The organism is Mesorhizobium sp. 1B3 (assembly GCF_050958605.1).
In the GTDB taxonomy this organism is placed as follows: Bacteria; Pseudomonadota; Alphaproteobacteria; order Rhizobiales; family Rhizobiaceae.
Genome location: NZ_JBJHDO010000001.1, coordinates 284132 through 341545, shown reverse-complemented (window position 1 = coordinate 341545; position 57414 = coordinate 284132). Strand labels below are relative to the sequence as shown.

Below are 57414 nucleotides of genomic sequence, written 5' to 3'. Positions count from 1 at the left end.
ACCTTGCGGCCGGACTGGCCATATTTGATGGCGTTCTCCAGGAGGTTCTCGAACACCTGGAAGATTTCGTCGCGATCGCCGGCGATCTCGACCGGTGCTTCCGGCAGATTTGTCTCGACATCGACGCCCGCCTCCGCGGCGCGGGGGCTGAGCGAATCGATCACGCTCTTGAGCGTCTCGCGCAGATCGACCCTCGTGCCAGGGCGAAAATAGGGCTTCATTTCCAGGCGCGACAGGGACAGGAGGTCGTCGATCAGACGCGCCATGCGCGCGGTCTGGTTCTGCATGATCTGCAGGAAATGATCGCGCGCGGCAGGGTCGTCCTTCGCCGGGCCGCGCAAGGTCTCCACGAAGCCGGCGATCGAGGCGAGCGGCGTTCTCAATTCATGGCTGGCATTGGCGATGAAGTCGGCGCGCATGCGGTCGATGCGGCGGGCCTCGGACTGGTCCTTGAAGACCAGGGCGAACAGGCCCTTTCCCTCGCCGATCGACGTCGCCGTGACGCGGAAAACGCGCTCTACCGGCACGCGCTCGGCGTAGTCGACGACGTTTGCCGGCCCCGGTCGGACCGAAAGAGTGCGTTCGATGAGTTGCTGCATTTCCGGCGCGCGGAACTTCAGTTGCATCGAAATGCCGGGAGCCAGCGGGCCAAACGCGGCCTCGGCGGCCGGATTGGCGTAAACCAGCCCACCCCGGGAATCGAATATGAGAAAAGGCGAAGGCACCGCCGCGGCGATGTCCCGAGGCGTCACTCCGTCGAGTTGTGTCTCGGGGACGGTGATCGACTTGCTCGCCCTGCGCTCCGAGGCCGGGCGTCGTGGCGCGAGCGCCGTCACCACGGCAAGGAAGCCCATGGCGAGGAAAACCGCCTGCCAGGAGGGAGCAATCGCCACGACCACAATCGCGATCGCCGAAACGGCCAGCAGCCAGCGGCCTTGATAGAGCCTGCGGGCTGCCCTTTGGGCGATAGTCTCTTCTTCCCTTCCCGTCATATCCGTCATATCGAGGCCTGAATGTTTCCGTGCGAACGCTCCCCTGGCGCCTCTAATTCTATCCAGAACCGGGGCGACACTGGACCGCGACGCGCCCTCCCAATAGCATGCCCTCCGGTGGGAAAAAGGATCGCGACGATGAAAAGCGAGAGTGCGGCAATCCTCTCCGGCGACATGGAGGCTATCAGGATCAAGGTAGACGGCGTCGAACGGCAGTTCGACATCGACGATCCGAAGCTGCCGGACTGGATCAAGAAGAAGGCGCTGAAATCGGACGGCTACCCGTATGACAAGAAGCTGGACTGGGACGAATACGAAGAGACGCTCGAGGAACTGCAGGTAGAGCTCGTCAAGCTGCAGGCCTGGATGCAGAAGACGGGCGGGAGAGCGTTGATGCTCTTCGAGGGATGTGACGCGGCCGGCAAGGGGGGCGTGATCAAGGCCATCCGCCAGAACATGAATCCCAGGGCTGCGCGCAACGTCGCTCTGCCGAAGCCGTCCAGCACCGAGCAAGGCCAATGGTACTACCAACGCTACGTCGCTCAGTTTCCCACTGCGGGCGAATTCGTCACTTTCGATCGCTCCTGGTACAACAGAGCAGGCGTCGAGCCGGTGATGGGCTTCTGTACTCCGGAGCAGCATGAGCATTTCCTCGAACAGACCCCGCATTTCGAGCGTCTCATCCGCGACGACGGCATCCATTTCTTCAAGTTCTGGCTCAGCATCGGTCAGGAAATGCAGCTCAAGCGCTTTCACGACCGTCGCCATAGCCTCCTGCGAAGCTGGAAGTTCTCGCCGATCGACGTCGAAGGCATGACGAAATGGGACGACTATATGCGGGCACGCGACATCATGCTGGAACGCACCCATTCGCCGCATGCGCCATGGATCGTCGTGCGTTCCAACGACAAGAGACGTGCCCGCCTCGAGGTCATCCGGCACATATTGCAGTCGCTGCCCTACGATGGCCGCGACGTGAAGATCATCGGCAAGGCGGATCCGAAGATCATCGGGGAAGGTCTGGCCTTCGCGAAAGGCAGGAAAGGCTGAGCGAGCTGAGCGGCATGAAGATCGTCCTGCTTTTGCTATCGCTGATCTGCGCTTCGCTGGCCGCTCCGGCGCGCGCCGAGGGGCCATCCATTCCGGTCTTCTGGGATGCCAGGGAAAGGCTACCGAAGCCTGACCTGGCGGCGCTGCCCCGCCTGCGTTTCCTGACGACTATCGACTTTCCGCCCTTCAACTTCCTCGACGGGAACGGAAGGCTGAGCGGCTTCCATGTCGATCTCGCCCGCGCGATCTGCGCCGAGCTTGAAATTCAGGCGAAGTGTCAGATCCAGGGCCTGCCATGGGCAGAGCTCGACAGCGCGCTGGCCTCGAAGCAGGGCGAGGCCATCATCGCCGGAACCGCCATCACGGCGCAGAGCCGCGCCCGTTACGCCTTCTCCCGCCCTTATCTCAGATTTCCCGCTCGCTTCGTCACATTGAGGGCCAAGCCGCTCGGCACGCCGCTGTTCGAGAAGATCGGCGGCGAGAGGATCGGCGTGATCGCGGGCTCGGCACATGAACGCATGCTGCGCGACCTGTTCCCCAACGCCAAGGTCGTCACTTACAGCAAGCAGGAATGGATGTATGAGGATCTCAGGGAGCGCAAGCTAGTCGGAATTTTCGGCGACGGCATGCGCCTGGGCTTCTGGCTCGCGGGGACCGACTCCGCCGGTTGTTGCATCTTCGCCGACGGCCCCTATCTCTCGGCGGAATATCTCGGCAACGGATTGGCCATTGCAGCGAGTTCGGAAAATCCCGAATTGGCCGACGCCTTCGACTACGCGCTGCAGCAGATCAGTACCAAGGGAGTCTTCGCTGAACTCTATCTCCGCTATTTTCCGGTTGGTTTCTTCTGACGGCCCAGGCAGGTTTCGGAAAACCGCCTAAGTAGATGGAGCGTGGACGAAGCCAAGCGAACCTGCTTAGTCCAACGGTCAATTGATGACTGTTGGGGCGCGCAACAGCAGAGCGCCGCGTGTCCGTTCGGACTCGCAAAGGACGCTCTGCCACTGTGGAGTTGCCGCATCGTGCTTTCCAACCTTCGGTTTCGGCCGATGCGGTGGCTTGAAGCCAAGCGGCCCGGATAGGCCGCGCCGGCGATTGAGGCGCCCTGAATGTGCAAACATCCAGGGCCAGTAGATATTAAGTGAGCATGCGGTGGCGCGCCTTGGCGGCGCGCTCGACAGCCGAGGTCGTCGCTGTGTCAAGGTCGAGATACTGGCGCAGCTTCTGTATCACGCGCAACTCTTCCATGCGCATCTCCAGATCCACCGCCGCAACTTCCACTGCGGCCGCATAGGCAGTGTCGCGCAGCCGGTCCGGGATCGCCTCGCGGGCCAACTCCAGAACTCCATCCAGCCCTTTCTCTTCATGCAGCAACTTCTGGCAGGCCTGGGCGACTGCGATCAGGTTCTCCTCGTCAAAATCGTGAAACACCGGCCACGTGCGAACGACTTCCCCAATCCGGGCGAGCTCATCGTCCGTCATGTCACGGTCGGAGGCCGAAGTGATCACCATCAGATAGATCATCGCTTCGTGGACAGTCGGTGCTGGCATCGTTTCTCTCTCGCCTGGTTTTGCGGCTGCGAAGGTAGGGAGCACCAGCGGCGGCCGCAAGGAAAAACGCCGGCGAACGTTGACGCTGTGGATCGCGGGGAATAGAGCAGGCAGGCGCGCGGCCTCAAGAGCGGAATGCCAGCGCAAGAAAACCCCGGGAACAGCGACATGACGCGATCAAACTCGATTGATCTCAACCCCGACATCCTTGCAGCCGCGGCCGACAGCAGGGCCTGGCCTTTCGAGGAGGCTCGTAAAATCATCGAGCGCTACCGGAAAACGGGTTTCCCAAAAACAGTCCTGTTCGAGACGGGCTATGGCCCCTCTGGCCTGCCGCATATCGGCACGTTCGGCGAAGTGGCCCGCACGACCATGGTGAGGCATGCGTTCCGCATCCTGACCGAGGACAAGATCGCCACCAATCTCCTCTGTTTCTCCGACGATGTCGACGGCATGCGCAAGGTGCCGGAGAACGTACCCAATCGCGAGATGCTGCTGGAGCATCTTGGCAAGCCGCTGACGCGCGTGCCCGATCCTTTCGGCGAGTATGAAAGCTTCGGCCACCACAACAATGCGATGCTGCGGCGTTTTCTCGACACGTTCGGCTTCGACTACGAGTTCGCCTCGGCGCTCGACTATTACACATCGGGCCGTTTCGACGACGGCCTCGTGAAGATGCTCGAGAACTACGACAAGGTCATGGCGGTGATGCTGCCGACCCTGCGGGAGGAGCGCCGCAAGACCTACGCCCCGATCCTGCCCATCCACCCCGAGACCGGCGTCGTCATGCAGGTGCCGATCGAGGAGGTGCATGCGGACCGTGCCACCGTGGTGTGGACCGATCCGGCGACAGGCAAGCGCTGGGAAACATCGGTCAAGGGAGGCGGCTGCAAGGCGCAGTGGAAGCCGGACTGGGCACTGCGCTGGGCCGTGCTCGGCGTCGACTACGAGATGTCCGGGAAAGACCACATCGACAACGTGAAGACCAGCGGCAAGATCTGCCGGATTCTTGGCGGCACGCCGCCGGAAGGCTTCAACTACGAGCTCTTTCTCGACGAGAATGGCGAGAAGATCTCGAAGTCGAAGGGCAACGGCATCACCATCGACGAATGGCTTGCCTATGCGCCGACCGAGAGCCTCGCCCTTTACATGTATCAGAAGCCGAAGGTGGCGAAGAAGCTCTATTTCGACGTCATTCCGCGGGCCGTCGACGAATACTACACCTTCCTCTCGGCCTATGCGCGGCAGGATTGGAAGGAGCGTCTGGGCAATCCGGTGTGGCACATCCACGACGGCGAGCCGCCGGCGATCGACCTGCCCGTGCCTTTCGCGCTGCTGCTCAATCTGGTGAGCGCCTCCAACGCCCAGAACAAGGGCGTGCTGTGGGGCTTCATCTCACGCTACGCGCCGGGGGTGACGCCGCAGTCTCATCCCGAACTCGACCGGCTCGCCGAATACGCCATCCGCTATTTCGACGATTTCGTGAAGCCGTCGAAGGTCTATCGCCATCCCGACGAGGTGGAACGCCAGGCATTGGAGAAGCTCGGCGAAGCGCTCGACATGTTGCCGGCGGGCGCCGATGGCGAGTCGATCCAGAACGCTGCCCTCAACGTGGCGCGCAAGATCGAGCGCTATCAGGATCATTCGAAGCAGAGCCCGGAAGGTGGGCCTGGCGTGTCGGTCGCCTTTTTCCAGATGATCTATCAGGTGCTGATAGGCCAGGAGCGCGGCCCGCGCTTCGGCTCCTTCGCCGCACTTTACGGCGTGGCCGAAACACGCGCGCTGATCGGAAAGGCGCTCGCGGGAGAACTGGCGGCTTAGAGCATTTCACAGCCGACCGGATTCGGTCGGCGTCGCGAGAATGCGGCAAAAACGAAGACCTAAAGCGTGTCACCCGAATCCGATTGCCAGCGACCGCTTTAGGCCCTATCTTGAGTCGCTGCTCGGCGTCGGCGGAGGTCCAAAGACGCCGAGCTTCGCTTCGCGCGCTTTTTTCTCCGCATCGGCATAACGCCCGTCCGGCGTCGCGCGTGCCCAACCATTCGCCACCAGCCAGCCTCCGACATCCTGCGCCCCAATGCGGCAGTCGGCCACGACCTCCTTAGGGGCGTCAGGCTCAAGGTCGCAAGTGATGGCGCGTCCTCGGATGAAGGCCCGGAAGGCCGTGCGCGCATGGATGCCGCAATCCCAATCCTCGCCCTCGTAGGAACAGCGTTCGTCGAGTTCGACATTCTCGACGCCGGCGACGGCGACAACGCGATCCATCGCCTCGAATCTGGCCGAGCTCGTGGCTATCGGGCGGAAGAGGATGACACCGCTTGGCCCCGACGGAGGCTTCGGCGGCAGCGCGAGGCTCAGTTCCGACAGCGGTTCGCGCGGCTCCACTCTTTCGAACGCCCCTTCCGACGAGCGATCCGCCTCGTTGGGCTGGGTTGTACCGGCACCGGCATCGCCCGTCGATGGCTCGGCTGCAGGCCTCCGTTCGACCGGCGCGGGCGCCGCAGCCTCCTTGGCGCCCGACGAGGCTGGTTCGGCTTTTCCGGACCGCTCGACCGGCGCAAGATTTCGACCGCCGACCTTCATCGCCATGGCGGCGGCACCAACCATGAACACGGCGAGGAGAGCGATTGCCGGCCGCATGCCGCCTATTGGCTCGCCCAGACGATGCGCGCCATCCATTCTATGGACTCGATCGCAATCTGGCGGTTGGGATGGGCGGGATTGACCGACACCAGAGTGACCGATTGAGCTGTCCGCCGTTCGAGAAGCTTGGCCATGACCTCGCCCTCCACCGTCTTGACCACCACCCGGTCTCCTCGGCGTATCGACGCACCGGGCTCGACGATCAGCAGATCGCCATCGCGATAAAGCGGCAGCATGGAATCGCCTTGGACCTGAAGAGCATAGGCACCTTCGGCCGCACCCGAAGGCAGCTCGACGAGATCCCATCCCTGCCCTGCCGGAAAGCCGGCATCGTCGAAAAAACCACCGGCCCCAGCCTGTGCGAAACCGATGAGCGGCACGGTACGACCATTTGTTGCCTTCCCCGACATGCCTTCGATCAGTGCCAGGAAGTCATCCAGGGACGAATTGGTAGCCTGGATGACCTTGGCAAGCGATTCCGTCGAAGGCCAGCGCGGACGCCCATCCGAGGAACGGCGCTTCGACTTGTTGAAGGCCGTCGAATCGAGGCCGGCGCGCTTGGCCAGGCCTGACGCGGAAAGCGAATGCCGCGCGGCCAGGGCATCGATGGCGGCCCAGACACGATCATGCGAAAGCATGGGCAGCTACCCACAACAGGAATAGACACCCGCCTCTCCTACCTCCCGGCACCGAGGATTGTCCAGACAGGAAGGGATCTCGCGACCGAAACTCACAATGGCTTGAATGGCGACCGGCCCGTAGACAAAGCCCGATCGAGAAGGTCGATACGATCTTGGCCCCAGAAAACCTCGCCGTTGAGCACATACGCAGGCACGCCGATCGCATCGGCAGTGATCGCAGCTTCGGTGTTCCGCTGACGCATGTCGAAGGCCGCCTCGCTGTCCGTTGCGTCCAAAATGGCGGCTTGGTCGAAACCTTCGGCGCCGAGCAATCGCGCGATCACAGTCCGATCGGAGATGTTCTGCTCCTCTGCCCAATAGGCTCTCATGACTCGTCGGAGGAAGCCGAACGGATCGCCGCGTTCGAGAAGAATGGCGATGGTTGCGAGGTCCGCAAGCGAAGCGTCGGCCGGCGCGTATTTGGGTTTCAAGTTCATCGGAATGCCGCGCAGCTCCGAATAGCGCTGCAATTCGATGAGCCGGTAGCGCTGACGCGTCGGGGAGCGTTTCGCAAGCGGCACGCCGCCGGACACCGCCCAGACGCCCGAGAGATCGACCGGCCTAATGTCGAGCCGCACGCCGTGCTTCCTCGCGACCTCGCCGACCGCTTCGTGACCGAGATAGGTCCATGGAGAGGTTGAGGTGAAGTAGTAGTCGATCGTCGCCGTCATGCGGCCTCCTGCCTTTGGTGGTAGGCAGGATAAGGCAATCATATCTCGGGCGGAAGCCGTCAGCCGCCGGCCTTGGCCAGCTTGCGCAAGCCCGAATGCGAGGCCATGAAGATGCGCTCGGCCTCTGTCGGCGGACGTGGCGTTGCGTCGACTCCAAGGGCGTCGACCACCTCGCGGATCGGCAGGAACGTACGGTTGTTCATGTCGTAGATGCCGGCCGTCGTCATGACCATGGCCGCCGTCTCGCCATTGTCGAGAATGAATTTGTGGCGCCCGATGACCTCTGTGCCGGCCCAGGTCTCGATCGAGGATACCACCTCGAAACGACGCCAAAGCTTGATCTCTCGCACGAAGACGCTCTGCACGCCGCCCATCATCGGCACCCAGCCATGCTCCCGATAGAGCCTCATGAGACCAGAGCGCGCGAAGATATCGATGCGACCGAGATCCGCCATCATGAGATAGCGGGCGTTGTTGAGGTGGAAGTTCAAATCGATATCGGTCGGCAAACAACGGAATGCCAAGCGGCTTTCGCCGCCCGGCAGGTAGGGACCACGGCGACGCGCAGTCGCCATGACCCTTGCCAAACGGGCCCAGACATACATGTCGTGACCTTGACCGATCAGGCGGCCTTCTTGGTGTCGGCCTTGGCGTATGGATCGAAGCGACCGTAAAAGCTTTCACCCTTTTCCGCCATGTCGAGGAGCAGCTTCGGGGCCTTGAACTGCGCGCCGTAGCGCTTCTGGAGCTCCTTGGCCCGCTTGACGAATTTCTTCGCGCCGATGCCGTCGACATAGGATAGGGCGCCGCCGGTATAAGGCGCGAAACCGAAGGCCAGGATCGAGCCTACATCGGCCTCGCGCGGGTCGGTGACGATGCCTTCCTCCATAACGCGCGATGCTTCAAGCGCGATCGTGTAGAGGAAACGCTGTTTCAGCTCCCCGACATCGACCTTGTCCGCATCCTGCTGCTCATAGAGATCTTTCAGCCCGGGCCACAGCTTCTTCTTGGCCGGCTTCGCCGGATAGTCGTAGAAGCCCTTGCCGTTCTTGCGGCCGAAGCGGCCATGCTTGTCGACCATGGTGTTGATCAGCGCCATCTGGTCGGCGTCCACGGCCTTTTCGCCAAGGTCGCGGATGGTCTGCTTCATGATCTTCTGGGCGAGGTCGATCGCCGTCTCGTCGGTCAGCGCCAGGGGACCGACCGGCATGCCGGCCATCTTGGCGGCATTCTCGATCATGGCGGCCGGCACGCCTTCGATCAGCATCTGGTAGGCTTCCGCCATGTAGCGCAGCACGCAGCGATTGACGTAGAAGCCACGCGTATCGTTGACCACTATCGGGGTCTTCTTGATCGCCCGCACATAGTCGATGGCCATGGCGAGCGCCTTGTCGCCGGTCTTCTTGCCGAGGATGACCTCGACCAGCATCATCCTGTCGACCGGCGAGAAGAAATGGATGCCGATGAAGTCCTTCGGCCGCACCGAATTTTTGGCGAGCGACGTGATCGGGATCGTCGAGGTGTTGGAGGCGAAGGTCGCCGCCGGCTTGAGCACGGCTTCGGCTTTTTCGGTAACACCCTTCTTGATCTCGGAGTCCTCGAAGACCGCCTCGATGACCATGTCGCAACCGTCGAGATCGGCGTAGTCGGCGGTCGGCGTGATCAGCGACAGGAGCTTTTCCTTCTCCTCGGGCTTGGCGCGGCCCTTCTTGACCTGGTCGGAGATCAGATTGTCGGAATGCGCCTTCCCCTTCTCGGCTGCTTCCATGTCACGGTCGAGCAGGACCACGGGGATACCGGCCTTCGCGGTGACATAGGCGATCCCCGCCCCCATGAAGCCGGCACCGAGCACGCCGATTTTCTTGAACTTGGTCTCCGGCACGCCTTCGGGACGACGGGCGCCCTTGTTGAGTTCCTGCAGCGAAATGAACAGCGAGCGGATCATCGCCGCCGCCTCGCGGCTCTGGAGTATCTCGGTGAAGTAACGCTGCTCGATGCGCAGCGCCGTGTCGAAGGGGACCAGCAGGCCTTCATAGACGCATTTCAGGATGGCGGACGCGGCCGGATAGTTGCCGTAGGTCTCGCGGCGCAGGATGGCGATCGCCGGCGGCCAGAGATTGGCGCCTGCCGCCGAATAGACCGGACCGTCGGGCAGCTTGAAGCCTTTCTCGTCCCATGGCGCGACCGGCTTCAGGCCGTTCCTGATCATCGCCTTGGCAGTCTCGACCAGCTTGGCAGGCTCCGCGATCTCGTGGATCAGGCCCATGGCCTTGGCCCTTTGCGGCGAAAGGTTCTGGCCGGAGGTGAGCATGGTCAGGGCGTCCTGACCTTTGGCCAGACGCGGGACGCGCTGAGTGCCGCCGGCGCCCGGGAAGATGCCGACCTTGACCTCGGGAAGCGCCATCTTGACCTTCTCGCTATCGGCGGCGACGCGGCCATGGCAGGCAAGCGACAGTTCGAAGGCCCCGCCCATGCAGGTGCCATTGATCGCCGACACCCACGGCTTGCCGCATGTCTCGATCTTGCGGAACAGCCACGTCATGCGGCCGGCATTGTCGAATAGCAGCTTGGTGGCCGCCAGCGGATCCCTGGCCTTCTCGTCGGAAAACAGCTTCAGCATCCGCTGCAGCATCGAGAGGTCGGCGCCGCCGGAATAGGTCTCCTTGCCGGAGGTAATCACCGCACCCTTGATCGCGCCGTCATCCGTGACCTTGGCGACGATCTGCTCCAGTTCCTCCATGACCGTCTCGTCGAAGACATTCATGGACTTGCCTGGCATGTCCCAGGTGATGAGCGCAATGCCGTCGGCGTCGACGTCGAAGGAGAAGTTCTTGTAGGTCATGATGCTATTCCTTCCGATCAGACGCGTTCGATGATCGTCGCGGTGCCCATGCCGGCGCCGATGCAGAGCGTCACGAGCGCGGTGTTGAGGTCGCGCCGTTCCAGTTCGTCGAGCACGGTGCCGAAGATCATCGCACCCGTTGCCCCGAGCGGATGGCCCATGGCGATCGCACCGCCATTGACGTTGATGCGGTCGTGCGGAATGTCGAAAGCCTGCATGTAGCGCAGAACGACCGCCGCAAAGGCCTCGTTGAGCTCGAACAGGTCTATATCCTCGAGCTTCATCTTGGCGCGCTTCAAGAGCTTCTCGGTGACATCGACCGGGCCGGTGAGCATGATCGCCGGTTCCGAACCGATGTTGGAGAAGGCGCGAATGCGGGCGCGCGGCTTCAGCCCCATCGACTTGCCGCCTTTCTTGGACCCGAGCAGGACCGCGGCCGCGCCATCGACGATGCCCGACGAGTTGCCGGCGTGATGGACGTAATTGATCTCCTCGACTTCGGGGTGCCGCTGGATGGCGACGGAGGAAAAACCGCCCATCTCGCCCGGCATGGTGAAGGACGGATTGAGCGAGGCGAGCGCCTGCATGTCGGTCGAAGGCCGCATGTGCTCGTCACGGTCGAGGATGGTAAGGCCGTTCTGGTCCTTGATCGGGACGACCGAGTTTTTGAACCAGCCTTTCTCCCACGCCTTGGCGGCGCGCTTCTGGCTCTCGACGGCATAGGCGTCGACATCGTCGCGGGAGAAGCCGTATTTGGTGGCGATCAGGTCGGCCGAGACGCCTTGGGGCACGAAATAGGCGGGCAGGCCGACCGAGGGGTCCATGAACCAGGAGCCGCCCGACATGCCCATGCCCACGCGCGACATCGATTCGACGCCGCCCGAGATCACGATGTCGTCGGCGCCCTGGGCGATCTTCGCCGCGCCGAGATTGATGGCGTCGAGGCCCGAAGCGCAGAAGCGCGAGATCTGCATGCCCGGCGCCTTGACGTCGTAGCCGGCCTCGAAGGCGGCGGAGCGCGGGATCACGGAGCCGGCCTCGCCCACGGGGTCGACGCAGCCGAAGATGATATCGTCGACCGTGCCGGTATCGAGCCCGTTGCGGTCGCGCACTGCTTCGAGGACTTTGGCGCCGAGGCGCACGGCCGGCACTTCATGAAGGGAGCCATCCTTCTTGCCGCGCCCCCGCGGGGTACGTACGGCGTCATAGACAAATACGTCTGCCATCTTGGTCTCCTTGGGTTTCCGGATCAGGCGTGGATTGGGCAGGCTCAAGCCTGCCTTACAGGCTGCGCGCGATCAGGAGTTTCATGATCTCGTTGGTCCCGCCGTAGATGCGCTGCACGCGCGCATCGCGGTACATGCGGGCAATCGGATACTCATTCATGTAGCCATAGCCCCCGAACAGCTGCAGACACTGGTCCACGACCTTGCCCTGCAGCTCCGACAGCCAGTACTTCGCCATCGAAGCCGTCACCGGGTCCAGCCCGCCATTGATGTGGCGCTCCACGCAGTTGTTGTAGAAGACGCGTCCCACCGTGGTCTCCGTCTTCAGTTCGGCGAGCTTGAACTGGCTGTTCTGGAAATCGATCACAGCCTTGCCGAAGGCTTTGCGTTCCTTAACGTAGTCGATGGTGAGCGCTAGGGCGCGCTCGGCCATGGCGATGGCGGTCGCGCCGATCTGCAGGCGCTCCTGCGGCAATTGCTGCATGAGCTGGATGAAGCCCTGTCCTTCCTCCTGGCCGAGCAGGTTCGACGTCGGCACGCGAACGTCGTTGAAGAACAGCTCGGAGGTGTCGTTCGACTTCAACCCGATCTTGTCGAGGTTGCGGCCGCGTTCGAAACCCTCGACCTCGTCGGTCTCCACCACGATGAGCGAGGTCCCTTTGGCGCCCATGGCCGGATCCGTCTTGGTCACCAGAACGATCAGGTTCGCGAGCTGGCCATTGGTGATGAAAGTCTTGGAACCGTTGATGCGGTAATGATTGCCGTCCTTCTCGGCGCGGGTCTTGACGCCTTGAAGGTCGGAACCGGCGCCAGGCTCCGTCATGGCGATCGCCCCGATCAGTTCGCCCGTCGCCATCCTGGGCAACCATTTCTTCTTCTGTTCCTCCGAGCCGTAGTGGAGGATGTAGGGTGCAACGATGGAATTGTGGAGCGCGATGCCGAAACCGTCGACACCGACATGGCTGACCGCCTCGATGATGGCGCTCTCATGAGCATAGCTGCCGCCGGAGCCGCCATATTCCTCGGGCATCGAGGCGCAGAGCAGGCCGTGCTCCCCCGCCTTCTTCCAGCTCTCCCGGTCGAAGATCTCCGCCTTCTCGAACTCGTCGTATTTCGGGGCGATCTCCTCGGAAAGGAAACGCGCCGCCATGTCGTAGAGCATGGCGACATCGTCGGTCATCCAGCGCGGCTTCGGCAGTTCGAGTACGGATGCGGGATCGGTAGACACCGGCTATTACCTCCCAGTTCAATCAGACAACCCCTCATCCGACCTCGCTTCGCGCGGCCACCTTCTCCCACAAGGGGAGAAGGGAAGGCCGGCTGCAACGCCGGCGCCAAGCGCCAGCGTTTGCGATTGGCAGAAGCGCTCGTGCAAAGCTCCCACCTTCTCCCTTTGTGGGAGAAGGTGGCCTCGCGAAGCGAGGTCGGATGAGGGGTGAACATAGTTTCAAAATGCTTCGGCTGGCAACGCCATCATGGTGTCCGCGCCGCTCGATATGCGGGCGAGATGGGCCGCGGTCTCGGGCATGACACGCTCCATGAAGAAGCGAGCAGTCACCAGTTTGTTCTCGTAGAAGGACGACTTGCCATCTGCGCCATCGGCGAGCTTCGCCTGTGCTGCCTTTGCCATCTGAGCCCACATATAGCCGAGCGCGACGAGACCGAAGAGATGCATGTAGTCGGTCGATGCCGCGCCGGCATTGTCGGGCTTGGCCATGGCATTCTGCATCAGCCACATGGTCGCCGCCTGCAGGTCGTTCAGGCCCTTCTTCAGTTGCTTGGTGAAGGGTGCCATCTTCTCGTCAGCGCGGTTCTCTTCGCAGAACTCTCCGACCTCCTTGAAGAAGGCTTGCACCGCGCGGCCGCCATTCATGGCCAGCTTGCGCCCGACGAGGTCAAGCGCCTGGATGCCATTGGCGCCTTCATAGATCATGGCGATACGGGCATCACGGACGAACTGGCTCATCCCGTGCTCCTCGATGTAGCCGTGGCCGCCGAACAGCTGCTGGGCCATCACCGCATGATCGAAACCCTTGTCGGTAAGCACACCCTTGATGACCGGCGTCATCAGACTCATGTGGTCCTCTGCCGCCTGCCTGTCCTTCTCGTCTCCCGAACGGTGGGCGACGTCCGACTTGATCGCCGTCCACAAGATGAGCGCCCGGCCGGCCTCGTTGAAGGACTTGATCGTCATCAGCGTGCGGCGCACATCGGGATGGACGATGATCGGGTCCGCCTTCTTGTCCGGCGCCTTCGGGCCGGTGAGCGAGCGGCCCTGCAGACGCTCCTTGGCGTAGGCCACGGCATTCTGGTAGGCGACCTCGGCTATCGACAGCCCCTGTAGGCCAACACCCAGGCGAGCCTCATTCATCATGGTGAACATCGCCTTCAGGCCACCATTCTCCTGGCCGAGCAGGTAGCCCGTCGCCTCGTCATAGTTCATGACGCAGGTCGAATTGCCGTGGATGCCCATCTTCTCCTCGATCGAGCCGCACGACACGCCGTTGCGCTCGCCCGGCGCCCCGCTGCCATCGGGCGTGAATTTGGGCACGATGAAGAGCGAAATGCCCTTGACCCCGTCCGGCGCGCCTTCGATGCGCGCCAGGACAAGGTGAACGATGTTCTCGGAAAGATCGTGCTCGCCGGCCGAGATGAAGATCTTCTGCCCGGAAATCCTGTAGGAACCGTCGCCATTCGGCACGGCCTTGCTGCGCAACAGACCCAGATCCGTACCGCAATGCGGCTCGGTCAGGTTCATGGTTCCGGTCCAGATGCCGTCGACCATCTTGGGCAGCCAAGCGGCCTTCTGCTCGTCGCTGCCATGAGCCAGGATCGCCGCTATCGCGCCCTGGGTCAGGCCCGCATACATCATGAAGGCCATGTTGGCGGAAGAGAGATATTCGCCGACGGCTGAATGAACCGTATAGGGCAGCCCCTGCCCGCCGAACTCGGCCGGAACGGAAAGCCCCATCCAACCGCCTTCGCGATATTGGCGATAGGCGTCCTTGAAGATCTCCGGCGTGGTGACGGAACCGTCGGGGTGGCGGACACAGCCCTCGATATCGCCGATCCGGTTGGTCGGCTGGACGACGTTCTCGGCGAATTTGGCGCCTTCGGCCAGGATCGCCTCGAGAATGTCAGGGGTGGCGTCGGAGAAGCCGGGAAGATTGCTGTAGCGTTCGTAACCCAGCACCTCGTTGAGCAGGAAAAGCGTATCCTGGACCGGCGCCTTGTAGGTCGGCATGATGATCCTCCACGGTTTTGTCGTTCCGGTCGACCTTGCGGGCCCCGAAAACCATCGCTGGATTCCGCCTTAGCAATTTTTGACGTTTGCGTAAACGTCAATTTATCTCGGCCGTGGGATTTCCGCGGAACGGGCCCGTGCGCTCAGCAACCGCCATGTCCGAAGCTTAAGCAGACAGCCCGGCGACCTGGAGGCCGCCGGGCTGTCGATGAAACCGCAAAACCTGGAAGGCGTCAGCCGTTGACCACCTTGGCGGGCTGACGATCGGCGAGCTTAGCCCGCACAATATTCATGGCCTGAGTCAGGTCGCCGATCGCCTCATCGATCGCGGCGCGCTGCTTCTGGAGCCTGACAAGCTGCTTCTCGGATTTTTCGAGAGCCAGCCTGAGCTGCTTCACATTGGTGCCCGTCGGATCATAAAGATCGATCATCTGCTTCACTTCGCGAAGGGAGAAGCCCACCTTGCGGCCGAGCAAGATCAGCTTGAGCCGTGTCCGATCGCGGCGGGTATAAAGGCGCGTCGAGCCGTCCCGCTTCGGGCTGAGCAGCCCCTTGTCTTCGTAGAAACGCAAGGCGCGCAGTGTCACGCCGAACGCCTTGGCCATCTCGCCGATGCGGAAGTAGCCGTCTTCGGTTTCCAGGGAAGCGTCATTGGAGTTGGCGGCAGCGTCGCCGACCTGCATCAGTTTCGTCATCTTCTTGCTTTTCTCGCTCGTGGCGCCCGGCCGATGCCTGGAACACGCCCTGTCGGAAGCGTTGGGGCTTCGCTCATCCGATCATGGTTTCAAGGAGTTTCAGAGGGCGCGAAAGCGCCTCTCTTACGTTTACGTCAATCCTATACTGAAACGCGATTTTTCTTGCAAGTGCGAAAGGGACGCAGGGCAGCCATGCATTTCCCGCAACTGTCAGCAAAGTCTTAACCTCGATTAACCGCTTGTTTACCACGTTGGGGGAAATGTGCGCATGTCGGTATCCCGTGGTTGTCCTGCGTCGAATTGCTCCCGCTTTTCAACGCAAGGATGACAGCACAGAAGAGCTTGGCTTCTGAGGCTGTCCAAGGAAACAGCAGCCGCGTCGTACCCCGACTTGCACGGAAGCCGGCTCTACGCCGGCGGAGTTTGGCTGGCGGACAATGAACAGCAAGCGGTCCTACCTTGATTCCCTCAACGTCGGGCGGCCGCGCAAGGCGCATGCCTCGCTGGAGGAACTGAATCGTTCGCTTGAAGATATCGAGAGCCGGCTGGAACGCGGCGGAGCAGGCTTCCCCCGCGGCACCGACGCCTCCCGTTCGCAAGGGGCCGACGACCGGCGCACAAGCTCCGGCGAGAGGCGCCAGGATGACCGGTACCGTTCCTCCGGACCGACCTACCAGGAGATTGCGAGGGACATAGACCGTGTCCGCGGTCAGGAGGAAGGCGTCGCGTCGGTCGGTCGAATCGCGAGCGAGCTCAAGGGCCTGCGCGAGGAACTGCGCCACCAGATGACCGCCGGCCTTCGGCGCGAGTTCGATACGCTGCGCAACGATATCGAGCGCGCCTACGCCGCTTCGCCCGCGACAAGCGAGAGCACTGCCCTGGGCGCTGAGTTCGACCGGCTCTCCGACGCCATCCATTCCCTGGCAGGGCGCAGCGACGACCGCGGCGTCCACATGCTTCGGCTCGAGCTGGAGCAGGTCAGGAATTCGCTCGACTTGCTGGCGCGCGAGGAAACCGTGCGCTCGGCCGACCGCCATTGGGAGGAATTCGACAGGCGCTGGTCCCACATCGAGGATCGCCTTGCCGGCAACTCGACGCACAATGACGATCCTGCCCTGGCCGCGCTGAACCGACGCCTCCAGGAGATCACGGAGGCGGTGCACAACCTGCCGGAATCGCTGTGCCTGCGCTCCCTGGAGGAAAAAGTCCGTGTCCTGGCAACAGCCGTGGACCATTTCGCCAGTCAGCAGGACCGGCGCGACCACCAGACTTTTCAACTCATCGAAGAGCGCCTCGACGAGATCTCGCGGGCGATTGTTGCGTCGACCGCGATGATCGAGGCGCCGCATTTCGACCCCGCGCCGTTCGAGCGCATCGAGGCGCGCATCGCCTCGCTCGCCCGGCAAGTGGAGGAATTGATCGAGGACCGGCCGTCGGTCGAGGTCATTGATCGGCTCGCTTTGCTCTCGCAGCGCGTCGATCAGATCGCCGCGCATCGCGCAGTGCCGGAAAAGTCGCTCGAACGGCTCGCAAGACAGGTCTCGGCGATTGCTGAAAAAATAGATAGCGGCCCAGCCGCTCCCGAGGCCGACCACATCCTGCGCGGCATCGAAGATCGTTTCATTATGCTCTCCGACATGCTCGACCGACGGCAAGGCGATGCAATCGAGCACGGGCAGGCGCTCTTCCGCGACCTGGAGCGGCGCCTCGAAGACGTCGCTGCCCGGCTCGACGAACGCCGCTCCGGCTTCGACGACGTTGGCATAATGGATGCCATCGACGCACGCTTTGCCGAACTCGCCCGGCGGTTGGACATCGACAGGCCGGGCCCGGGCGATGAAGCCATGCGTCACATGGAGGCCAGGCTGGAGGAAATCTCCGCCAGGCTCGAATCCTCGGCGGCCCACGTCGCGGCGATCGATCCCGAACTCATCCGGAGCCTGGAGGCCCAGGTTTCCGGCCTGTCGGCGCATCTCGCGCGGCCGGTGGCCCCCCTGCCAGATTTCGAGGATATCGCGCCGCGGCTTGACGAGATCGAACAGTCCATCGCCGGCCAGCGCGATGCCATTCTGGAGGCAGCGCGCCAGGCAGCCGAGAATGCGGTCCGCACGCTCGCCGATTCCCCATCCGATTCGGCAGCTGTGGCTGGCCTTGCCGAGGATCTGAGGTCGCTGGAAACACTCACCCGCCATTCCGACGAGCGCAACACTAGGACTTTCGAAGCGATCCACGACACGCTGCTGAAGATCGTCGACCGGCTGGGCGCGCTCGAGCATCGTTCCCCGGCCCCCCCCAGCCAGCCACCCGAACCTCGGAAGATGGCTGTCAACGCCGCGCCGTCGATCCAGCCGGATGCCGAAGAGGACTTCGCCTTCGTGGCCCTTGATCCCGGCCAGGACAATGGTGCCCGGACACCTCACGAGGCAGCGGCCGCCGCGGCGGCCGCCGCGATGGGTGCGCACACCGCGGAAGAGACCGGTTCGACAGGCCTTGTCCGCTCCATGTTCGGCGGGCTCGGCCGGGCCTTCTTCGCGCGAGAGGAAAAAGCAAGCACATCGCCAGCAGCCGCGGCGCCGCCCCGGCCAGAGGCGCCAACGCTCGATCTCGACGAGCCGCTCGATCCCAGCATCGCCAACCGCCCGCTCGAACCCGGCTCCGGCGCTCCGGACCTGAACGCAATCATGCGGCGCGTCCGCGACGAACGCGGCCAGACGCCGCGCCACACCGACAACGAAGCCGCGAAGTCGGATTTCATAGCGGCCGCGCGTCGTGCCGCCCAGGCCGCCGCGGCCGAAGCCGGGTCCATGAAGGCTTCCGACATGAGCGGGCAGCGCTCCTCCTTCGGCCTCGGCGAATTCCTGCGCCGCAAGCGCAAGTCCATCCTGATGGGGACGGTCGCGATCGTGCTTGCCCTGGGCGCGATGCAGCTCGGTCGAGCGCTCCTCGCCGATGACGAGCAGCTTGCCAATGGCGACGCTTTCACGATCGAGCCGGCCTCGACAACAGCCGATACGCCGAATGCCCGCCCCGCAGAGCCGGTCGTTGCCAGTACCGCGCCGCAGGCCCCACGATCGGCCGCCTCCGACGACATGCCCACAAACGACGGCGCCCCGGAATCCCGGACGGCGGAAACGCCCGTTGCCGCAGAGCCAGACATCGATGCAAGCATGCCGACGTCGAGCATCGACCGCTCCGACGACAGGATGTCGGCGACCGAAGCGGCTCCGCCGATCGTCACCCCATTCACCGAGCCTAATGCGAGCGAGGCAAAGGCCGCATTCGAACCAGCGCCAGCCGATGCCGGTCCCGCTCCGCTGCGGGAAGCCGCGGATGCCGGCAACCCCAAGGCGATGTTCGAGATCGGCTCCCGTTACGCAGAAGGACGTGGGGTGAAGGACGACATGGCGGCTGCGGCGAAATGGTACGAGAGAGCCGCCGAACTGGGATTCGCCCCGGCGCAATATCGTATCGGGAACTTCTACGAAAAGGGGCTCGGCGTAACCCGCGACATAGCCAAGGCCAAGACCTGGTACCAGCTGGCGGCCGCTCAGGGAAACGCCAGCGCCATGCATAATCTCGCCGTGCTCTTCGCCATGGGAGCGGACGGCGTCGCCGACAACGATTCAGCGGCGCGCTGGTTCATCGAAGCGGCCGAGCTCGGCGTCAAGGACAGCCAGTTCAATCTCGGCATTCTGGCGGCCAAGGGCATCGGCATGCCGCAAAATCTGGAGGAATCCTACAAATGGTTCGCCCTCGTGGCGAAGACGGGCGATCAGGATGCTTCCACCAAACGCGACGAAGTCGCCAAGATGCTGCGTCCTGAGCAGCTCGAACGTGCCCGTGCGGCCGCCGAATTGTGGAAGCCGAAGACCGCGGAAGCTGCCGCCAATGCCGTCGACATCCCTGCTTCCTGGCAGGACGGGCCGGTCAAGACCGCCAGCGTCGACATGAAGAAGGCCGTCGCCAACATTCAGAAGATTCTGAACAAAAACGGCTACGACGCCGGCGGCGCCGACGGCGTCATGGGGGAGAAGACCAAGACCGCCATCGCCGCCTTCCAGAAGGACAATGGCATGGATCCGACGGGCCGGGTGGACGAGAGTCTGGTCAAGGCGCTGATCGAACGGAAATAGGCGGACAGGTGGTCCATCCACTCTGCATATTCGCTCGGAGACCGGCGGTGGGGTCTGGCCTTAACCTCGTCTTCGAATGGCGTTTGACATCGCCGCCATGTCGGCCCAAGAACAGCCAGAATTTTCCGGCAAGTGCTTCATAGGGAACGGGTTTCCGGGGCGGTCGCCAAAACAGAGTCAGACGGGTGGGCATCTATCTCCCGATCGCAGAAATGTCGGTCAACATCATCGTGCTGCTCGCCATGGGCGCCGCGGTGGGATTCCTGTCCGGCATGTTCGGCGTGGGGGGCGGCTTCCTCATCACCCCGCTGCTGATCTTCTACAACATCCCCCCGGCAATAGCCGTGGCGACCGGCGCCAACCAAGTGATCGCGTCGTCCTTTTCAGGGGCGCTCGCGCATTTCAAGCGCGGCACGCTCGACTTCAAGCTCGGCGCGGTGCTGCTGGCCGGAGGTCTCGTCGGCTCGACCCTTGGCGCCTACGTCTTCGCGTTGCTGCGAAGCGTCGGTCAGCTCGACCTCTTCATTTCGATCTTCTACGTCGCCTTCCTCGGCATCGTCGGCGGGCTGATGCTGGTGGAAAGCGTCAACGCCTTGCGGCGCGCACGCAGCGGCGCGCTGCCCACCCTCAAGAAATCCGGCCAGCACAACTGGATCCACCGCCTCCCGTTCAAGATGCGGTTCCGAACCTCGAAGCTCTTCGTGAGCGTCATTCCCGTGCTCGGCATCGGCGCCGGGATCGGCTTCCTGGCCGCCATCATGGGCGTCGGTGGCGGCTTCATCATGGTCCCTGCCTTGATCTACCTGCTCAAGGTTCCAACGAATGTCGTGGTCGGCACGTCGCTATTCCAGATCATCTTCGTTGCGGCCTTCACCACCATCGTCCACGCCACGGCCAACCAGACGGTCGACGTCATCCTTGCCTTCATCCTGATGATCGGCGGGGTGGCCGGCGCCCAATACGGGGCCCGTGCCGGCCAGCGGCTCCGCGGCGAACAATTGCGCGCACTGCTGGCGCTGCTGGTATTGGCAGTGGCGCTGAGGCTCGCCTTCGACCTGTTCGTGCGGCCGGCCAATCTTTATTCCCTGAGCCTGCCGGGAAGCGGTTGAACCATGGTCAGGCGATGCGATATCCCGGCCCTGGTCCTGACGGCGCTCACCGTTCTCCTGTTTGCCCCTGGGCCCGGAGCTCGTGCCCAAGAGGCCCTGCCCGAGAACATAGAAATCGGCTTATCCATGGACCGTGTGGCGATCACGGCCGACTTCTCCGGCGCCGACCTCACCATCTTCGGAGCGCTCGACAATGCCGATCCGCTGATCAGCCGGCAGGGGCGCTACGACGTGATCGTGGTGCTGGAAGGGCCGGCCCGGCCGGTCGTCGTGCGCCGCAAGGATCGCATACTCGGCATGTGGATCAACACGGAATCCGAAACTTTCGTCAACGTCCCCATCTCCTATTCGGTGGCCACGACAAGGGCGTTGCAGGACATCACCGAGCCAAAGAGCTACCGGCAGCTTGCGCTGGGAGCGGACAATCTCTACCTGGAGCCGCTCGACCGGTCGGACAGTCCGGCCACGATCGAGGAATTCGCCAAGGCGTTGCGTCAGCTCAAGCGATCGACCGGCCTCTACAGTGAACGTATCGGCGGGGTGCAGTTCCTGTCCCAGAACCTTTTTCGGGCAACCGTGTCGCTGGCCCCAAACGTGCCAGTCGGCACGCACAAGGCGCGCGCCTTCCTGTTCCGCAATGGCTTGTTCATCAAGGAAACCTCGGCACAGCTTGCCATCGTCAAATCTGGCTTCGAGCAGTCGATCTTTCGCGTGGCGAACGACTACGGGTTCCTTTACGGCATCTTCGCCGTTTCGCTGGCCATGCTCACGGGCTGGCTCGGACGGCTGATCTTCCGCAAGGACTAACCCGATTTCATGGGCGCTTGACCTTTGATGGGTCGCGAGTTGCCCTCGCTGTCCTGGCGGACATCCCCGCGAAATTGCGGCGGAGAGAGACACCGGCCGCTTGGGTTCACCCCGGGCGCAGCATCGATCCCGCGATGCGGTAGATTCTGTCGGTGCCTATCATGTAGGCCCGCAATGTCTCCCGAAGGAAAAGCCCGGCATAGGCGCGATCCAGGACGTTGAGCGATCCGGTGAATGCGCCGAAAGCAGGCATGATCATGCGCCTGCCGTCGCTGGCGAAGCAGCGGCGGCGGACGGAGCGGCCCCGCTGGACGATGCGCGCGCAAGGATGGAGATGGCCGGCGACCTCGCCCTCCGCCGTGCCGGCGGAAGGCTCATGCCGGAAGACGAGATTGCCCACGGCGATCTCGTCGACCGTGTCGCCCGGCAAGCCCTGCGGCGCCACAGGATCGTGATTGCCGGTAATCCAGAACCATGCCCGCCCGGCGGCCATGGCTTCAAGCTGATCGCGGAACGGCTCGGGGAGCCGCCCAGAGCCGTCCGGGTCATGAAAGCTGTCGCCGAGGCTGATCACTGTCGCCGGCCGGTAATGATCGATGATCTCGTGCAGCATCTCGAGCGTCGCCGCCGTATCATAAGGCGGCAGGAAAACGCCGCGCCGGGCGAAAGACGAGCCTTTCTCCAGATGCAGGTCCGAGACCGCGAGCAGATCGAGAGCCGGGAAATAGAGCCCTCCACGTGGATCGCAGATCGCCTGCTCCCCCGCGATCTGCGTGGTGCGTCCCGCCTTTTCCACCACCGTCATGCTCCAAACGCCTCCTCGACCAGATCCGCCGCCTCCATCAGCAGCGTTTCGTGGGCTTGGCCGCGTACGGATTCCCTACCGATCTCCAGCATGATCGGCACCGCGAGCGGCGAAATGTGTTCGAGGTCCTTATGCACGATTCGGCCGCCGACGCGGGAGAGCATGCCCGCAACCCTCCTGACATCGAGCAGGCCGCTTGCGGCGTCCGCCCGCGTGGCCTGGAGGAGAATGTGGTCGGGCTCGTGGGTCCGCAGCACGTCGTAGATCAGGTCGGCGGAAACGGTCACCTGCCGCCCTGTCTTTTCACGGCCGGGATGGCGCTGCTCGATCAGACCCGAAATCACCGCGCAACTCCTGAAAGTGCGTTTCAGCAGGTAGCTGTCGGCAAGCCAGGCCTCGAGGTCGTCGCCCAACATGTCCTCGTCGAAGAGCTTGGCCAAGGTCGGACGCCCGCGCCGGAACATGGCGCCCATGTCGTCCAGTCCCCAGACCGCAATGGAATAATCCGTCGCGACGAAGCCGAGCGGCCGGCCACCGGCCCGGTCGAGCCGGCGGGTAAGCAGCATGCCCAGCGTCTGGTGCGCGAGCCGGCCTTCGAAAGGATAGGCCACGAGATAGAATCGATCGCCGCGCGGAAAGGTCTCGACGAGGAGATCGCCGCGGCTCGGCAGGATCGACTTCTCCTTCTGGATGCGCAGCCAGTCGGCCACCTGTTCGGGCAATTTCCTCCAGCGACCGGGGTCGGCGAGCATGGCGCGTACCTGGTCGGCCAGATAGGTCGTGAGCGGAAACTTGCCGCCGGCATAGACCGGCACCTTCGGGTCGCCTCCCGGCGCGTTGGAAACGAAACACTCGTTCTCGCGGATCCCCTCGAAACGCAACACCTTGCCGGCAAAGAGGAATGTGTCTCCAGGCGCCAGTGTTTCGATGAAATATTCCTCGATCTTGCCGAGCACCGGTCCGCCCCGCGACGCAGCGCCGCGGCCGCTGCGCACGTAGCGGATGTTGAGCATGGGGGATTCGACGATGGTGCCGACGTTCAGCCTGTACTGCTGGGCGAACTGCGGGTTGGAGACACGCCAGCGACCGTCCTTGGTCGGGCGGATACGGGCATAACGCTCGTAGCCCCTCAACGCGTAGCCGCCTGTCGCAACGAAATCGACGACACGATCGAAGGTCTCCCGCGGCAGGGCCGCATAGGGCGCCGCGCCGAGGATCTCCTCATAAAGCTCATCCGCCGAAAATGGCGCTCCGCAGGCGCTGCCCATCACATGTTGGGCGAGCACGTCCAGCGCCCCCGTTACCAAAGGCGGAGTGTCCTGAGCGCCGAGATAGTTGGCGTCGAGCGCGGCCTGGCACTCCAGCACTTCGAAGCGATTGGCGGGAATGAGGATCGCCTTCGACGGCTCGTCCATGCGATGGTTGGCACGGCCTATGCGCTGGGCCAGCCGGCTTGCGCCCTTGGGGGCACCGACATGCACGACGAGATCGACATCGCCCCAGTCTATACCGAGATCGAGTGTCGAAGTGGCGACGATCGCACGCAGGCTGTTCGTTTCCATCGCCTTCTCCACCCGACGGCGCTGCCCCGCTTCCAGCGAGCCGTGATGGAGGGCGATCGGCAGGTTGTCGTCATTGGCGCGCCAGAGTTCCTGGAACAAAAGCTCGGCCTGGCTGCGCGTGTTGACGAAGAGGAGCGTGGTACGATGCTTCCTGATGGCGTCGTACATCTCGGGAATGGCGTAACGCGCCGAATGACCGGCCCAGGGCACGCGCTCCTCGGAATCGAGGATGCTGATTTCGGGCTTGGCGCCGCCGGCGACGGTTATCAGCTCGGCCATGGCGCCCAGCGGGTTCTGGCCGACGAGCCAGCGGCGCAGTTCGTCGGGTTCGGACACTGTCGCCGACAAGCCGATCGCCTGCAGCCCCGGGACGAAGCGCCGCAGCCGCGCCAGCCCGAGCGACAGAAGGTGACCGCGCTTGGAGGTCACCAGCGAATGGAGCTCATCGAGCACGACATAGCGCATATCGGCGAAGAAGCGCTCGGCGTCGGGCGACGCGATCAACAAAGCAAGCTGTTCGGGCGTGGTGAGAAGAATGTCCGGGGGCACGTGTTTCTGCCGTTGGCGCTTGTGGGCAGGCGTATCTCCGGTGCGCGTTTCAATGGTGATGGGCAGTGCCATCTCTCCGACCGGTGTGGCGAGATTACGCTCGATGTCGACCGCCAGCGCCTTAAGCGGAGAGATATAAAGGGTATGGATGCCACGGCGCGCCTCGCCGGGCCGCCGTTTCGGGCGGGTTGCGAGATCGGTCAACGCGGGCAGGAAACCGGCGAGGGTCTTGCCGGCGCCCGTCGGCGCGATCAGAAGGACCGAACTGCCGGCCTGAGCCCGGCCAAGCAGGTCGAGCTGGTGTGCACGCGGCGACCAGCCACGTTCCGAGAACCATCTGACGAATGGGTCCGGCAAAAGGCTGGAAGGGCCGTCGCTGTCGATTTTCCTGGTCGGGCGGTTCACGCTCATAGAACTAAACCAGAACAACCAGCCCGTGAAGATCGAACCGTTGAAATAGGTAACGGGTCAGGCAGCTTCGGCGAGCACCATTATTCCCTCGATCGGCTCCCCCCGATCCATGCGGATGGTGGCGCTGCCGAGGGCGGCGACGGTCAGATCCCGCTGTTGGAGCAGCCGGAGAAGATAGGCCTGCGAATGGGCGTAGCGCCGCGAGGGACGCAGCACGAAATCCTCCGCACCATTGTGGCGTTCGACCGAGAAGGCGAACAAGCCGCCGGGCTTCAAGGCGGCCGCGACGCTGTCGAAAACACGCTCAAGCGCTCCGACATACATGAAAACATCGGCCGCCGTGACCAGATCGGCGCTCGTCCCCGGCAGCGCCAGCGACTGAAGGTCAGACTTGATCAACCGATCGTAGAGCCTTTTGGCCTCGGCCTTCTTCAGCATGGCCGTCGAAATGTCGTGACCTTCGAGGAATTCGACGACGGGCCGCAGTCTCTCGCCCATCAGACCCGTGCCGCAACCGAGATCGACGGCGCTCGCGAAGCGCCTCTCACCGCGCTCGTTGATGGCCTGGCGTAACAGTTCCGGCACACGATAACCGAGTTTTCCGACAAGCGACTGATCGAAAGTGCCGGCATAGTGGTCGAACAGCGCCTCGACGAAGGCCCCTGGCGGCGCAGCCGAGAAGGGCGCGGCTCCCACCAGCTCCAGCTTGAGAGCGGCGCCCGCGCGATCCTGAGGATCCAGCTTCAACGCCGTATACCAGGCTTCTGCGGCGAGCTGGTTCGCACCTGCCGCTTCGTGCATTTCGCCCAGGCGGAACCAACCCATCGTCCAGCCCGGCGCGAGCTCGAGCGCGCCCATCATCAACTCCGCCGCGGCGGCGTGATCGCCCGAAGCGAAGAGCATTTCGGCATAGTCGGCGCGACGATCGGCCAGGATGTCGCCGGAGGAACGAAGCAGCGGTTTCAATTGGGATCTCGCGGGTAGGGACGCGAGCCTATACAGCGTGTCAGGAGCCTAATTCAACGGGCTTTTCCAATTCCAGCAAATGCCTATGTTTGGGCCATGCGCGCTCGCGATCTGCTTCGCTCCCGCCCTGAAGGCCTGTATTGCCCGCCCGGCGATTTCTTCATCGATCCGATCAAGCCGGTGGACCGCGCACTGATCACCCATGGCCATTCCGATCACGCGCGCTCGGGCCACGGCTCGGTTCTCGCCACGCAGCAGACACTGGACATTATGGGGCTGCGCTACGGCACCCCGTTTGCCGGAACGACACAAGCCGCAGCCTTCGGCGAGACCTTCGATCTGAACGGCGTGAGGGTGACTTTCCATCCGGCCGGCCATGTGCTCGGCTCCGCGCAGATCGCCGTCGAACGGGGCGGGCTGCGAATCGTCGCTTCTGGCGATTACAAGCGCCAGCCGGATCCGACCTGCGTCGCCTTCGAACTCGTGCCCTGCGACGTCTTCATCACCGAGGCGACCTTTGGGCTGCCGGTGTTCCGCCATCCGCCGGACCGGGAGGAGATCGGCCGGGTGCTGCGGTCCGCCACCCAGTTTCCCGAACGGTCCCACGTCATCGGCGCTTATGCGCTGGGCAAGGCGCAGCGGGTGATCCGGCTGCTGCGCGACTGCGGCTATGACCGGCCGATCTACATCCACGGCGCCCTGGAAACGTTGAGCGCATATTATCGGAGCCAGGGGGTGGAACTCGGCCGGCTCGAGCCGGCGACCGTCGACAGATCCACCAAGGACGATTTTGCCGGCGCCATTGTCATCGGTCCTCCCGCAGCCTTCGCCGATCGATGGTCGCGGCGGTTTCCCGACCCGATTTCCTGCTTTGCCTCGGGCTGGATGCGCATCCGGCAGCGCGCCAGGCAGGGCGGCGTCGAACTGCCGCTCATCATCTCCGACCATGCCGATTGGGATGAGCTGACCGACACGATCAAGGAAACCGGGGCATCCGAAGTCTGGGTAACGCATGGCCGCGAGGAAGCATTGGTGCGCTGGTGCGAACTCGCCGGCATCGCCGCCCGGCCCCTGCATCTCGTTGGTTACGAAGACGAGGGGGATTGACCGGGCCGCCATGAACCGCTTTGCCGAACTTCTCGACCGGCTGGTGCTCACGCCGTCGCGCAACGGCAAGCTGACGCTGCTCAAGGATTATTTCCGCGAGGTACCGGACCCGGACCGCGGGTTGGCCCTGGCAGCGATCACCGGCGATCTTTCGATCGCGGCCGTGAAGCCGGCGATGCTGCGCACATTGGTGGTCGAACGCATGGACCCCGTGCTGTTCGGCTACTCCTACGATTATGTCGGAGACCTCGCCGAGACGGTGTCCCTGGTCTGGCCGGAGCCGCAAGCCGGCCCGACGATCGACCATGTCCCGACCCTCGGCGAAGTGGTCGCCCGCCTGCAGGCCGCCAGCCGCTCGGACGGCCCGAAGGTTTTGGCCGATCTGCTCGACTGCGTCGGAGCCTCGGCTCGCTTCGCCATCATCAAGCTGGTCACGGGCGGCTTGCGCATCGGCGTGTCGGCCAGGCTGGCGAAGCAGGCCCTCGCCGACTTCGGAAGCGTTGATGTCACCGAAATCGAAGAGCTCTGGCACGGACTTTCGCCGCCCTATGAAAACCTCTTCGCCTGGCTGGAGGGGAAGACAGCCAAACCGGAAAAACCGGCGAAAGCACTGTTCCGGCCGGTGATGCTTTCCCATGCGGTGGGCGATGGCGACATCGAAAGGCTCGATCCCGCCGACTACGCGGCCGAATGGAAATGGGATGGTATTCGTGTCCAGGCCGTCTGCGAGGCGGGCCTGCGCCGTCTCTATTCGCGCACCGGCGACGACGTCTCCGGTGCCTTTCCGGACCTCGTGGAAGCGATGGATTTCGACGGCGTTCTGGATGGTGAACTTCTTGTCGGACGGCCGCCGGATTGGACGGGAACGTTCTCGGAGCTGCAGCAGCGGCTGAATCGCAAGAGCGTGTCGGCGAAGATACGCGATCGATACCCCGCCTTCATGCGCTGCTACGATCTGCTCCAGGCCGGCGGCGAGGACACACGCGCCCTGCCCTTCCTGGAACGCCGGTCACGGCTCGAGACCTTCGTCGCTGCACTCGATCCCGAACGCTTCGACCTTTCGCCGATGATCGCCTTCGCCCACTGGCAAGAATTGGAGGCGATGCGAGGGACCCCGCCGCATCCGATCATCGAAGGCGTCATGATCAAGCATCGTCAATCGGCCTATGTCGCGGGCAGGCCGAAGGGGCCCTGGTTCAAATGGAAGCGGGACCCGCACACGATCGATGCCGTGCTCATGTATGCGCAGCGCGGCCATGGCAAGCGATCGAGCTATTATTCCGACTACACCTTCGGCGTATGGACCGGTCCGGACGACAATCCGGAACTGGTCCCCGTCGGCAAGGCCTATTTCGGCTTTACCGACGAGGAGTTGAAGCAGATAGACAAATATGTGCGCGACAATACGATCGAGCGTTTCGGGCCGGTGCGTTCCGTGCGCGCGGACCGACAGAACGGTCTGGTGCTGGAAGTCGCCTTCGAAGGGCTGAACCGTTCACAGCGTCACAAATCCGGCGTCGCCATGCGATTTCCCCGCATCTCGCGACTACGCTGGGACAAGCCCGCCCACGAAGCGGACCGCATCGAGACGCTGCAGGCCCTGCTGGACTGAAAGACAGGAAAAGACCTACTGCGCGACCGACGCCTTGATCTCATAGACGTCGATGGCCTTGCCCTCATTGGAGAGGTCGGAGTTGATGGCGATCGAACCCTCGGCACCCGGCCTCTTGTTCGGCAGTTCGATCTCGAACAGGAACTCGCCCTGCTCGTAGCCGACCGCATAACGCTTTCTTCCGCAACCGCCGAGCTCGCCGAAATTGCAATCCACCGAGATCTGCGTTTCCTTGCCCTCTTCGGCGCGCGCCACGATGTCGAACACGACACGCTTGCCCGCGAGTTGCTCCAGCACGCCCTGCCCCACGTCGAAAGTGATCGCCGAACCTGCAGGTCCCGAGCGGATTCGAATGAAGCTGCCGGATTCGTCCTCCATGACTTCGGCCTTGGTGTCACCCGGCGCATTGACCTGTGTCGGATCCTCCGGCGAAAAGACATTGATCCAGTCGCGCTGGGCATCCGCCTCGCCCGGCTTGGCGGGTTCGCCGATAGGCTCCTCGTCCGGATCGAAGTCCTCCTCGCCGGTCACGGCCGGCGGGTTCGGCACGCTGGTGTCGATCTCTGCCGGTGACTTGAAAAGACCGGTGTTGTATCCCCACCAGCCTCCGATCGCGGCGAGCGACAGCAACGTCACGGCGATGAAGATGGCCGGATAGCGCCGGCGGCGTTCGGGCTCGACCACTCTTTCCGGCTGCGCCGACAATTCGGCCTCGGCGGCCGCCGGCCGCTTGCCGTTCCCGGAAGCATTTCCAGAGGGAAGGCGCGGCTCTGCTCGGATGTCGTCGCCAACCTCCGGGGCCACCGGTGGCGACACCGGGTGCGCACCCATCACTGGCTCCTGCCGACCGGCACGCTGCCCTCGTTCGATCGTGACCTCGGGTGTGGTCGCTGTCACAGGCCGGTCACGGTGATCGGGGCGGTCGATCTCGACGCTCGCCGGTGCTTGGCTAGCGGCTGGCACATCGGGTGCCACCTCAATTTCCGGCGCCGCGTCCGACACGGCGGGAATGAACTCGGTTTCGATCTCGGCGATCCTGGCCTGCAGGTTCTTGCGACGGTTGATCGCCGCCTCGACGGTGACGTTCGGATTGGCCTTCAGGGCACGATCGAGCGCGGCGAATGCCGACCGGTAGACCTTCTCACGGAATGCGCGATCCGTGGCATCGCCCTTTTCGAAAGCATTCCGGATCGCGGTTTCGATCACGTCCAAGCAGCGTTCCTCACGGTTTTCCGGGTCGGATCGCTCCGATCGACAGCAGGCTTCCCACTCGTTCCATCCGGTTGGCCGTGGCATTACCGGAGCGGATGTCCGGAATCTCTCTAACCTTTGCAGCAAGCCCGATCAACGGATTCGCCGACGCCACTATGCCCTCGCATCCAGGAAAGGTCGAATCCGCGAGGTGTCGGTCGCCATTGCGGCTCCATGGCGATCTGCTAGAAACGATGACGTTTACGCAAACGTCAATTTCGGAGAACCCATGGCCCTGCCCGATATCCTCAAACGGAATCTTCGCCTACCGGTCGTGGGATCGCCTCTCTTCATCATCTCGCATCCCCCGCTCGTTCTGGCGCAATGCAAGGCAGGGGTCGTCGGTTCCTTCCCCGCACTCAATGCACGACCTCAAGCCCAACTCGACGAATGGCTCGCCGAGATCACGGAAGAATTGCGCCGGCATGATGAAGCCAATCCCGGCCGGCCGGCCGCGCCGTTCGCCGTCAACCAGATCGTCCACAAATCCAATCCGCGCCTCGAGCAGGATCTCGGCTTGTGCGTGAAATACAAGGTCCCGGTCGTCATTTCCTCGCTCGGGGCCGTCGAAGAGGTCAACCAGGCCGTCCATTCCTATGGCGGGATCGTGTTGCATGACGTTATCCACGACCGCCACGCCCGCAAGGCCATCGAGAAGGGCGCGGACGGGCTGATCGCGGTCGCGGCGGGCGCCGGCGGGCATGCCGGCACGCTCTCTCCCTTCGCGCTGGTCCAGGAGATCCGCCAATGGTTCGGTGGACCGCTCCTCCTGTCCGGCGCGATCGCCAATGGCGGCGCGATCCTGGCGGCCCAGGCGATGGGCGCCGACATGGCCTATATCGGCTCGCCCTTCATAGCCACGGCCGAAGCGCGCGCGGCCGACGAATACAAGCAGATGATCGTCGATTCGAAGGCCGCCGACATCGTCTACTCCAACCTCTTCACGGGCGTGCACGGCAACTATCTCCGCGGCTCGATCGTTGCCCAAGGGCTGGATCCCGACAAGCTGCCGGTGTCGGATCCGAGCAAGATGAATTTTTCCGAAGCCAAGGCGTGGAAACACATCTGGGGCTGCGGACAGGGGATCGGGGCAGTCACCGAAGTGGTGCCGGCGGCCGTGCTCGTCGACAGGCTCGAAGCAGAATACCGGGCAGCCCGCGCTTTGCTTGCCGCCGCGTGACGCCGTTCGGCGAAGGTTTCTTCGACAAGCCTCGCAAATCGCTTGCGAGGCGGCTTGAAATCCGCCGACAATGAAGCTATCACCCGCACCACATTCGCGCCACAAGGCGTCGGGATGCCGCTTTAGCTCAGTTGGTAGAGCACATCATTCGTAATGATGGGGTCGCGTGTTCGAGTCACGCAAGCGGCACCAGTCTCATCTCAAAATTTATAACGAAATATAGCCGGATAGCGCTGTGCGCCTGGTTCCGCTTTAGATCTTCGGTGAAGCCTGGCATTTGACCTCCCGCGCGTTCCGCGCCGGCGTGCCTCTATCCCTGACAATCCTTGCTCTTGGCTATGGAGAAATCGAGAATGGAGCTTCTCGAACAGCGACAATTATCTGGACGCATCGGGCCGTAGACAACCGCAACCTGCCGTCGAGCGAGATACCTGCCTGCACCCCGAGAACAAGGCGATTGAACAAGAACTCCGGAGCGCCGCGGGTTGCTGGATGTCCTCGATGACCCTAGCTTGGCCCGGACCGAAGCCAATCGCGAGGTCCATGCGATGCATCCAGAGCCCGGCCGGATTCCGGTGTCCATCATCATACCGAACTACAATTACGCGCGTTTCCTGCAGCGCAGCATCGACAGTTCGCTGGAACAGGATTACCCCGATGTTGAAATCATCGTCGTCGACGATGCGTCCAGAGACCATTCATCCGACATCATAAAATCGTATGGCGACAGCATCACCGCGAAACTGCGGGAGAAGAATGGAGGGCATGCAGCGGCGTTCAACACCGGCCTCGAGGCAAGCTCGGGTGAGATCGTCCTCTTCCTGGATGCCGACGACTATCTCTATCCCGGCGCCGTCTCCACAATTGTGGACGCATGGGATGAGGCGACAGCCCAGGTCCAGTTCAGGCTGCACATCGTAGACGAAGTGCAACGCATCAAGGACGTCTTTCCTCCGCCGGAACTCCCCTTCGACAGCGGTGATGTCGTGCCGAAACTCCTACACAAGGGACGTTACCAGACCACGGTGACGAGCGGGTTGGCTTTCGATCGATCGACGCTGGACACGATCATGCCGATCCCCGAACCGGATTTCCGGCAAGGAGCCGACGGCTATCTCGCGACATTGGCGCCGCTGTACGGCCATGTCCGCTCTATCGACGAATGCCTCGGCGCCTATCGCATTCACGGCGTGAATCATTCGGTTTTCGGGGAGCGCCTCGCCGAACGGGCACGCTGGAGGGTGCGACATGATTTCCACCGCATGGATGCCCTGGCGGACCAGGCGTCCGAGATCGGCCTGATAGTGCCCCGGGATGCGATGCTCCACGATCCGGTTCATCTGGAAGAACGGCTTGCCTCCCTTTGCACCGATCGCAAGCATCACCCCGTAAGAGACGATTCCAAGCTGGCCCTGGCGGCCGCAGGCGCCAAGGCCAGCTTGGAAATGAAAGCAACCCTGCGACGGCGCGCGGTTCTTGCCGCCTGGTTCCTGTCAGTCGGTGTTCTGCCGCGGCGAATGGCCAAGTCCGTACTGTCATGGAAGCTCGTCGCATCGACGCGGCCGGCATTCCTCGCACAACTTTCCAAAGCGATACGTCGCGTAATGGGATAGGAAATGCGTCAGGCGCCGCTGGAAGCCTGCAGTTTGCGCATCCAGGTCAGCAGCTCGCCTTGCCGGCTGGTCTTCGTCTTCTTGAAGATTGCCTTCAATTGCTGGCGCACCGTGCCGATTGTGTTGCCGACGGCAGCCGCATATTCGGTGAGCGAATGACCTTCGAACAGGGCGACGGCCAGCCTGATTTCCGCCTCGGTCAGCCGAGCCCGGCGCTTGAGCAGCTCAGGCAATTCGAGCCTGCTGCTGCCGACCGCACGGATGACGACGATCGCTGCCTCCTGGCTGTAGAAGAAGCGGAGGTTGGGCTTCAGCCGCACAACATCCGCAACGAGTTGCGTGCAATTGCCGTCGCGCCAGAAGACAGGCGATGGAAGATGCCCATCGGGCACGACCGCGCAGGCAGATGCGAGCAGTTGTTTGAAGGCCTGGTCGGCATGGGGATCAGGCAGACAGATCCGCCGGTCGTTCAAAGCCAGGCCATCCCCGAGAAAAAGCTCCGATGCCGCATTCCTGTCGATCACCCTTCCGCGGAAGTCGACGAGGAAGAGCCCCCGGCCCTGGTCGGCCAGAAGGTCGCCCCAGCTCTCGAGGCGCTTGCGACCGAGCGCGAAGGACGCGCGCGCCGATGCGGTCAAGGAAGGCAATATCCGCTGGACCCGATCGAATAACTGGCGGTCGGGCACCGGCGCGCCGAGCTCGCGTTCAACCGACGCGATCCAGGCCTGATGCCCGACCTGGATGTTCAAGCCCACGAAATAACCGAACCCACGCGGGACCAGCAGTTCCTGATAGAAGGGTTCGCGCCGTATCGTTTCGTCGTCGGCAATATCGAGGTCCGTGGCGTAACCCCGCTGTTTGATGATGGGGATGGCATGCCGGCGGTAGCTTCTCAGATGCCATTCGCCCTCGAAGATCGCCGCGACCAGTTCCGACAGCGACGCGGAATGAACGAGCCAGGGACCCTGGTCCTCGATCTCTTCCGGCAGGAAAATCGTTCCCGCCCCGCCGAGATAATCGGCGAGCCGGTCGCCGGCCTCCCGCCAGCGCTCCCCGTCGAGCACGGCTCGATCGAGCAGCTTCTGAAGCGCCTCAAATTCGCTTGCCGACACCCCACCCGATCCCTGTATCGAAAGCAAACGTGCCCGCCTTGCTTACCCACGGGCGCGCTGGTTGCCTGCCTTCGGAAATCTCCCTTCCCGCGAGCAATATATCCATTGCTGACGAGCGAAGCGAGCGGCCTCGGTCATCATTTTGCACACACATTCGCTGCCGGTCCCGTTGTCCGACAGAACCCCTTCTCAAGGGCGCACGCGTGTCGATGGAAAACTGGATCAGGCCTGCTTCACCAGCCTGATCAGCACGAGCAGAATCACGGCTCCGATCGTCGAATTGACGATGGCGGAAACGACCCCCGTGCCGATGCTGATGCCGATCATTGGAAACAGCCAGCCAGCGATGAGGGCGCCGATGATACCCACCACGATGTTTCCGATGAGGCCGAAGCCATACCCCTTGACCAGCAGACCTGCCAGCCAGCCGGCGACCGCGCCAACGATGAGGAAGACGATAAGACTGTCGATGCCCATGATACCACGCTCCAGCGTTGCATGCGGTTGCAGTCAGCCGGCGACTCACGCTCCGGCAGCAGAAAGCTCGCATGACCGCATGGAGAAAGTCCATCCGGCAACGCCTGGGGCGATCGGTGATTCTTATCATCCGGTCGGGAAGGGAGCCCGCTCGTCTCAGGCGGCTTTCTTCCTTGCCAGTCGCGCCCTGATGCTCTCGACATCGGCGCGCGGCGTCGCGGCGAAGAGCATTTTGGTATAATCGTGCGTGGGCGCCGAGAAGACGGCGTCACGACTGCCGTATTCGACCGCTTCGCCCAGATACATCACCAGCACCTCGTCGGCGATGTAGCGCACCACCGAAAGGTCGTGGCTGATGAAGACATAGGTGAGGCCGAATTCGTCCTGCAGGTCGGCGAGAAGATTGAGAATCTGGGCCTGGACCGACAGATCGAGCGCCGACACCGGCTCGTCGAGAACCAGCAGGCTCGGATTGAGCATCAAAGCACGCGCGATCGCGATGCGCTGACGCTGGCCGCCCGAGAACATGTGCGGATAGCGGTTGAAATGCTTCTCCTCGAGCCCGACCTTGAGCAACATCTTCATGGCGAGGTCCCGCCGCTCCGAGGCCGGCTTGTCGGTATTGATCAGCAGGGGTTCGGCAAGCACGTCGCCGATCTTCTGGCGCGGATTGAGCGAGCCGTAGGGGTTCTGGAAAACCATCTGCACCTTGCGGCGCATTTCCTTGCTCAATCCACCGCGGGTGATGTCCACCTTCTCGCCGTCGATCTCCAATTCGCCCGAGGTCGGCGCATCGATCATCGTGACGATGCGGGCGAGCGTCGATTTACCGGAGCCGCTTTCGCCCACGATCGCCAGCGTCTTGCCTTTGGTGACGGAGAGGCTGACGCCCTTCACGGCATGGACGGTCCGCGCCGGTTTGAAGAGACTCCCCGCCAGATGGTAGTCGCGGACAATGTTCCTGGCCTGAAGAACGGTCATCGTGCGGACTCCGCGATGCGGGATTCGTCGGCGAAATAGTCGGCTATCGTCGGCAGCCTGTCGCCGGTCGCATTGTCCGGCAGCGCCGCCAGAAGCGCCTTCGTGTAGTTGCTCTTGGGAGCCTCGAACAGCGTGAGCACGTCGGCCTCCTCCATCTTGCGGCCTTTGTACTGGACGACCACCCGATCGGCCGTTTCGGCGACCACGCCCATATTGTGCGTGATCATGATGAGCGCCATGCCGTGCTCGGCCTGAAGGCGCACCAGAAGGTCGAGAATCTGTTTCTGAATGGTGACGTCGAGCGCGGTGGTCGGTTCGTCGGCGATCAGGAGCTTGGGATTGCAGGCGATCGCCATGGCAATCATCACGCGCTGGTTCTGGCCGCCCGACATCTGGTGCGGGAAGGAACGCAACCGCTCCTCCGGCTCGGGAATGCCGACCGCCCTCAGCAATTCCACCGCACGCGCCCGACGGGCTGCCTTGTCCATCCCCATATGGATGCGCAAGGTCTCCTCGATCTGGAAGCCCACCGTGAAGCATGGATTGAGGCTGGTCATCGGTTCCTGGAAGATCATCGCCATATCCTTGCCGACCAGCTTGCGACGCTCCGTCGCGGAAAGCGATAGGAGATCGCGTCCGTCGAAGAGCATCTTGTCGGCCGAGACCTTCGCCGTCCAGGGCAGAAGCCCCATGACGGCCAGCATGGAGACCGATTTGCCGGAGCCGGATTCGCCCACGATCGCCAGGACTTCACGCTGGTCGACCGCGATGGAGACGCCGTCGACGGCGCGGAACGGGCCGCTCGCCGTGTCGAATTCGACGACAAGGTTTTCGATTTCGAGAAGCGCCATGATCAGGACCTCTTCAGCTTCGGATCGAGCGCGTCGCGGAGACCGTCGCCCATCAGGTTTATCGCGAGCACGGTGATGAGGATCGCAAGGCCCGGGAACGTCACGACCCACCACGCCCGCAGGATGAACTCGCGTGCCTCGGCCAGCATCGTTCCCCATTCGGGAGTCGGCGGCTGCGCGCCCATGCCGAGGAAGCCGAGAGCAGCCGCATCGAGGATCGCGTTCGAGAAGGAAAGCGTCGCCTGGACGATCAGCGGCGCCAGGCAGTTCGGCAGAATAGTTACGAACATCAGCCGCAGCGGACTGGCTCCGGCGACCTGGGCGGCGACAACATATTCCCTGTTCTTCTCGGCCATCACCGCCGCGCGGGTCAGGCGCACGAAATGCGGTTGAAGCACGAGAGCGATTGCGATCATCGCGTTGGTGAGGCCGGGCCCGAGCACGGCAACCAGCACGAGCGCCAGCAGCAGCGACGGGAAGGCCAGGATGATGTCCATGATGCGCATGATCACGGTATCGATCCAGCCGCGGAAATAACCGGCGATCACGCCGATGAAGATGCCGCCGACAAGCGCGATGCTGGTAACCACCACGCCGATGAACAGCGAATAGCGCGCGCCGTAAAGGAGCCGCGAAAAGATGTCGCGGCCGACGGGATCGGTCCCGAGCAGATAGGCGGCACGGCCGCCCTCCGCCCAGACCGGCGGCAGCAGCACCGCGTCACGGTATTGCGCATTGGGCGCGTGAGGCGCGAGCAGCGGCGCGAACAGCGCGACGACGACGAGCAGCGTGAACACCACCAGCCCTATCACCGCGCCACGGTTCTCGGAGAAATAATACCAGAACTCCGCGAAGCGGCGGGCGCTCGTCGGCTCCTGGACACTCACTTCCACTGCGGTCGTGTCAGCCATGGTTTCACTCCCTCAGTGGCGAATACGCGGGTTGAGAAGGCCGTAAAGCAGGTCCACGGCGAGGTTCACCAGCATGATCACGCCGGCGATGATGAGCAGCCCGCCCTGGATCACCGGGTAATCCCGCCGGAACACGGAATCGACCATCCACTTGCCGATGCCCGGCCAGGAGAAGATCGTCTCTGTGAGGATCGCGCCGGCCAGCATCACGCCGACCTGGAGGCCGATCGTGGTGACGACGGGGATCAGAGCGTTGCGCAGCGCATGCACGCCGACCACGCGGAAGGGCGAGAGGCCCTTGGCGCGAGCCGTGCGTACATAGTCCTCGCCCAGCACCTCGAGCATGGCCGAACGTGTCTGCCGGGCGATGACGGCAAGCGGGATCGTGCCGAGCACGATCGTCGGCAGAACGAGATGGCTCACCGCCGATTTGAACGCGCCCGATTGGCCCGACAGCAGCGAGTCGATCAGCATGAAGCCGGTCACCGGGGGGAAGAAATACATCAACGAGATGCGGCCCGAGACCGGCGTCCATTGCAGGATACCGGAAAAGAGGATGATCAGCAGCAGGCCCCACCAGAAGATCGGCATGGAATAGCCGACAAGGGCAGCGCCCATCAGGCTCTGGTCGAAGAAGGAGCCGCGCTTCACCGCGGCAAAGATGCCCGCGGGAATGCCAAGCAGGATGGCAAAGACGATGGCGCAGAGCGACAGTTCGAGCGTTGCGGGAAAAAGCGCGAAGAATTGATCCGTTATCGGCTGCTTGGTGACGATCGAGGTCCCGAAATCGCCGGTAAGAACGCCGCCGAGATAGTCGAGATACTGGATGGGCAGCGGCCGATCGAGACCGAGCTGGTGGGAGATCTCGGCGTGGCGTTCGGGCGACATCACCCGTTCGCCGGAGAGGAGGGCGACAGGGTCGCCGGGCAGAAGCCTGATGAAGGAGAAGGCAATAAGTGAGACCCCGAGAAAAGTCGGGATCAGGACGGCGAGCCGCCCCAGAAGAAACCGGAGCATGTCAAACCTTCGGTGAGTGGTCCAAGCCCTAAGCAGACATTCGTGGTTGCCCACGAATGTCTGCTTAGATCCGTTTGTTATCGCAGGTTCTGATCGCAAAACCGCAGAGCACTTTTGCGGAACCTGCTCGGGAGCAAGATAGCACGAATGCACGAAGGGGGCGCTTGCTAAACAAGCACCCCCCATTTGCTAGGTCCTTTAGTCGACGTTACTCGGCGAGGTCAACTCCGTCGAAGGCGAAATCACCGAGCGGGCTCTGATGGAAGCCCTGTACTTCCTTGCGCATCGGCACGACGGAAAGCGAGTGGTCCAGCGTCGCCCACGGTGCCTCGCGCTTGAAGACGACCTGCGCTTCTTCATAGAGCTTGGTGCGCTCTGCGACGTCGGAGCTCTCCTTGGCCTTGGTGACCAGATCGTCGAACTCCTTGTCGCACCACTGCGCGCGGTTGTTGCCGCCGATTGCATCGCAGCCCAGCAGCGTATCGAGGAAGTTGTCCGGATCGCCATTGTCGCCGGTCCAGCCGAGGATGACGGCGCCGTCGCGATCCTTGGCCTTCGAACGTTCGAGATATTCGGCCCATTCATAGGACACGATCTCCACACCCACGCCGATCTTGGCGAAATCGGCCTGGATGAGTTCGGCGGCGCGACGGGCGTTCAGCATGTATGGCCGCGACACCGGCATCGCCCAGACCTTCATCTTGAGGTCCTTGACGCCGGCTTCCTCGAGCATCTTCTTGGCCGCCTCGGGGTCGTATTTATCGTCCTCGATAGCGTCGTTGTAGGACCACATCGTCGGCGGAATCGGGTTCTTCGCCGGCGTGGCCAGGCCCTGGAACACGGCATCCACGATGGCCTGCTTGTTGATGGCCATGTTGAGCGCCTTGCGCACTTCGGGCTTGTCGAATGGAGCCTGCGTGGTGTTGTAAGCGAGATAGGCCACGTTCAGGCCTTCCTGCTCCATCACCTTGAGGTTCGGATCCGCCTTCATGCTGGCGACATCGGCAGCATTCGGGAACGGCATCAGGTGGCACTCGCCAGCCTTGAGCTTCTGATAGCGCACCGACGCATCCGGGGTGATGGCGAAGACCAGATCGTCGATCTTCTGTTTGCCGCCCCAATAGTCGGGGTGAGCCTTGTAGCGGATCACGGCGTCCTGTTGGTAGGCGACGAGCTGGAAGGGACCGGTGCCGAGCGGCATCTGGTTCATCTGGTTCATCTTGCCGTCGGCGGCGAGCTTGTCGGCATATTCCTTCGAGACGATCGAAGCGAAGGGCATGGCGACGCTCGCGAGGAACGGAGCTTCCTTGCGGTTCAGCGTGATCTTGACAGTCAGGTCATCGATCTTTTCGACCGACTTGATCAGTTCCGGGAATCCCATGCCGGCAGAATACTCCCAAGAAGCGCCGGCCACATACTGATTCCACGGATTGTCCTTGTTGAGCTGGCGATCGAACGAGAACACCACGTCGTCGGCGTTGAACTCACGGGTGGGCGTGAAGAAGTCGGTCGTCTGGAACTTGACGCCCGGGCGCAGCTTGAAGGTGTATTCCAGGCCGTCGTCGGAAATCTGCCAGCTCTCGGCAAGACCCGCGATGGGCTCCGTCGTACCGGGCTTGAACTCGAGAAGACGGTTGTACGCCGTGTGCGCGGCCGCGTCGAACGTCGTACCGGCCGTGTACAGGCCGGGGTCGAAGCCTTCGGGCGAACCCTCGGAGCAATAAACGAACGTCTTGGCGCTCGCAGCGCCGCTGAGGACCGTCGCGGCCATCAGGGCGGCGGCAAAGATTGTCTTTTTCAACATTGAGCACTCCCGTTTTTTGTAGTTCCAAGCCCCGCTAGCAGGCTCAGGAAGGCGGCATATAAGCAAAGTTCATACAGCTTTGAAACAGGCAACGTAGTTGCCCTATGGTGAGCCGAAAAAAACTTCCACGAGGCAAGTCAAAGGGGCGAGAATGTGCTGGCGGTATATCGCCCTATCTGGACCCCAGGCAGAATGGAGATTGTAGATGACAGCCGATGACTGGGCAGAGGACATCCTGCGCTTCTGGTTCGACGAGGTCGGGGCAGCGGGCTGGTTCGAGCGCAGCGACGCAACGGACGATGCGATCAGGGAGCGTTTCCAGGATCTGTGGCGGGACCTGCGGACCAAGGTTCCGGCCGAGGCTCTGCTGCGGCCCAACGCCGCGCTCGCGGCGACCATCGCGCTCGATCAGTTCCCGCGCAACATGTTCCGCGGAACCGCGGATGCCTTCGCCACCGACGCGCTGGCTCTCGCCATAGCGCGGAACGCTCTTGCCAGCGGCTTCGACAAGGTCATGCCGAACGAATGGCGGAGCTTCTTCTACATGCCGTTCATGCACTCTGAATCGCTCGAAGACCAAGAGCGCTGCGTCGAGCTTTTCTCCGACAATGAGGAACAGGTCCGCTACGCGATCGAGCATCGCGATATCATTGCGAATTATGGGCGCTTCCCGCATCGCAACCGCGCACTCGGAAGGGAGAGCTCGCAGGAGGAAGTGGCCTTCCTCTCCAACCATGCGGGCTTCGGCCAGTAGCAGGCTTCCCCGGGGGAGGCTTGCACAGCTTGCAAGACAAGCAATACAAAGTCCTGGAACGAGACGGAGTTCTGGAACCGCCGCGGCCCTGGGGGCAACGCCATCGCGGCGACAACAAAACGGGAGGGCGAGTTGGCAAAGAAACCTCAAGGCGGATCCACCACCAGGGAAAAGTCGACGAAGGCCGTGACGAGGGAAGGCGGCAAGCGGGCGAAGACGCCGACAGCAAAGGCCGCTTCGATCGAGGCTAAACTCGAGGAGAAAGCCGCCAAGGCGAAGTCGACGAAAACAACCACGGCGAAGGCGACTTCCACCAAGACGGCGGCCAAGGCCCCTTCGAAGGACGCATCGCCCAAAACGGCCGCGAAACCCGCAGCCGAGGCAACGACGAACGCCGTGGCAAAGGTCTCTCCCAAGTCGGCAACGCCGAAGGCAAAGGCGGCCGCGAAGCCGTCCACCGCCAAAGCGGCCACAAAGCCGAGGGCCGCAGCAGCCAAACCTTCGGCAACTCCGGCGAAGACCGCCAAAACGAAGCCCGCTTCACCGCCTGCTGTCGAGCAACCGGTAAAAAGCGATCCCGCCTCCGGGGCCATACCTGCCGGCGTGAAGCGCTCGAAAGCTGCCGCCGGAACAACCGCCGGCAAGCCGAAGCCCACGGCAAAAGCAGCGGCGAGTAAAGCCAAGGGGAAGCGCACTTCGTCGGCTCCCACGGCTAAACCGGCGTCGAAAAGCGAGGCAGTCCCCGCCGACGCGAAATCCTCGCGGACAAAAGCTGCGCCCGGGACGGCCACCAGCAAGCCGTGGCTGAAAAGCTATCCCGATCGCATCCCTGCAGAGATCGGCCCACTGCCCGCCGCCTCGATCGGCGAGTTGCTGGTCAAGTCATGCAAGCAATTCGCAGGGCGGCCGGCCTTCACCTGCATGGGCAAGACACTGACCTATGGGGAGATCGAGCGGCATTCGGCGGCTTTCGCCGCCTATCTCCAATCGACCGGCCTCAACAGGGGCGCCCGCGTCGCGATCATGATGCCGAACGTGCTGCAATACCCTGTCGCAATGATGGCGGCGCTGCGTGCCGGCTATACGGTGGTCAACGTCAATCCGCTCTACACACCGCGCGAATTGGAACACCAGCTCAAGGATTCCGGCGCCGAAGCGATCGTCATCCTCGAGAATTTCGCCACAACGCTACAGTCCGTGATCGGCAGGACCGCCGTCAGGCACGTCGTGGTCGCGTCGATGGGCGACATGCTCGGCGGGCTGAAAGGCGCGGTCGTCAACCTGGTTGTCCGGCGCGTGAAAAAGATGGTGCCGGCATGGTCCCTGCCCGGCCATGTCAAATTCCCGGCGGCCCTGAAGCAAGGAACGGCGAGCGCGTTCAAGCCCGTCGAAGTCTCGGCCGACGATGTCGCGTTCCTGCAATATACAGGGGGCACGACCGGCGTTTCGAAGGGCGCCACGCTGCTCCATCGCAACGTACTTGCCAATGTCGCGCAAAATGCCGCCTGGGTGGAGACCGCCTTCATCAAGCGGCCACGCCCCGCCGACCTCGTCTACGCCTGCCCGCTGCCGCTCTATCACATCTATGCGCTCACGGTGAACGCATTGATGGGCATGCAGCTTGGCTCGCACAACGTCCTGATCCCCAATCCGCGCGACATAGCGGCTTTCGTCAAGGAGCTGCAGAAATACCGCGTCAACATCTTCCCTGGCCTGAACACACTGTTCAACGCCCTCCTCAACAACGAGGAATTCAGGAAGCTCGATTTCAAGCCGCTGCTGCTCACCTTCGGCGGCGGCATGGCCGTGCAACGGCCGGTCGCCGAGCGCTGGCAGAAGGTCACCGGCTGCGTGGTCTCGGAAGGATATGGCCTGTCCGAGACATCCCCGGTCGCCACGGCTAACCGTTTCGACGCGGACGATTTCTCCGGCACGATCGGCCTGCCGCTCCCGTCGACCGAGCTGGCGATCCGTGACGAGGAAGGCAATGACCTGCCGTTCGGCGAAGTCGGCGAGATCTGCATCCGCGGGCCGCAAGTGATGGCCGGCTATTGGAACCAGCCTGACGAAACCGCGAAGGTGATGACCAAGGATGGTTTCTTCCGCACGGGCGACATGGGCACGATGGACGAGCGCGGCTACACCAAGATCGTCGACCGCAAGAAGGACATGATCCTGGTCTCGGGCTTCAATGTCTATCCGAACGAACTCGAGGAGGTCGTCGCGCAGCATCCCGGCGTGCTCGAGGTGGCGGCGATCGGCGTGCCGGACGAGCATTCCGGCGAGACTCCGAAGCTTTTCGTCGTGAAGAAGGATCCGGCGCTGACGGCCGACGTCCTGCTCGACTATTGCCGCCAGAACCTCACCGGCTACAAGCGGCCGAAATTCATCGAATTCCGGACCGAGTTGCCGAAGACCAATGTCGGCAAGATACTGCGAAAGGAGCTGAGGGGCTGACCTGTGGGTGCGGTGCGCCGGTAGACGATTTCAGCCGCGCACCGCGAGGAAAGCGGGCAGCTCGGCAATCGAGTCGAGCACGGCGTCGGCCATGGGCTCCAGCGTCTCGCGCGTGCCGGTTCCCGACAGGACGCCGATCGCAAGCCCGGCGCCGCCGGCGCGCGCCATCTCGAGATCGTGCCTGTTGTCGCCGACCATGGCGATCTCGGAAGGCTTCAGTCCTGTCAGGTCGGAAAAAGCGATGATCGTGTCGGCAGCGGGCTTGGGATTGGCGACGGCGTCGTATCCGTAAGCGGCGTCGAACATCTGCGCGATACCGAGCGCCAGAAGCGTTTTTTCCGCGCCGCCGGTCGAATCGTTGGTGGCGACGCCAAGCCTGAAGCCCGCGGCGTGGAGACGGGCGACCGCCTCCTTGCTGCCCGGCAGCGGCACCGACTGCGCGGCGCCCTCGATTGCCGTCAGCGTGTCGAAATCCGCAACCATGGCCTGGCGCTCGTCGGCTGCCAGGTGGGGATACCAGAGCGCCACGATGTCGGCATTGGTGCCGGCGGCAAAGATCGAATCCCCCTTGAACCGATGAGCGCCGAAATCGTAGCCGGCGGCCGCCATCAACCGATCCGCCGTCCCGCGATCGCCGCCTGCCGCCCGAAGCGCCATGGCATCGCCGATCGCGAACCATGTCGCCTGGAAGTCGACGAGCGTCCCGTCCTTGTCGAACAGGATCCCCTTGATGTTCGCCATGTCAGCCCTTCAATCCGCTCCGCGGAGCCGGTGGATATGGCGAACGAGGCCGGTTGTCGAGGCGTCGCTCGAGCCGGCTTGCGTTTTCCCTTCGACGACCGGCAAAAGCTCGGTCGCCAGTTCCTTGCCCAGCTCGACGCCCCACTGGTCGAAGGCATTGATACCGAAAAGCTGAGCCTCCACGAAGACACGATGCTCGTAAAGCGCGATCAGCCGGCCCAGCGTCTCCGGATCGAGCTTGCGGTAGAGGATCGTCACCGAAGGCCTGTTGCCGGAAAAGACGCGATGCGGGGCGATCCGCTCGATGTCGGCCTCCGACATGCCCTTGGCGCGCAGCTGCGCGGCAGCCTCGTCGAAGGTCCTGCCCTTGATCAGCGCCTGGGACTGCGCCAGGCAGTTGGCGAGCAGCAGGTCGTGATGATTGCGAAGCTCGGGCTCATGGCCTTCCGCCGCGGCGAGGAATTCGATCGGAATGACGTCCGTGCCCTGATGCAGCAACTGGAAGAAGGCGTGCTGTCCGTTGGTGCCCGGCTCGCCCCAGACCAGCGGTCCGGTCGGGGTCGACACGGGCTTCCCGTCGAGCGTGACGCTCTTGCCGTTCGACTCCATGTCGAGTTGCTGCAGATAGGCCGGCAGGCGTGCCAGCCGCTGGTCGTAGGGAATGACCGCGCGCGCCGGGTAGCCGCAGATCACGCGATGCCAGTAGCCGATCAGTCCCATGACGACGGGGATGTTCTCCAGCAGAGGCGCTGACCGGAAGTGCACGTCCATCGCGTGCGCGCCCGCAAGGAAGTCCCGGAAATTTTTCGGTCCGATCGCGATCATTACGGGAAGGCCGATCGCCGACCACAGCGAGTAACGACCGCCGACCCAATCCCAGAACCCGAACACGCGATCCCGTGCGATGCCAAACGCGGCAACCTTGTCGAGAGCTGTCGAAACGGCGGCGAAATGCCTGGCCACGGCCTCCTTGCCGAGGGCGGCTTCCACCCATGTCCGTGCCGTGGCCGCGTTGGTCATGGTCTCGATGGTGGTGAATGTCTTGGATGCGACGATGAACAGCGTCGTCTCGGGGTCGAGGTCTTTCAGCGTGTCGGCGATGTGGGCCCCGTCGACATTGGAGACGTAGTGCGCGCGCGGCCCGTCGTGATAGGGCGCCAGCGCCAGCGTCGCCATGGCGGGGCCAAGGTCGGAACCGCCGATGCCGATATTGACGATATCGGTGATCGCCTTCCCCGTCGCACCGGAAGCTTCGCCCGAGCGGACAGCGTCGGCGAAGCGCTCCATCTCCACAAGCACGGCCTGCACGTCCTTCATCACGTCGACGCCGTCGAGGACGACGCCGGCGCCCGCCACGTCCCGCAAGGCGGTGTGGAGGACGGCGCGCCCCTCGGTGACGTTGATCTTGTCCCCGGAAAACATTGCTCTGCGGCGGTCTTCCAGTGCCGCGGCTTGCGCCAGCGCCCGCAGAAGTTCCATGGTCTCGGCGGTCACCGCCGTTTTCGACCAGTCGAAAAGCATGTCGCCAAGGCTGAGGGAGAAAGCCGCAAAGCGATCGGGATCGGCCGCGAAAGCAGAGCGGATGTCGACCGGTGCTGCGGCGCGGTGTCTGCGCAGCGCGTCGATCTCCTTGGCGAGGGGGGACTGGGTCAAGGCATTTCTCCTGATTCAGCGGCAGGCGACAATATCAGACAAATATTGGTTGCAAGACGGCAACGACTCCAGATTCCGTCCGCGTGCGTGCCATGGATCACCGGCGTAGATGGCTACGATCAGAAAAATTCATTGGTGCAAGACGTTGGTCCAAGAATACTAGTTTATAGTCCAGCCCAAAGGGCTTTTTTCCGGGGAGGTGCGCCATGGCACAGCGAAACGACACCGCGATCTGGTCGGGTCTGTTCCGCATTTCCGCCGAGTCCGGACAGACGCTTCAGGCACAGATCCGGCAGGCGATCGTCGCAGCGATCCTCGATCGCCAGATTGCAGCATCCATGCCGTTGCCGTCGTGCCGGATTCTTGCCGAGAAGCTCGGCGTGGCCCGAGGCACCGTCGTGCTCGCCTTTCAACAACTGGTGGACCAGGGTTTCCTGATCGCGCGTGAACGGCGTGGCCACTTCGTCAATCCCGAGGTTCTCACGACGCCGGCAAAGCCGGCGACCAAGACGGCGGAATCTGGCGGACAGGTCGATTGGAAGGCGCGCCGGCGCATAAACGCGACGGACCTGGCGCTGCCGGTCAAGCAAGAGAACTGGATCAAGTCGTCCTATCCCTTCGTCTACGGTCAGTTCGACCCCGGACTGTTCCCAACGGCCGAATGGCGTGAATGCAACCGCATGGCGCTCGCTGTGCTGGAGATCCGAAACTGGGCCGCCGACATGGTCGACCGCGACGATCCGCTGCTGATCGAGCAGATCCAGGCCCGCCTCCTGCCGCGTCGCGGCATCTTCGCGAACCCCGACGAGATCATCGTCACGCTCGGTGCCCAGAACGCGCTCTACATGCTCGCCACGCTGCTGATGAGCAAGGGCTCGAAAGTGGCGATGGAGGACCCTGGCTATCCCGATGCGCGCAGCATCTTCCAATTGGCGGGAGCCGACATACTGCCTGTGCCCGTCGACGACCAAGGCATTGAAACGCAAGCGATTCCTCCCGACGCTGGCTTCGTCTTCACGACGCCGAGCCACCAGTGCCCGACCATGGTGCCGTTGTCGGTCGAGCGCCGGCACGAGCTTCTCGCGCTCGCCCAGCGCAACAACCAGATCATCATCGAGGATGGCTACGACAGCCAATTGCTAGACGAGGCGCCGCAACAGGCTCTGAAGAGCCTCGATCGCAGCGGGCGCGTCATCTATGTCGGCTCGATGTCCAAGACGCTCGCGCCCGGCCTACGGCTCGGCTATATCGTGGCCTCCGCCGACCTGGTCGCCGAACTGCGGGCGCTTCGCCGTTTCATGCTACGCCACCCGCCCGCGAACAATCAGCGCGCCGTAGCGCTGTTCCTGTCGCTGGGCCATCATGAAGCGCTGGTGCGGCGCCTGTCGGCAGCCTTCGAGGAGCGGCGCAAACGGCTTGTCCACGCGATATCGGCCTTCCTGCCGGAATGGCGCCCGACGGACTCGGCGGGCGGCACCTCGCTCTGGCTCGAAGGTCCGCGCGGCATCGATGCCCGTTCGCTCGCCGAAGCAGCCTCGGCGCGCAGCGTCATCATCGAGCCCGGCGACCGCTTCTTCCACCAGAGAGACAAGCCGACCCGCTTCATGCGCCTGGGGATTTCGTCCATCGCACTCCAGCACATCGAGCCAGGCATCCGCGAACTGGCGACGGCGGCCGGACGGCGACCCGCCGCCGCCTGATCACACCTGTCCTGAACGATGGCCAACCTGCCGGCGCTGGCACATGCGGCCCCGCCGGCTGGCACATGGCCGGCCCAAGGCACAGGCGCATAGTCCGTGAACAAGAGGGGAAAATGAAGCCGTCCGACGCCGGAAAACGGCGCGGGGAACGCGCTTTCCGGGACTATGGAGGCAGGCGATGTCGGTCGCGGTCGGGCAGTCTGACAATTCCAGCGAACATGGATCACGACGATCGGGCGGCCGAGAGGCGCGGCGCGCGCTGAGAGCGGCGCCTCTCGCGGAAGATATCCGTCCGGTTCGTCCCGGTCTCGAAGGCGGCCGATACCAGCCGCTTTCCCAGAACGACCTGGAACGCATTCACGAGGCGGTGCTCACGATCCTGGAAACGGTGGGTTTCGCCAACGCCATCCCGAGCTGCATCGCTGCCCTGACCAGCGCCGGCGCGATGCTTGGGGACGACGGGCGCATCCGCTTCCCGCGCCGCCTTGTGCTCGACACGATAGGCGGCGCGGCCCGCAATTTCACCCTCCACGGCCAGGATCCCCGGCACGACATGGTCGTACAGGGCAAGAAGGTGCATTACGGCACCGCCGGAGCGGCGGTCCATCTGGTCGATGTCGAGAAGCGCGAATACCGGGAGTCGCTGCTCCAGGACATCTATGACGCGGCACGCATCGTCGACGGGCTCGACAACATCCATTTCTTCCAACGCCCCATGGTGCCACGCGATATACCCGATCCGCTCGCCATGGACTTCAACACTCTCTACGCCTGTGTGATGGGCACGACGAAACACATTGGAACGTCCTTCACCATTCGCGAGAACGTCGCCCCCGCGCTCCAGATGCTCCATGCCATCGCCGGGGGTGAAGAGAATTTCCGCGCCCGCCCGTTCGTGTCGAATTCCAACTGTTTCGTCGTACCGCCGATGAAGTTCGCCGAAGATGCCTGCGGTGTGCTCGAAGCCTGTGTCGAGGGCGGCATCCCGATCCTACTGCTCTCGGCCGGACAAGCCGGCGCGACGGCGCCTGCGGCGATCGCCGGCGCGGTGGTCCAGGCCGTTGCCGAGGTGCTTGCCGGGCTCGTCTATGTCAACGCGCTAAAGCCCGGTCATCCCGCCATTTTCGGGGCATGGCCGTTCGTTTCGGACCTGCGTACCGGCGCCATGTCGGGCGGCTCGGCCGAACAGGCCCTGCTCACTTCCTGCTGTGCGCAGATGGCACAGTTCTACAACCTGCCGGGCGGCTCGGCCGCGGGCATGGCCGATTCGAAGCTGCCCGATGTCCAGGCCGGCTACGAGAAGGGCATCACCAATGTGATGGCGGGGCTTTCCGGCCTCAACCTCGTCTACGAATCCGCCGGCATGCACGCTTCGCTGCTCGGTTTTTGCCTGGAGAGCCTGATCATCGACAACGACATGCTTGGCCATTGCCTGCGCTGCGTGCGTGGCGTCGAGGTGAGCGACAAGGCGCTCTCGGTCGACACGATCGCTGAGATCTGCCTGGACGGACCAGGTCATTACCTCGGCAACGAACAGACGCTCCGGCTGATGCAGACCGAGTATTTCTATCCGGCGGTGGGCGATCGCTATTCGCCCAAGGAGTGGAACGAGAAGGGCAAGCCGGACATGCTGCAGAAGGCGATCGCCGAAAAGAAAAGAATATTGGCGACCCATTTTCCCCGCCACGTGCCGAAGGCAGTCGATGACGAGTTGCGGATCCGGTTCGGCAACCTGATCCATTTGCCTCGAAGAAGCATGGGTTTCTAAGTCCTGTCGCCAGCTGGAACGCGGGGGCTATTGCGGTCAGCAGCGGTGCAGGGCCTAACCAGGTCGCCACGACCCATATCGTGACGTGTAATCCATAGCCATCGGGAGATGTCTTTCCACCTCCCGTACGTTGAAAGCCCTCTCTCTCGCCGCGACGCCAGCGTCTTGCGGTTCTCCTGTTGACTCATGCATAGCTCACCAGCTATATGTCAACTCATAGCTGACGGGGTATAGATCCCAAATGTCGAACACCCATGATGTGCTCTTCAGAACGCTCGCCGACCCGACGAGGCGAGCCCTCTTCGAACGGTTGTGCCGTGAAGGGGAGAAGACGGTCGGGGATCTGACGGCTCAGGCCGGGGTCTCGCAGCCGGTCGTCTCGAAGCATCTTGGGATCTTGAAGCACGCCGGCCTGGTGCGCGACCGTCACGAAGGACGCCACACACACTATAGCGCTCAGCTCGGCGCACTTGCCCCGCTGGTCGACTGGACAAGCCAAATGACCAGTTTCTGGCAAAGCCGGTTCGACCACCTCGAAGATCTGCTCAAAAGGATGGACCAATGAGCAAACCAGCAGCCGAAACGCTCTCCGTTGTTGTCGAACGTGAGATTCCACATCCGCCGGAAAAGATCTGGCGCGCCCTCACCCAACCGCACCTGATGGAGGAGTGGCTGATGAAGAACGATTTCAAGCCGACGGTGGGACACCGTTTCAACCTCCGCGGAGATTGGGGCGGCGTGTTGGATTGTCAGGTTCTGACTGTCGAGCCGACCCGAACGCTATCCTACAGCTGGGATTTTGTGCACGACGATGCGGCCTTCAATCTGAAGAGCGTGGTGGTCTTTACGCTCACCCCAACGAACACCGGGACCCATCTGCGCATGGAGCAGTCGGGCTTCCGGCCGGATCAGAAACAGGCTTACGGAGGCGCCAGGGCCGGCTGGCAGCAGTTCCTCGCTAAGCTGGAACAGGTCCTGGCGCGGACAGACTAAAACTCTGCCGCGTTCCGCTTCGAGGCATATTCAGAAGGAGATCCCATGAATTGGAACATGTGGGTTCGGCAAATCCACCGCTGGCTGTCGATCATCTTTACGGCAACCGTCGTCGCCAACTTTGTCGCCATGGGATTTGGGGAGCCTCCCGCCTGGGTCGTCTACTCGCCGCTGCTCCCACTGTTCTTGCTCCTGTTCACCGGCCTTTACATGTTCGCGCTGCCTTATGTCAGCAAACCACGCGGCGAGCAGTGGTGAATGCTATATCCGGCAAGACGCTCAAGATCTCTGGCTGGATCATTAGAACCAGGTTCATTTCCGGTCATCGAGATCCTCAGCGAGTCGGCTTTGAAGCAGCGTCATGACGGCTGCTTCCTCCGGCTTGAGGCCAGCCAGATCTTGGCGTAGTTCTGCCTCGACCTCGTCCTTGATTTCGAAGAGCAGTGATCCGCTGAGATAGCAGTTCAGGATTTCCGGATGGACATAGCACTTACGGCAGATCGTAGGCGTATTGCCGAGGCGCGATGACACCCGCTCAATGGCTGAGCGCACGTTCTTTTTCGCCCGGGCCTGGCTATCGAAAGCTTCGAATTCACTGAGTGCCAAGGCTGCCAAAACGGTGCCGGCCCAGGTTCGGAAATCCTTTGCCGTGAAGTCTTTCCCGGTGATCTCTCTCAGATAGTTGTTGATGTCCGACGAGGTGACGTCCCGCTGCTGACCGTCCTCATCGATGTACTGGAGAAGCTCCTGTCCCGGCAGGTCTTGGCAGGCTTTCACAATCTTGGCGACGCGGCGGTCCTTTACTTGCAGCCGCCAGGTTTTCCCGCTCTTTCCTTTGAACTGGAAGCGAAGCTCCGCACCGTCGATTTTCACGTGGGGGTCTTTGAGTGTGGTCAGGCCGTAGCTTTTATTCTGCTTGGCGTAGTCGTCGTTGCCGACACGGATGAGCGTTGTCTCGAGCAGGTGCACAGTGGTCGCCAGCACCTTTTCGCGCGGTAACCCGCGCAATGACATATGTTCGGAGACTTTAGCGCGGATGACTGGGAGCAGGCGCGCGAACTCCATAATGTGCTCAAACTTTACACTTTCGCGGACTTCCCGGAACTGCGGGTGGTATTTATATTGTTTTCGTTGCTTGGCGTCCCGACCTGTCGCCTGAATATGGCCATTGGCCTTTGGGCAAATCCACACGTCGGCCCAGGCGGGAGGGATCGCAAGCGCCCGGATACGCCTCAGCGTAGCCTCGTCTTTGACGGCGCTTCCGTCCGGTCTGAGGTAGCGGAAGCCCTTTCCCGACTTTCTGCGTCGAATCCCAGGCTTCTCATCGGAGACGTACAGCAGCCCGGCTGTTTCGGCAGCATCTCGGGGATCAACGATTGTTTGGACTGCAGTGTCGTTCCCGGGGAACATCGGCGTTGCCCACCTTCATCATCTCAAGCCCCAACCTTGTCAGCAGGCAGGGATAAGCTGCGTATCCAAGCAGGAATCTTGTTGGTCCCGGTGCCCTCACCGAAACGATACGCCGATCGAGGCGGCACAATCACCCTGTACGATCAGTTCACAAGCTACCGCTGTTTCGATCCGGCGCTCTTTCCGTCGGAACTCCTGGAGCGTTCCTCAAAGCGCTCAGGTCCTTTTGCGAGATCGCTGCCTTTGCGAGCCTCTGTCTTGCGTTCGTCCGCTTGTGCGCTCTTCCGGAGGCCCTCGCCTGACTCCTTGCCTTTGCTGGTTTCGCTGCTTTTTGTTTTCATTGTTGCTCCTCCGCAGATCGCGTATGCTCGCGCACAAACGTCCCGAAATCTGAAAATGTTCCACAACGTTGAGGTTGGAGTCTTGGCCGAGGCACTGGCCTCCGATTTCGGCCAAGCTGCCTCTCCGAAGTAGCGGGAGCTCTTCTTCCATGCTTGGCGTGTGTAAAGTCTAACCCGTTGCTCAAGCCGTCTGGTGCATCGAGCACAGAGTTCAGCACCCTGCGCAGCTTCCTGCCAAACTGATCACGTCGCTCCGGTTGCAGGCTCCTGGGACTGGTCCGAAACTTGTGCGCCGTCGAATGGTTCAGCGGCTCGGGGGACCATGTCGAGAACGACGGCGAGGGCTTCTGCGAGTGTTGTCACGCAGAAATCGGCGCGCGTTGCCTTAACGAGATCGCGCTGAGCAGCTTCTTCGGGCTCAAGGGACCAGAACCCCACCAGGATCAACGCGTTGGTCCGCCGCCGAACGCGCCGAACCAGATAGCGCGCATGTGCCAGCGAATCCGAATTCATGTAGGAAAGGCACACCAGTCGAACACCCTCCAGTTCGAGACTGGCGTAGTTTGTAAAGCTCATGGCCGTGAACGGAACGGTTCTGACACCAACGCCGCACCGCTCAAAGAGCTGGGCCAGAATGGCGGACGCTGCGTCATCGAGATTTCCGCGACCGCCGGCCGAGAGAATTGGTCGTTCTCGCCAGTCGGGGCCTGGCTCGATCCTGGGTGGGAGTTGGTTCGCACGCAATTCAGCGGCATCGGTGCGTTGGGCGTCCTCAGGGTCTAGCTCTTCGTAGTCCGATAAATTATCGACCAGGGTCAGCGCACCCGCCGCCACGAGAGCACGCTGCTCGTCGTCCAGGACGCCTCGTGCACGATCATGTTCCACCAGCGCAAGTGCCGGAATGGCAACTTCATCAAAATAACTCAGCAGCGTGTCCTCCTCCAGGAACTCCTCGGCACGCTCAGTAGCCTCGTCGGGATCACCCGCGAGAAGTCGCTGATAAAGGCTTTCCTGCGGTGTAAGGACCGGCTCGCTTCCGAGAAGCACGTCAAGAAACGAAAATTGCGGCACGTGCCGCCCGAGCACGACGAGGCAGACGGTAAGCGGCGTCGACAGAAGAAGTCCGACTGGTCCCCATAGCCATGTCCAGAAGATCGCGGCCGCAATGATGGCGACCGGGGAGAGACCGGTGCTGGAACCATAGAGCCATGGCTCGACAATATTGTTGCTGAGCAACTCCAAAACGATGAACAGTGCCGCGGTCCACAGGAGCATGGTCCAGCCGGGATCGACGGCAATGGACAAGGCGAGCGGAAATATGGCCGCGATGACCGGACCAACATAGGGGACAAAACGCAGGACCATGGCCAGCATCCCCCAAAGCAGAGGATTGGGTATACCGATCAGCCAAAGGCCGATACCGACGGGAATCCCATAGGTAGCGTTCACGACAACCTGCATCAGAAGGTATTTCGCGACTCGCTGTCCTGCCTCGCCGAGCGCCTGCGTCGTTCGATGCAGATCACCGCCGCCAACAAGGCGAATGAACCGATCGCGCAGGTCCTCGCGTTGGAGAAGCATGAACACCACGAAGACAATGACGATGCCACCGGTGGCCAGCGGTTCGATCAGGGGTCCGATCACGCTCTGCAGCAGCTGCAGCGGTTTGGGATCGGGTTGCTGAATCTGGACTGGAATAGGCTGCGGTCGCACATCTTTCTGCTCGCCGGGCGTCGGCCCGCTCGTCGCCGTGGTCTCGGCCGGGCGTTCCAACTCGTTGCTTAGCTCCCGCAGGACCTTCGAAGCGCGCTCGAAGAGGCCGCCTTCCGTCGCACTCGAACGCAGAGACCTGATCTTCTCCTCGATGGTCGACTGATATCGCGGCAGGTTTTCGCCGAGTTGCGTGACCTGTCCGGCGATCAATGCGCCAAATGCAGAAATGCTCAAGAACGCCAGAACCACCACGGTTATGACGGCGGGGGCACGTGGCAATCCGTGTCGGCGCAACCAGGAAACGACCGGTGCCAAGGCAAAACTCAGAAGCACCGCCAGCGCCAAGGGCACGAAGATATCGCGCCCGAAATAGAGGGCGGCAACGACAACCACCAATACGGCAAGGCGTTCCAATCCGGCCCCCCTTTGTGCAGCCAGGAAGTCACGACCCGTAACGGGATCTTTTCGAAGCGGAAAGGTACCTGTCCTTTGCGACTTATCCGAACCGGGTAATTCGCTCCCCACCATAGGCGTTCCATCGATTGAAAGGGCTACCTGAGCTCCCGCCAAACCACGCCGCAACCCGGTCAGAAATTGTCACCGGCGCTGGCCATTACCCGGTGTCCAATAACAGTAGGGCCAAATTCATATATTCCAAGCTTCTAAACTGCGGGCGACATTGAAATTTGCTTGTCAGCACGCTCACCACGTTCATCGGCGATGGGATGGAGGATCGCCCGGTAGCGTTTCTCATCGCCATCATCCCTCCGCCGCTAGCTGACCCCATTGGCTCCTGAAGCCGAGCACCTAGGATCAGACGCCTGGGACGTACGTTACCCCCGACTGATCTCTCAATGCTGGAACTCAGAACCTCGCCCCCCATCTTAAGAGGCTATTCCGTGTTCTTGCTCTCGATAGTGTCGAGCACAGTGTCGGGGGCAACATCCCGTTTGATCTCCTCGAGCTCATGTTGCACCTCCGTCTGGACATCCATCTTGTGAGCAATGGCCGAGACCAGCTCTGTCAGCTTGGTGATTTCGTGCTCCGCCAACAAACTTATTTGAAGGTCTAGGTCGGCGCGCTTGTCGGCAGCCGCAGCCATGCGGTTTTGAGTGATGAGGACGAAGGTCGACAGAAAGATTGCCTCAACGGACGCGACCATCGCAAGAACGACAAAGGATTCGTCCCACGCCGGAATGCCCGGAATCCAGTGCAGATTGGCCGCAATCCAGATCCCGAAGGCAATCAGATGCAAGTACACAAACGTCATGCTGCCGGTGAAACGGGCGATGGCGTCGGCTGCCTGCTCCTGCCAGGAGGCGGCTTGTGCCTCCCTTTTACGACGCTCGTACAGTGCTTCGATGTTTCGCTCCAGGACAGGTGTCAGTCCTTCGGGTGGTGGTGGTGGGTAGGTAGGACTGCTGCCGGGGGAGGAGACATCAGTTCTTCGCTGTTGAGCCATTCGCATCCTCGCAATCCGCCGTGCCGGTCAACAGTTGCGAATGCCCTTAGTATCAAACACGCGACTTGGGCGGTCCCGTCTTCGGCTTGGTCGAGCGACAAGGGGTAAACCCTTCGAAAACCCAACCGGAAACGGGCCTTCCTGTTCCAGGCGGACGTACCCCGCTCGAGAAGCGCTTGCACCGGTACGACAGTGAACGGGTGGTCGGGAAGGAGATGCCGCGATGCTCGGGACGAATGGAAGGAAACGTTTCCTGCCGGGACCTCACCGATTGATCTGCGTCCCAATGAGTCGTGAAGTGGCCGCCAAGCGCTTTCGCCCGGAACCTACTTCCAGTTTGTTCAGTTTATGAACGATCCAACGGGAGCCTTCACACATGGAACGAGTGTTTACGGCCGCGGCGAATGCCGTCGCCCGAGCGGCGGGAAAGCCTCTGACCTTCGCGGCTTGTTGCAGCCTTATCGGTCTATGGCTGGTTTCCGGGCCCGTGATGGGTTTTTCCGGGACCTGGCAGCTCCTCATCAACACAGCAACTACAATCATCACTTTCCTGATGGTCTTCCTTATCCAGAACACGCAAAACCGAGACGGTGCCGCCGTCCAGGCTAAACTTGACGAGCTGATCCGAGTTTCGGATGGGCGAAACCGATTCATCGGGATCGAGCATTTGCCGGAGAGCGAAGTAGAACGCTTCCGGCAGCTCTGCGAGAAGGTTTTGAAGAATGAGGAGAACTGCCCGATCGACATTTCGCAAAACGCATACCTGGCGATGGAACGGAAGTCGTCCGCTGCAGTTGGAAGGCGGTCCGTCACACCCAAGGGGAAAAATCAATGGCCGCGAAAGCCGAAAAGAAACTGGAAGACCTTTTTCATGAAACTCTTCGCGATATCTACTATGCCGAGCGAAAGCTGCTGAAGGCGTTGCCGAAGATGGCACGAGGCGCGGAGTCGCCTGACGTCGCCGCAGCCTTCAAAAAGCACCAGGACGAGACCGAAGAGCATGTACAGCGTCTCCAGCAGGTCTTCGAGATTTTTGGGAAGCGGGCACAGGGTAAAACCTGCCCCGCGATCGACGGTATCGTCGAGGAAGGCGAAGAGATCATGGAGGACTTCAAGTCCTCGCCTGCACTGGATGCGGGCCTCATCGCCGCTGCGCAAGCAGCCGAACATTATGAGATCACCCGATACGGCACACTGAAGCGCTGGGCTCAGGAGCTCGGCATGGCAGACGCCGTCAAGCTCCTCGACGAGACCCTTGCGGAGGAAAAGAAAACCGACGAGACGCTCACGCAATTGGCCGAAACCGCTGCCAATCAAAAAGCGAAAGCGGCCTAACAGCCGCAAGGCGGGGCATGATCGAGTGCCCCGCTCCTCGAACGAAGCAAGCGACAGAGCCTCCTCGCCGTGCCCCGATATCGCTTCGAATTTGCTGGCAACATCGAGCAAGGGGCGACCGAGGTCGACCTGCCCGATGCCAAGGCCGCACGGCGGGATGCAGTGCAGGCGGCTCGCGAGGCGTTGATAGACGGCTACATCGCGTCACCAACGGAAAAATCAACGCGCCAATGGATTGTCCGCGTATATGACGAAGCCGGGTCGTTGGTCGTCACGGTTGCATTCGCGGATCTGGAACATCCTGAAGGCTCGGGAGACGAGCAATGAAGTCGGCCTTGGCGATGATTGCCTTCGCGGCAGCGGCCGGGTTTATCCTGATGATGACCATTGGGCCCAAGAGCGGTTACGAGCTCGCATCTGCCACTTGGTTCGGGCAGGGGCGGTAACGTAAGCAAGAACCTCAGAGGTAAGACCGCCGTCGCTCCGCTGGATAAGCTTCTCCCTTAGTGGAGCCTCCCTCAAGCGCACGCCGACAGCGACCATTTATCTTACAGACTGAGCTTTTCGAGCGACGCTGAAAAATGAACGATCAAGCCGTCTGGAAGCCACTCACGAGAGAGGTCAGCATCCAACTGAATGGTGGTTCCTCGGGCGATGCGACTGCCGAAGCCCTCTCGCTCAGGCTCGCCATCTATCTTGGGCCCACCGTCTTCCAGCCAGTGGAGCTCCACCTTCTCCCCATCGACAGACCAGCGCACGCTGATCGATCCGGTCGGAGTGGATAGCGCCCCATATTTCGCAGAGTTGGTAGCGAGCTCATGAAGAAGAAGAGCCATGCCTGTCATGGCCTGTTTCCCGATATGCACGCTGGGCCCACCAATGGCGATGCGCGCCTTCTCGCTTTGAGAGCTTTGGAAGGGGGCGATGATGGCGCTGAGCAATTCCTCCAAGGACGTACCGGTATTCGTGCCTACTGCTCCATGCGCCAGATCAGGAAGGGTCAGTTCGTGAGCCCGTGCCAGAGCCATTAGACGGCCCTGGAGGGCCCGCACCATATCGTCCTGACTCGCCTGCGAGCGGGCACTAAGGGACACAATGCCGCTGGCGAGCGTGAACAGATTCTTGACCCGGTGGTTCATCTCCCTGAGAAGCAGCTCTCGCTGCTCTTGCGCGCGTTTGCGTTCCGTTATGTCACGAGCAATCTTGGATGCTCCGATCACTCTTCCGCCGGCATC

At 62.5% G+C, this 57414-nt stretch carries 50 protein-coding genes, 1 tRNA gene and 1 pseudogene (2 of these 52 only partly in view); 22 read left to right on the top strand and 30 right to left on the bottom strand.

Going from position 1 to position 57414, the window contains the following annotated elements; genetic code table 11:
- Nucleotides 1-1001, bottom strand: partial view of an ATP-binding protein gene (locus tag ACCO56_RS01560; protein WP_433636955.1) — the 5' portion only. Its footprint begins 271 nt before the window's first position; the window shows 1001 of its 1272 coding nt (coding positions 1-1001); the start codon lies at nt 999-1001; its stop codon lies beyond the left edge, outside the window.
- A 129-nt stretch (nt 1002-1130) separates the two neighbouring features.
- On the opposite strand from ACCO56_RS01560, the gene ppk2 reads away from it, so the two are divergent.
- On the top strand, nt 1131-2042 hold the full coding sequence (ppk2, locus tag ACCO56_RS01555) for a polyphosphate kinase 2 (RefSeq protein ID WP_433636954.1): 912 nt from the start codon (nt 1131-1133) through the stop codon (nt 2040-2042).
- A gap of 14 nt (nt 2043-2056) precedes the next feature.
- The gene (locus tag ACCO56_RS01550) at nt 2057-2893 is read left to right on the top strand and encodes a transporter substrate-binding domain-containing protein (RefSeq protein ID WP_433636952.1); all 837 of its coding nucleotides are present in this window, start codon (nt 2057-2059) and stop codon (nt 2891-2893) included.
- A gap of 286 nt (nt 2894-3179) precedes the next feature.
- Here ACCO56_RS01550 and ACCO56_RS01545 read toward each other — a convergent pair whose 3' ends face one another.
- Nucleotides 3180-3593, bottom strand: coding sequence for a tellurite resistance TerB family protein (locus ACCO56_RS01545; RefSeq protein ID WP_433636951.1), 414 nt, complete (start codon nt 3591-3593; stop codon nt 3180-3182).
- A 168-nt stretch (nt 3594-3761) separates the two neighbouring features.
- Here ACCO56_RS01545 and ACCO56_RS01540 point away from each other — a divergent pair, with 168 nt between their 5' ends.
- Nucleotides 3762-5414, top strand: coding sequence for a lysine--tRNA ligase (locus ACCO56_RS01540; protein WP_433636949.1), 1653 nt, complete (start codon nt 3762-3764; stop codon nt 5412-5414).
- Nucleotides 5415-5519: 105 nt separating this feature from the next.
- On the opposite strand, the gene ACCO56_RS01535 is transcribed toward ACCO56_RS01540, so the two are convergent.
- The 9 genes from ACCO56_RS01535 to ACCO56_RS01495 form a co-directional block, all read right to left on the bottom strand.
- Entirely contained in the window at nt 5520-6272 is a 753-nt protein-coding gene (locus ACCO56_RS01535; RefSeq protein ID WP_433636947.1) for a thermonuclease family protein, read from the bottom strand.
- Complete coding sequence (locus tag ACCO56_RS01530) at nt 6239-6874, bottom strand: S24 family peptidase (RefSeq protein ID WP_433636946.1); 636 nt, start codon at nt 6872-6874, stop codon at nt 6239-6241. The genes ACCO56_RS01535 and ACCO56_RS01530 overlap by 34 nt, the downstream gene beginning before the upstream one ends.
- A gap of 92 nt (nt 6875-6966) precedes the next feature.
- The gene (locus ACCO56_RS01525) at nt 6967-7587 is read right to left on the bottom strand and encodes a 2-hydroxychromene-2-carboxylate isomerase (RefSeq protein WP_433636945.1); all 621 of its coding nucleotides are present in this window, start codon (nt 7585-7587) and stop codon (nt 6967-6969) included.
- Between the two features lie 59 nt (nt 7588-7646).
- On the bottom strand, nt 7647-8192 hold the full coding sequence (locus ACCO56_RS01520) for a thioesterase family protein (protein WP_433636944.1): 546 nt from the start codon (nt 8190-8192) through the stop codon (nt 7647-7649).
- A 17-nt stretch (nt 8193-8209) separates the two neighbouring features.
- Nucleotides 8210-10429: a 3-hydroxyacyl-CoA dehydrogenase NAD-binding domain-containing protein gene (locus tag ACCO56_RS01515; RefSeq protein WP_433636943.1), complete on the bottom strand. Its 2220-nt coding sequence runs from the start codon at nt 10427-10429 to the stop codon at nt 8210-8212.
- A 17-nt stretch (nt 10430-10446) separates the two neighbouring features.
- Complete coding sequence (locus ACCO56_RS01510) at nt 10447-11655, bottom strand: acetyl-CoA C-acetyltransferase (RefSeq protein WP_433636942.1); 1209 nt, start codon at nt 11653-11655, stop codon at nt 10447-10449.
- Between the two features lie 55 nt (nt 11656-11710).
- Complete coding sequence (locus tag ACCO56_RS01505) at nt 11711-12835, bottom strand: acyl-CoA dehydrogenase family protein (protein WP_433638294.1); 1125 nt, start codon at nt 12833-12835, stop codon at nt 11711-11713.
- 267 nt (nt 12836-13102) lie between these two features.
- Nucleotides 13103-14899 (bottom strand): acyl-CoA dehydrogenase, encoded by a 1797-nt coding sequence (locus ACCO56_RS01500; protein ID WP_433636941.1) that lies wholly within the window; start codon nt 14897-14899, stop codon nt 13103-13105.
- Nucleotides 14900-15132: 233 nt separating this feature from the next.
- The gene (locus ACCO56_RS01495) at nt 15133-15594 is read right to left on the bottom strand and encodes a MerR family transcriptional regulator (RefSeq protein WP_433636940.1); all 462 of its coding nucleotides are present in this window, start codon (nt 15592-15594) and stop codon (nt 15133-15135) included.
- A 437-nt stretch (nt 15595-16031) separates the two neighbouring features.
- Here ACCO56_RS01495 and ACCO56_RS01490 point away from each other — a divergent pair, with 437 nt between their 5' ends.
- The 3 genes from ACCO56_RS01490 (at nt 16032) to ACCO56_RS01480 (ending at nt 21643) form a co-directional block, all read left to right on the top strand.
- Nucleotides 16032-19727: a peptidoglycan-binding protein gene (locus ACCO56_RS01490; RefSeq protein ID WP_433636938.1), complete on the top strand. Its 3696-nt coding sequence runs from the start codon at nt 16032-16034 to the stop codon at nt 19725-19727.
- A gap of 185 nt (nt 19728-19912) precedes the next feature.
- Nucleotides 19913-20836 carry a sulfite exporter TauE/SafE family protein gene (locus tag ACCO56_RS01485; protein ID WP_433636937.1) on the top strand — a complete coding sequence of 308 codons (924 nt, stop codon included), beginning with the start codon at nt 19913-19915 and terminating at the stop codon, nt 20834-20836.
- A 3-nt stretch (nt 20837-20839) separates the two neighbouring features.
- Nucleotides 20840-21643 (top strand): TIGR02186 family protein, encoded by an 804-nt coding sequence (locus ACCO56_RS01480; RefSeq protein ID WP_433636935.1) that lies wholly within the window; start codon nt 20840-20842, stop codon nt 21641-21643.
- 106 nt (nt 21644-21749) lie between these two features.
- Here ACCO56_RS01480 and pdeM read toward each other — a convergent pair whose 3' ends face one another.
- The 3 genes from pdeM to ACCO56_RS01465 are packed head-to-tail and all read right to left on the bottom strand — an operon-like array spanning nt 21750 to nt 25936.
- Nucleotides 21750-22448 carry a ligase-associated DNA damage response endonuclease PdeM gene (gene pdeM / locus ACCO56_RS01475; protein ID WP_433636933.1) on the bottom strand — a complete coding sequence of 233 codons (699 nt, stop codon included), beginning with the start codon at nt 22446-22448 and terminating at the stop codon, nt 21750-21752.
- Nucleotides 22445-24970, bottom strand: coding sequence for a ligase-associated DNA damage response DEXH box helicase (locus tag ACCO56_RS01470; protein WP_433636931.1), 2526 nt, complete (start codon nt 24968-24970; stop codon nt 22445-22447). The genes pdeM and ACCO56_RS01470 overlap by 4 nt, the downstream gene beginning before the upstream one ends.
- 57 nt (nt 24971-25027) lie before the next feature.
- Nucleotides 25028-25936, bottom strand: a complete 909-nt coding sequence (locus ACCO56_RS01465; RefSeq protein WP_433636929.1) for a methyltransferase domain-containing protein — start codon at nt 25934-25936, stop codon at nt 25028-25030.
- 96 nt (nt 25937-26032) lie between these two features.
- On the opposite strand from ACCO56_RS01465, the gene ACCO56_RS01460 reads away from it, so the two are divergent.
- The gene (locus ACCO56_RS01460) at nt 26033-27043 is read left to right on the top strand and encodes a ligase-associated DNA damage response exonuclease (RefSeq protein WP_433636927.1); all 1011 of its coding nucleotides are present in this window, start codon (nt 26033-26035) and stop codon (nt 27041-27043) included.
- Nucleotides 27044-27053: 10 nt separating this feature from the next.
- Complete coding sequence (locus ACCO56_RS01455) at nt 27054-28655, top strand: cisplatin damage response ATP-dependent DNA ligase (RefSeq protein ID WP_433636924.1); 1602 nt, start codon at nt 27054-27056, stop codon at nt 28653-28655.
- A gap of 15 nt (nt 28656-28670) precedes the next feature.
- Here the strand turns inward: ACCO56_RS01455 and ACCO56_RS01450 are convergent, their stop codons facing one another.
- Nucleotides 28671-29861: a hypothetical protein gene (locus ACCO56_RS01450; RefSeq protein WP_433638292.1), complete on the bottom strand. Its 1191-nt coding sequence runs from the start codon at nt 29859-29861 to the stop codon at nt 28671-28673.
- A gap of 274 nt (nt 29862-30135) precedes the next feature.
- Here ACCO56_RS01450 and ACCO56_RS01445 point away from each other — a divergent pair, with 274 nt between their 5' ends.
- From ACCO56_RS01445 to ACCO56_RS01435, 3 genes are all read left to right on the top strand, one after another.
- A complete protein-coding gene (locus tag ACCO56_RS01445; RefSeq protein WP_433636922.1) occupies nt 30136-31086 on the top strand; it encodes an NAD(P)H-dependent flavin oxidoreductase in 951 nt (316 codons plus the stop codon).
- Nucleotides 31087-31202: 116 nt separating this feature from the next.
- Nucleotides 31203-31278, top strand: a tRNA-Thr gene (locus tag ACCO56_RS01440).
- A gap of 356 nt (nt 31279-31634) precedes the next feature.
- Nucleotides 31635-32699 (top strand): glycosyltransferase, encoded by a 1065-nt coding sequence (locus ACCO56_RS01435; RefSeq protein WP_433638291.1) that lies wholly within the window; start codon nt 31635-31637, stop codon nt 32697-32699.
- An 8-nt stretch (nt 32700-32707) separates the two neighbouring features.
- Here the strand turns inward: ACCO56_RS01435 and ACCO56_RS01430 are convergent, their stop codons facing one another.
- The 7 genes from ACCO56_RS01430 to ACCO56_RS01400 form a co-directional block, all read right to left on the bottom strand.
- A complete protein-coding gene (locus tag ACCO56_RS01430; RefSeq protein ID WP_433636921.1) occupies nt 32708-33811 on the bottom strand; it encodes a helix-turn-helix transcriptional regulator in 1104 nt (367 codons plus the stop codon).
- A 222-nt stretch (nt 33812-34033) separates the two neighbouring features.
- Complete coding sequence (locus ACCO56_RS01425; protein ID WP_433636918.1) at nt 34034-34288, bottom strand: GlsB/YeaQ/YmgE family stress response membrane protein; 255 nt, start codon at nt 34286-34288, stop codon at nt 34034-34036.
- A 156-nt stretch (nt 34289-34444) separates the two neighbouring features.
- A complete protein-coding gene (locus ACCO56_RS01420; protein WP_433636916.1) occupies nt 34445-35269 on the bottom strand; it encodes an ABC transporter ATP-binding protein in 825 nt (274 codons plus the stop codon).
- A complete protein-coding gene (locus ACCO56_RS01415) occupies nt 35266-36120 on the bottom strand; it encodes an ABC transporter ATP-binding protein (protein WP_433636914.1) in 855 nt (284 codons plus the stop codon). The genes ACCO56_RS01420 and ACCO56_RS01415 overlap by 4 nt, the downstream gene beginning before the upstream one ends.
- 2 nt (nt 36121-36122) lie before the next feature.
- On the bottom strand, nt 36123-37031 hold the full coding sequence (locus ACCO56_RS01410; protein ID WP_433636912.1) for an ABC transporter permease subunit: 909 nt from the start codon (nt 37029-37031) through the stop codon (nt 36123-36125).
- A 12-nt stretch (nt 37032-37043) separates the two neighbouring features.
- On the bottom strand, nt 37044-38048 hold the full coding sequence (locus ACCO56_RS01405) for an ABC transporter permease subunit (RefSeq protein WP_433636909.1): 1005 nt from the start codon (nt 38046-38048) through the stop codon (nt 37044-37046).
- Between the two features lie 208 nt (nt 38049-38256).
- Nucleotides 38257-39852, bottom strand: a complete 1596-nt coding sequence (locus tag ACCO56_RS01400; RefSeq protein ID WP_433636908.1) for an ABC transporter substrate-binding protein — start codon at nt 39850-39852, stop codon at nt 38257-38259.
- 205 nt (nt 39853-40057) lie between these two features.
- Between ACCO56_RS01400 and ACCO56_RS01395 the strand changes: the two genes are divergently transcribed.
- Nucleotides 40058-40606, top strand: coding sequence for a DUF924 family protein (locus ACCO56_RS01395; protein WP_433636907.1), 549 nt, complete (start codon nt 40058-40060; stop codon nt 40604-40606).
- A 146-nt stretch (nt 40607-40752) separates the two neighbouring features.
- Here ACCO56_RS01395 and ACCO56_RS01390 read toward each other — a convergent pair whose 3' ends face one another.
- Nucleotides 40753-41403 (bottom strand): hypothetical protein, encoded by a 651-nt coding sequence (locus ACCO56_RS01390; protein WP_433638357.1) that lies wholly within the window; start codon nt 41401-41403, stop codon nt 40753-40755.
- A gap of 7 nt (nt 41404-41410) precedes the next feature.
- On the opposite strand from ACCO56_RS01390, the gene ACCO56_RS01385 reads away from it, so the two are divergent.
- On the top strand, nt 41411-43063 hold the full coding sequence (locus ACCO56_RS01385) for a long-chain fatty acid--CoA ligase (RefSeq protein WP_433638288.1): 1653 nt from the start codon (nt 41411-41413) through the stop codon (nt 43061-43063).
- Nucleotides 43064-43093: 30 nt separating this feature from the next.
- Here the strand turns inward: ACCO56_RS01385 and ACCO56_RS01380 are convergent, their stop codons facing one another.
- Complete coding sequence (locus ACCO56_RS01380; RefSeq protein WP_433636906.1) at nt 43094-43804, bottom strand: HAD family hydrolase; 711 nt, start codon at nt 43802-43804, stop codon at nt 43094-43096.
- A 9-nt stretch (nt 43805-43813) separates the two neighbouring features.
- Nucleotides 43814-45457, bottom strand: a complete 1644-nt coding sequence (pgi, locus tag ACCO56_RS01375; protein WP_433636905.1) for a glucose-6-phosphate isomerase — start codon at nt 45455-45457, stop codon at nt 43814-43816.
- 206 nt (nt 45458-45663) lie between these two features.
- On the opposite strand from pgi, the gene ACCO56_RS01370 reads away from it, so the two are divergent.
- The 5 genes from ACCO56_RS01370 (at nt 45664) to ACCO56_RS01350 (ending at nt 50176) form a co-directional block, all read left to right on the top strand.
- Nucleotides 45664-47157, top strand: coding sequence for a PLP-dependent aminotransferase family protein (locus tag ACCO56_RS01370; protein ID WP_433636903.1), 1494 nt, complete (start codon nt 45664-45666; stop codon nt 47155-47157).
- Between the two features lie 178 nt (nt 47158-47335).
- On the top strand, nt 47336-48925 hold the full coding sequence (locus ACCO56_RS01365) for a trimethylamine methyltransferase family protein (protein WP_433636901.1): 1590 nt from the start codon (nt 47336-47338) through the stop codon (nt 48923-48925).
- A gap of 241 nt (nt 48926-49166) precedes the next feature.
- Nucleotides 49167-49490: an ArsR/SmtB family transcription factor gene (locus ACCO56_RS01360; RefSeq protein ID WP_433636900.1), complete on the top strand. Its 324-nt coding sequence runs from the start codon at nt 49167-49169 to the stop codon at nt 49488-49490.
- Complete coding sequence (locus tag ACCO56_RS01355) at nt 49487-49918, top strand: SRPBCC family protein (RefSeq protein WP_433636898.1); 432 nt, start codon at nt 49487-49489, stop codon at nt 49916-49918. The genes ACCO56_RS01360 and ACCO56_RS01355 overlap by 4 nt, the downstream gene beginning before the upstream one ends.
- Nucleotides 49919-49963: 45 nt before the next feature.
- On the top strand, nt 49964-50176 hold the full coding sequence (locus tag ACCO56_RS01350; RefSeq protein ID WP_433636897.1) for a hypothetical protein: 213 nt from the start codon (nt 49964-49966) through the stop codon (nt 50174-50176).
- A gap of 54 nt (nt 50177-50230) precedes the next feature.
- On the opposite strand, the gene ACCO56_RS01345 is transcribed toward ACCO56_RS01350, so the two are convergent.
- The 4 genes from ACCO56_RS01345 to ACCO56_RS01330 all read right to left on the bottom strand — a co-directional run bounded on the left by ACCO56_RS01345 (nt 50231) and on the right by ACCO56_RS01330 (nt 54844).
- A complete protein-coding gene (locus ACCO56_RS01345) occupies nt 50231-51328 on the bottom strand; it encodes a DNA topoisomerase IB (RefSeq protein WP_433636895.1) in 1098 nt (365 codons plus the stop codon).
- Between the two features lie 155 nt (nt 51329-51483).
- Nucleotides 51484-51669 carry a hypothetical protein gene (locus tag ACCO56_RS01340; protein WP_433636893.1) on the bottom strand — a complete coding sequence of 62 codons (186 nt, stop codon included), beginning with the start codon at nt 51667-51669 and terminating at the stop codon, nt 51484-51486.
- Nucleotides 51670-51912: 243 nt separating this feature from the next.
- Complete coding sequence (locus ACCO56_RS01335) at nt 51913-53796, bottom strand: AI-2E family transporter (protein WP_433636892.1); 1884 nt, start codon at nt 53794-53796, stop codon at nt 51913-51915.
- A gap of 478 nt (nt 53797-54274) precedes the next feature.
- On the bottom strand, nt 54275-54844 hold the full coding sequence (locus tag ACCO56_RS01330; RefSeq protein WP_433636891.1) for a DUF1003 domain-containing protein: 570 nt from the start codon (nt 54842-54844) through the stop codon (nt 54275-54277).
- 376 nt (nt 54845-55220) lie between these two features.
- Between ACCO56_RS01330 and ACCO56_RS01325 the strand changes: the two are divergent.
- From ACCO56_RS01325 to ACCO56_RS01310, 4 genes and pseudogenes are all read left to right on the top strand, one after another.
- Nucleotides 55221-55574, top strand: a pseudogene (locus ACCO56_RS01325) (low affinity iron permease family protein); the annotation flags it as partial.
- Between the two features lie 101 nt (nt 55575-55675).
- Nucleotides 55676-56179, top strand: coding sequence for a ferritin-like domain-containing protein (locus tag ACCO56_RS01320; RefSeq protein WP_433636889.1), 504 nt, complete (start codon nt 55676-55678; stop codon nt 56177-56179).
- A gap of 69 nt (nt 56180-56248) precedes the next feature.
- A complete protein-coding gene (locus tag ACCO56_RS01315; RefSeq protein WP_433636888.1) occupies nt 56249-56506 on the top strand; it encodes a DUF6894 family protein in 258 nt (85 codons plus the stop codon).
- Nucleotides 56503-56625 (top strand): hypothetical protein, encoded by a 123-nt coding sequence (locus ACCO56_RS01310; RefSeq protein ID WP_433636886.1) that lies wholly within the window; start codon nt 56503-56505, stop codon nt 56623-56625. Before ACCO56_RS01315 ends, ACCO56_RS01310 begins: the two co-directional genes overlap by 4 nt.
- 102 nt (nt 56626-56727) lie before the next feature.
- Here the strand turns inward: ACCO56_RS01310 and ACCO56_RS01305 are convergent, their stop codons facing one another.
- Nucleotides 56728-57414: the final stretch of a PAS domain S-box protein gene (locus tag ACCO56_RS01305; protein ID WP_433636884.1), read on the bottom strand. 1230 nt of this gene lie beyond the right edge of the window; only the last 687 of its 1917 coding nucleotides appear in the window; its start codon lies beyond the right edge, outside the window; the stop codon is at nt 56728-56730.

Bases quoted from the DNA above. Each gene is read 5' to 3' on its own strand.
- ppk2 (WP_433636954.1), top strand. From the start codon at position 1,131: ATGAAAAGCGAGAGTGCGGCAATCCTCTCCGGCGACATGGAGGCTATC.
- ACCO56_RS01550 (WP_433636952.1), top strand. From the start codon at position 2,057: ATGAAGATCGTCCTGCTTTTGCTATCGCTGATCTGCGCTTCGCTGGCC.
- ACCO56_RS01545 (WP_433636951.1), bottom strand. From the start codon at position 3,593: ATGCCAGCACCGACTGTCCACGAAGCGATGATCTATCTGATGGTGATC.
- ACCO56_RS01540 (WP_433636949.1), top strand. From the start codon at position 3,762: ATGACGCGATCAAACTCGATTGATCTCAACCCCGACATCCTTGCAGCC.
- ACCO56_RS01535 (WP_433636947.1), bottom strand. From the start codon at position 6,272: ATGGATGGCGCGCATCGTCTGGGCGAGCCAATAGGCGGCATGCGGCCG.
- ACCO56_RS01530 (WP_433636946.1), bottom strand. From the start codon at position 6,874: ATGCTTTCGCATGATCGTGTCTGGGCCGCCATCGATGCCCTGGCCGCG.
- ACCO56_RS01525 (WP_433636945.1), bottom strand. From the start codon at position 7,587: ATGACGGCGACGATCGACTACTACTTCACCTCAACCTCTCCATGGACC.
- ACCO56_RS01520 (WP_433636944.1), bottom strand. From the start codon at position 8,192: ATGTATGTCTGGGCCCGTTTGGCAAGGGTCATGGCGACTGCGCGTCGC.
- ACCO56_RS01515 (WP_433636943.1), bottom strand. From the start codon at position 10,429: ATGACCTACAAGAACTTCTCCTTCGACGTCGACGCCGACGGCATTGCG.
- ACCO56_RS01510 (WP_433636942.1), bottom strand. From the start codon at position 11,655: ATGGCAGACGTATTTGTCTATGACGCCGTACGTACCCCGCGGGGGCGC.
- ACCO56_RS01505 (WP_433638294.1), bottom strand. From the start codon at position 12,835: ATGACCGACGATGTCGCCATGCTCTACGACATGGCGGCGCGTTTCCTT.
- ACCO56_RS01500 (WP_433636941.1), bottom strand. From the start codon at position 14,899: ATGCCGACCTACAAGGCGCCGGTCCAGGATACGCTTTTCCTGCTCAAC.
- ACCO56_RS01495 (WP_433636940.1), bottom strand. From the start codon at position 15,594: ATGACGAAACTGATGCAGGTCGGCGACGCTGCCGCCAACTCCAATGAC.
- ACCO56_RS01490 (WP_433636938.1), top strand. From the start codon at position 16,032: ATGAACAGCAAGCGGTCCTACCTTGATTCCCTCAACGTCGGGCGGCCG.
- ACCO56_RS01480 (WP_433636935.1), top strand. From the start codon at position 20,840: ATGGTCAGGCGATGCGATATCCCGGCCCTGGTCCTGACGGCGCTCACC.
- pdeM (WP_433636933.1), bottom strand. From the start codon at position 22,448: ATGACGGTGGTGGAAAAGGCGGGACGCACCACGCAGATCGCGGGGGAG.
- ACCO56_RS01470 (WP_433636931.1), bottom strand. From the start codon at position 24,970: ATGAGCGTGAACCGCCCGACCAGGAAAATCGACAGCGACGGCCCTTCC.
- ACCO56_RS01460 (WP_433636927.1), top strand. From the start codon at position 26,033: ATGCGCGCTCGCGATCTGCTTCGCTCCCGCCCTGAAGGCCTGTATTGC.
- ACCO56_RS01455 (WP_433636924.1), top strand. From the start codon at position 27,054: ATGAACCGCTTTGCCGAACTTCTCGACCGGCTGGTGCTCACGCCGTCG.
- ACCO56_RS01445 (WP_433636922.1), top strand. From the start codon at position 30,136: ATGGCCCTGCCCGATATCCTCAAACGGAATCTTCGCCTACCGGTCGTG.
- ACCO56_RS01435 (WP_433638291.1), top strand. From the start codon at position 31,635: ATGCATCCAGAGCCCGGCCGGATTCCGGTGTCCATCATCATACCGAAC.
- ACCO56_RS01425 (WP_433636918.1), bottom strand. From the start codon at position 34,288: ATGGGCATCGACAGTCTTATCGTCTTCCTCATCGTTGGCGCGGTCGCC.
- ACCO56_RS01420 (WP_433636916.1), bottom strand. From the start codon at position 35,269: ATGACCGTTCTTCAGGCCAGGAACATTGTCCGCGACTACCATCTGGCG.
- ACCO56_RS01415 (WP_433636914.1), bottom strand. From the start codon at position 36,120: ATGGCGCTTCTCGAAATCGAAAACCTTGTCGTCGAATTCGACACGGCG.
- ACCO56_RS01410 (WP_433636912.1), bottom strand. From the start codon at position 37,031: ATGGCTGACACGACCGCAGTGGAAGTGAGTGTCCAGGAGCCGACGAGC.
- ACCO56_RS01405 (WP_433636909.1), bottom strand. From the start codon at position 38,048: ATGCTCCGGTTTCTTCTGGGGCGGCTCGCCGTCCTGATCCCGACTTTT.
- ACCO56_RS01400 (WP_433636908.1), bottom strand. From the start codon at position 39,852: ATGTTGAAAAAGACAATCTTTGCCGCCGCCCTGATGGCCGCGACGGTC.
- ACCO56_RS01395 (WP_433636907.1), top strand. From the start codon at position 40,058: ATGACAGCCGATGACTGGGCAGAGGACATCCTGCGCTTCTGGTTCGAC.
- ACCO56_RS01380 (WP_433636906.1), bottom strand. From the start codon at position 43,804: ATGGCGAACATCAAGGGGATCCTGTTCGACAAGGACGGGACGCTCGTC.
- ACCO56_RS01370 (WP_433636903.1), top strand. From the start codon at position 45,664: ATGGCACAGCGAAACGACACCGCGATCTGGTCGGGTCTGTTCCGCATT.
- ACCO56_RS01365 (WP_433636901.1), top strand. From the start codon at position 47,336: ATGTCGGTCGCGGTCGGGCAGTCTGACAATTCCAGCGAACATGGATCA.
- ACCO56_RS01360 (WP_433636900.1), top strand. From the start codon at position 49,167: ATGTCGAACACCCATGATGTGCTCTTCAGAACGCTCGCCGACCCGACG.
- ACCO56_RS01355 (WP_433636898.1), top strand. From the start codon at position 49,487: ATGAGCAAACCAGCAGCCGAAACGCTCTCCGTTGTTGTCGAACGTGAG.
- ACCO56_RS01350 (WP_433636897.1), top strand. From the start codon at position 49,964: ATGAATTGGAACATGTGGGTTCGGCAAATCCACCGCTGGCTGTCGATC.
- ACCO56_RS01345 (WP_433636895.1), bottom strand. From the start codon at position 51,328: ATGTTCCCCGGGAACGACACTGCAGTCCAAACAATCGTTGATCCCCGA.
- ACCO56_RS01340 (WP_433636893.1), bottom strand. From the start codon at position 51,669: ATGAAAACAAAAAGCAGCGAAACCAGCAAAGGCAAGGAGTCAGGCGAG.
- ACCO56_RS01330 (WP_433636891.1), bottom strand. From the start codon at position 54,844: ATGGCTCAACAGCGAAGAACTGATGTCTCCTCCCCCGGCAGCAGTCCT.
- ACCO56_RS01320 (WP_433636889.1), top strand. From the start codon at position 55,676: ATGGCCGCGAAAGCCGAAAAGAAACTGGAAGACCTTTTTCATGAAACT.
- ACCO56_RS01310 (WP_433636886.1), top strand. From the start codon at position 56,503: ATGAAGTCGGCCTTGGCGATGATTGCCTTCGCGGCAGCGGCCGGGTTT.